The sequence below is a fragment of the Kribbella speibonae genome, assembly GCF_004331375.1.
GTDB classification, from domain to species: Bacteria; Actinomycetota; Actinomycetes; order Propionibacteriales; family Kribbellaceae; genus Kribbella; species Kribbella sindirgiensis.
Map to the genome: position 1 here is coordinate 284,757 of NZ_SJKC01000007.1, position 55,838 is coordinate 340,594.

55 protein-coding genes (2 of these 55 cut by a window edge) are annotated in these 55,838 nt (G+C 68.6%); 28 read left to right on the plus strand and 27 right to left on the minus strand.

Features of this window, described 5'->3' with window-relative positions; all coding sequences use genetic code 11:
• A protein-coding gene (locus E0H92_RS38050; protein ID WP_131499708.1) for an oxidoreductase crosses the window boundary here: on the minus strand, positions 1-339 show its beginning. The gene continues 576 nt to the left of window position 1, outside the view; the window shows 339 of its 915 coding nt (coding positions 1-339); it begins with the start codon at positions 337-339; its stop codon lies beyond the left edge, outside the window.
• 377 nt (positions 340-716) lie between these two features.
• Positions 717-1,526 (minus strand): aldo/keto reductase, encoded by an 810-nt coding sequence (locus E0H92_RS38055; RefSeq protein ID WP_131461170.1) that lies wholly within the window; start codon positions 1,524-1,526, stop codon positions 717-719.
• Positions 1,527-1,719: 193 nt separating this feature from the next.
• On the opposite strand from E0H92_RS38055, the gene E0H92_RS38060 reads away from it, so the two are divergent.
• From E0H92_RS38060 to E0H92_RS38080, 5 genes are all read left to right on the plus strand, one after another.
• The gene (locus E0H92_RS38060) at positions 1,720-2,709 is read left to right on the plus strand and encodes a hypothetical protein (RefSeq protein ID WP_131461169.1); all 990 of its coding nucleotides are present in this window, start codon (positions 1,720-1,722) and stop codon (positions 2,707-2,709) included.
• Positions 2,710-2,866: 157 nt separating this feature from the next.
• Complete coding sequence (locus E0H92_RS38065) at positions 2,867-3,862, plus strand: NADP-dependent oxidoreductase (protein WP_131499709.1); 996 nt, start codon at positions 2,867-2,869, stop codon at positions 3,860-3,862.
• Between the two features lie 29 nt (positions 3,863-3,891).
• A complete protein-coding gene (locus E0H92_RS38070) occupies positions 3,892-4,734 on the plus strand; it encodes an alpha/beta fold hydrolase (protein ID WP_131499710.1) in 843 nt (280 codons plus the stop codon).
• Positions 4,731-5,528: a hypothetical protein gene (locus E0H92_RS38075; RefSeq protein ID WP_202874027.1), complete on the plus strand. Its 798-nt coding sequence runs from the start codon at positions 4,731-4,733 to the stop codon at positions 5,526-5,528. Before E0H92_RS38070 ends, E0H92_RS38075 begins: the two co-directional genes overlap by 4 nt.
• Positions 5,529-5,598: 70 nt before the next feature.
• A complete protein-coding gene (locus tag E0H92_RS38080; RefSeq protein WP_131461166.1) occupies positions 5,599-6,198 on the plus strand; it encodes a TetR/AcrR family transcriptional regulator in 600 nt (199 codons plus the stop codon).
• Positions 6,199-6,222: 24 nt separating this feature from the next.
• Here E0H92_RS38080 and E0H92_RS38085 read toward each other — a convergent pair whose 3' ends face one another.
• The 3 genes from E0H92_RS38085 to E0H92_RS38095 all read right to left on the minus strand — a co-directional run bounded on the left by E0H92_RS38085 (position 6,223) and on the right by E0H92_RS38095 (position 8,087).
• Entirely contained in the window at positions 6,223-6,660 is a 438-nt protein-coding gene (locus E0H92_RS38085) for a ribonuclease H family protein (protein ID WP_131461165.1), read from the minus strand.
• A gap of 89 nt (positions 6,661-6,749) precedes the next feature.
• Complete coding sequence (gene aqpZ / locus E0H92_RS38090) at positions 6,750-7,508, minus strand: aquaporin Z (RefSeq protein ID WP_131461164.1); 759 nt, start codon at positions 7,506-7,508, stop codon at positions 6,750-6,752.
• Between the two features lie 150 nt (positions 7,509-7,658).
• Positions 7,659-8,087, minus strand: coding sequence for a hypothetical protein (locus tag E0H92_RS38095; RefSeq protein ID WP_131461163.1), 429 nt, complete (start codon positions 8,085-8,087; stop codon positions 7,659-7,661).
• A 203-nt stretch (positions 8,088-8,290) separates the two neighbouring features.
• On the opposite strand from E0H92_RS38095, the gene E0H92_RS38100 reads away from it, so the two are divergent.
• Positions 8,291-9,274, plus strand: a complete 984-nt coding sequence (locus tag E0H92_RS38100) for a DUF1444 domain-containing protein (protein ID WP_131461162.1) — start codon at positions 8,291-8,293, stop codon at positions 9,272-9,274.
• Here the strand turns inward: E0H92_RS38100 and E0H92_RS38105 are convergent.
• Genes E0H92_RS38105 through E0H92_RS38115 form a run of 3 tightly spaced genes read right to left on the minus strand, consistent with a single transcriptional unit; the run spans position 9,257 to position 12,591 of the window.
• Complete coding sequence (locus tag E0H92_RS38105; protein WP_131499711.1) at positions 9,257-10,201, minus strand: ornithine cyclodeaminase family protein; 945 nt, start codon at positions 10,199-10,201, stop codon at positions 9,257-9,259. The genes E0H92_RS38100 and E0H92_RS38105 overlap by 18 nt on opposite strands.
• A 7-nt stretch (positions 10,202-10,208) precedes the next feature.
• Positions 10,209-11,432 (minus strand): metal-dependent hydrolase family protein, encoded by a 1,224-nt coding sequence (locus E0H92_RS38110; protein ID WP_238173778.1) that lies wholly within the window; start codon positions 11,430-11,432, stop codon positions 10,209-10,211.
• Positions 11,419-12,591 carry a PucR family transcriptional regulator gene (locus E0H92_RS38115; RefSeq protein ID WP_131499712.1) on the minus strand — a complete coding sequence of 391 codons (1,173 nt, stop codon included), beginning with the start codon at positions 12,589-12,591 and terminating at the stop codon, positions 11,419-11,421. The genes E0H92_RS38110 and E0H92_RS38115 overlap by 14 nt, the downstream gene beginning before the upstream one ends.
• A 118-nt stretch (positions 12,592-12,709) precedes the next feature.
• Here E0H92_RS38115 and E0H92_RS38120 point away from each other — a divergent pair, with 118 nt between their 5' ends.
• From E0H92_RS38120 to E0H92_RS38130, 3 genes are all read left to right on the plus strand, one after another.
• A complete protein-coding gene (locus E0H92_RS38120; RefSeq protein ID WP_131461159.1) occupies positions 12,710-13,636 on the plus strand; it encodes a proline dehydrogenase family protein in 927 nt (308 codons plus the stop codon).
• Positions 13,637-13,718: 82 nt separating this feature from the next.
• Positions 13,719-14,057 carry a hypothetical protein gene (locus E0H92_RS38125; protein ID WP_131499713.1) on the plus strand — a complete coding sequence of 113 codons (339 nt, stop codon included), beginning with the start codon at positions 13,719-13,721 and terminating at the stop codon, positions 14,055-14,057.
• Positions 14,047-14,628, plus strand: coding sequence for a carboxymuconolactone decarboxylase family protein (locus E0H92_RS38130; RefSeq protein WP_131499714.1), 582 nt, complete (start codon positions 14,047-14,049; stop codon positions 14,626-14,628). Before E0H92_RS38125 ends, E0H92_RS38130 begins: the two co-directional genes overlap by 11 nt.
• Here E0H92_RS38130 and E0H92_RS38135 read toward each other — a convergent pair.
• Together E0H92_RS38135 and E0H92_RS38140 are read right to left on the minus strand one after the other, a co-directional pair.
• Complete coding sequence (locus E0H92_RS38135; protein ID WP_131499715.1) at positions 14,609-16,264, minus strand: DUF4091 domain-containing protein; 1,656 nt, start codon at positions 16,262-16,264, stop codon at positions 14,609-14,611. The genes E0H92_RS38130 and E0H92_RS38135 overlap by 20 nt on opposite strands.
• Before the next feature lie 96 nt (positions 16,265-16,360).
• Positions 16,361-16,807, minus strand: coding sequence for an Lrp/AsnC family transcriptional regulator (locus tag E0H92_RS38140; protein ID WP_131461154.1), 447 nt, complete (start codon positions 16,805-16,807; stop codon positions 16,361-16,363).
• A gap of 123 nt (positions 16,808-16,930) precedes the next feature.
• Between E0H92_RS38140 and E0H92_RS38145 the strand changes: the two genes are divergently transcribed.
• The 3 genes from E0H92_RS38145 to E0H92_RS38155 are packed head-to-tail and all read left to right on the plus strand — an operon-like array spanning position 16,931 to position 19,292.
• Positions 16,931-17,482: an RBBP9/YdeN family alpha/beta hydrolase gene (locus E0H92_RS38145; protein ID WP_131499716.1), complete on the plus strand. Its 552-nt coding sequence runs from the start codon at positions 16,931-16,933 to the stop codon at positions 17,480-17,482.
• A gap of 24 nt (positions 17,483-17,506) precedes the next feature.
• Positions 17,507-18,400: a carbohydrate kinase family protein gene (locus E0H92_RS38150; protein ID WP_131499717.1), complete on the plus strand. Its 894-nt coding sequence runs from the start codon at positions 17,507-17,509 to the stop codon at positions 18,398-18,400.
• On the plus strand, positions 18,393-19,292 hold the full coding sequence (locus tag E0H92_RS38155; protein ID WP_202874028.1) for a pseudouridine-5'-phosphate glycosidase: 900 nt from the start codon (positions 18,393-18,395) through the stop codon (positions 19,290-19,292). The genes E0H92_RS38150 and E0H92_RS38155 overlap by 8 nt, the downstream gene beginning before the upstream one ends.
• Here E0H92_RS38155 and E0H92_RS38160 read toward each other — a convergent pair.
• The 5 genes from E0H92_RS38160 to E0H92_RS38180 all read right to left on the minus strand — a co-directional run bounded on the left by E0H92_RS38160 (position 19,286) and on the right by E0H92_RS38180 (position 25,306).
• A complete protein-coding gene (locus tag E0H92_RS38160) occupies positions 19,286-20,287 on the minus strand; it encodes a hypothetical protein (protein ID WP_202874029.1) in 1,002 nt (333 codons plus the stop codon). The two genes, E0H92_RS38155 and E0H92_RS38160, sit on opposite strands and share 7 nt — an antisense overlap.
• Before the next feature lie 70 nt (positions 20,288-20,357).
• Positions 20,358-20,999, minus strand: coding sequence for a class E sortase (locus tag E0H92_RS38165; RefSeq protein WP_131499718.1), 642 nt, complete (start codon positions 20,997-20,999; stop codon positions 20,358-20,360).
• 22 nt (positions 21,000-21,021) lie between these two features.
• Complete coding sequence (locus E0H92_RS38170) at positions 21,022-21,333, minus strand: DUF2470 domain-containing protein (protein WP_131461150.1); 312 nt, start codon at positions 21,331-21,333, stop codon at positions 21,022-21,024.
• Positions 21,330-24,539, minus strand: coding sequence for an HtaA domain-containing protein (locus E0H92_RS38175; RefSeq protein WP_131499719.1), 3,210 nt, complete (start codon positions 24,537-24,539; stop codon positions 21,330-21,332). The genes E0H92_RS38170 and E0H92_RS38175 overlap by 4 nt, the downstream gene beginning before the upstream one ends.
• Positions 24,536-25,306, minus strand: coding sequence for a hypothetical protein (locus E0H92_RS38180; protein WP_202874030.1), 771 nt, complete (start codon positions 25,304-25,306; stop codon positions 24,536-24,538). Before E0H92_RS38180 ends, E0H92_RS38175 begins: the two co-directional genes overlap by 4 nt.
• Before the next feature lie 94 nt (positions 25,307-25,400).
• Between E0H92_RS38180 and E0H92_RS38185 the strand changes: the two genes are divergently transcribed.
• The 5 genes from E0H92_RS38185 to E0H92_RS38205 are packed head-to-tail and all read left to right on the plus strand — an operon-like array spanning position 25,401 to position 29,956.
• Positions 25,401-26,087 (plus strand): biliverdin-producing heme oxygenase, encoded by a 687-nt coding sequence (locus E0H92_RS38185; RefSeq protein WP_202874031.1) that lies wholly within the window; start codon positions 25,401-25,403, stop codon positions 26,085-26,087.
• A complete protein-coding gene (locus tag E0H92_RS38190) occupies positions 26,084-27,226 on the plus strand; it encodes a heme/hemin ABC transporter substrate-binding protein (protein WP_202874032.1) in 1,143 nt (380 codons plus the stop codon). The genes E0H92_RS38185 and E0H92_RS38190 overlap by 4 nt, the downstream gene beginning before the upstream one ends.
• The gene (locus E0H92_RS38195; protein WP_131499720.1) at positions 27,223-28,281 is read left to right on the plus strand and encodes a FecCD family ABC transporter permease; all 1,059 of its coding nucleotides are present in this window, start codon (positions 27,223-27,225) and stop codon (positions 28,279-28,281) included. Before E0H92_RS38190 ends, E0H92_RS38195 begins: the two co-directional genes overlap by 4 nt.
• Positions 28,278-29,093 carry a heme ABC transporter ATP-binding protein gene (locus E0H92_RS38200; protein WP_131499721.1) on the plus strand — a complete coding sequence of 272 codons (816 nt, stop codon included), beginning with the start codon at positions 28,278-28,280 and terminating at the stop codon, positions 29,091-29,093. The genes E0H92_RS38195 and E0H92_RS38200 overlap by 4 nt, the downstream gene beginning before the upstream one ends.
• Positions 29,094-29,113: 20 nt before the next feature.
• A complete protein-coding gene (locus E0H92_RS38205) occupies positions 29,114-29,956 on the plus strand; it encodes a helix-turn-helix domain-containing protein (RefSeq protein ID WP_131499722.1) in 843 nt (280 codons plus the stop codon).
• On the opposite strand, the gene E0H92_RS38210 is transcribed toward E0H92_RS38205, so the two are convergent.
• Positions 29,866-30,594, minus strand: a complete 729-nt coding sequence (locus E0H92_RS38210) for an MFS transporter (RefSeq protein ID WP_238173781.1) — start codon at positions 30,592-30,594, stop codon at positions 29,866-29,868. The two genes, E0H92_RS38205 and E0H92_RS38210, sit on opposite strands and share 91 nt — an antisense overlap.
• Before the next feature lie 60 nt (positions 30,595-30,654).
• On the minus strand, positions 30,655-31,041 hold the full coding sequence (locus E0H92_RS38215) for an MFS transporter (protein ID WP_131499724.1): 387 nt from the start codon (positions 31,039-31,041) through the stop codon (positions 30,655-30,657).
• Positions 31,042-31,151: 110 nt separating this feature from the next.
• On the opposite strand from E0H92_RS38215, the gene E0H92_RS38220 reads away from it, so the two are divergent.
• On the plus strand, positions 31,152-31,622 hold the full coding sequence (locus tag E0H92_RS38220) for a DUF6328 family protein (RefSeq protein ID WP_131499725.1): 471 nt from the start codon (positions 31,152-31,154) through the stop codon (positions 31,620-31,622).
• On the opposite strand, the gene E0H92_RS38225 is transcribed toward E0H92_RS38220, so the two are convergent.
• The gene (locus E0H92_RS38225) at positions 31,581-34,805 is read right to left on the minus strand and encodes a BTAD domain-containing putative transcriptional regulator (RefSeq protein ID WP_131499726.1); all 3,225 of its coding nucleotides are present in this window, start codon (positions 34,803-34,805) and stop codon (positions 31,581-31,583) included. The genes E0H92_RS38220 and E0H92_RS38225 overlap by 42 nt on opposite strands.
• 273 nt (positions 34,806-35,078) lie before the next feature.
• Between E0H92_RS38225 and E0H92_RS38230 the strand changes: the two genes are divergently transcribed.
• From E0H92_RS38230 to E0H92_RS38245, 4 genes are all read left to right on the plus strand, one after another.
• Positions 35,079-35,573, plus strand: a complete 495-nt coding sequence (locus E0H92_RS38230) for a GNAT family N-acetyltransferase (RefSeq protein ID WP_131499727.1) — start codon at positions 35,079-35,081, stop codon at positions 35,571-35,573.
• Positions 35,574-35,696: 123 nt separating this feature from the next.
• Positions 35,697-37,280, plus strand: a complete 1,584-nt coding sequence (locus tag E0H92_RS38235; protein ID WP_131499728.1) for a DHA2 family efflux MFS transporter permease subunit — start codon at positions 35,697-35,699, stop codon at positions 37,278-37,280.
• A 39-nt stretch (positions 37,281-37,319) separates the two neighbouring features.
• Complete coding sequence (gene ligA / locus E0H92_RS38240; RefSeq protein WP_131499729.1) at positions 37,320-39,314, plus strand: NAD-dependent DNA ligase LigA; 1,995 nt, start codon at positions 37,320-37,322, stop codon at positions 39,312-39,314.
• A gap of 59 nt (positions 39,315-39,373) precedes the next feature.
• Positions 39,374-41,461: a hypothetical protein gene (locus E0H92_RS38245; RefSeq protein ID WP_131461140.1), complete on the plus strand. Its 2,088-nt coding sequence runs from the start codon at positions 39,374-39,376 to the stop codon at positions 41,459-41,461.
• Between the two features lie 46 nt (positions 41,462-41,507).
• Here the strand turns inward: E0H92_RS38245 and E0H92_RS38250 are convergent, their stop codons facing one another.
• Both E0H92_RS38250 and E0H92_RS38255 read right to left on the minus strand, forming a co-directional pair.
• The gene (locus E0H92_RS38250) at positions 41,508-44,912 is read right to left on the minus strand and encodes a sugar-binding protein (RefSeq protein ID WP_131499730.1); all 3,405 of its coding nucleotides are present in this window, start codon (positions 44,910-44,912) and stop codon (positions 41,508-41,510) included.
• Positions 44,913-44,923: 11 nt separating this feature from the next.
• Positions 44,924-45,973 carry a LacI family DNA-binding transcriptional regulator gene (locus E0H92_RS38255; RefSeq protein ID WP_131461138.1) on the minus strand — a complete coding sequence of 350 codons (1,050 nt, stop codon included), beginning with the start codon at positions 45,971-45,973 and terminating at the stop codon, positions 44,924-44,926.
• Positions 45,974-46,109: 136 nt separating this feature from the next.
• Between E0H92_RS38255 and E0H92_RS38260 the strand changes: the two genes are divergently transcribed.
• Positions 46,110-47,678, plus strand: coding sequence for a mucoidy inhibitor MuiA family protein (locus tag E0H92_RS38260; protein ID WP_131461137.1), 1,569 nt, complete (start codon positions 46,110-46,112; stop codon positions 47,676-47,678).
• A 9-nt stretch (positions 47,679-47,687) separates the two neighbouring features.
• Here E0H92_RS38260 and E0H92_RS38265 read toward each other — a convergent pair whose 3' ends face one another.
• Together E0H92_RS38265 and E0H92_RS38270 are read right to left on the minus strand one after the other, a co-directional pair.
• Positions 47,688-49,226 carry a multicopper oxidase family protein gene (locus E0H92_RS38265; RefSeq protein WP_131499731.1) on the minus strand — a complete coding sequence of 513 codons (1,539 nt, stop codon included), beginning with the start codon at positions 49,224-49,226 and terminating at the stop codon, positions 47,688-47,690.
• Complete coding sequence (locus E0H92_RS38270) at positions 49,219-49,599, minus strand: hypothetical protein (RefSeq protein WP_131499732.1); 381 nt, start codon at positions 49,597-49,599, stop codon at positions 49,219-49,221. The genes E0H92_RS38265 and E0H92_RS38270 overlap by 8 nt, the downstream gene beginning before the upstream one ends.
• Before the next feature lie 73 nt (positions 49,600-49,672).
• Here E0H92_RS38270 and E0H92_RS38275 point away from each other — a divergent pair, with 73 nt between their 5' ends.
• Positions 49,673-50,551, plus strand: coding sequence for a LysR family transcriptional regulator (locus tag E0H92_RS38275; protein ID WP_202874033.1), 879 nt, complete (start codon positions 49,673-49,675; stop codon positions 50,549-50,551).
• A gap of 4 nt (positions 50,552-50,555) precedes the next feature.
• On the opposite strand, the gene E0H92_RS38280 is transcribed toward E0H92_RS38275, so the two are convergent.
• Positions 50,556-51,053: a DUF2505 domain-containing protein gene (locus E0H92_RS38280; RefSeq protein WP_165550225.1), complete on the minus strand. Its 498-nt coding sequence runs from the start codon at positions 51,051-51,053 to the stop codon at positions 50,556-50,558.
• A 62-nt stretch (positions 51,054-51,115) separates the two neighbouring features.
• A complete protein-coding gene (locus E0H92_RS38285; protein WP_131461133.1) occupies positions 51,116-51,562 on the minus strand; it encodes a GNAT family N-acetyltransferase in 447 nt (148 codons plus the stop codon).
• A 172-nt stretch (positions 51,563-51,734) separates the two neighbouring features.
• On the opposite strand from E0H92_RS38285, the gene E0H92_RS38290 reads away from it, so the two are divergent.
• The 3 genes from E0H92_RS38290 to E0H92_RS38300 all read left to right on the plus strand — a co-directional run bounded on the left by E0H92_RS38290 (position 51,735) and on the right by E0H92_RS38300 (position 53,142).
• Positions 51,735-52,322, plus strand: coding sequence for a sigma-70 family RNA polymerase sigma factor (locus tag E0H92_RS38290; RefSeq protein WP_131461132.1), 588 nt, complete (start codon positions 51,735-51,737; stop codon positions 52,320-52,322).
• Positions 52,323-52,482: 160 nt separating this feature from the next.
• Positions 52,483-52,890 (plus strand): hypothetical protein, encoded by a 408-nt coding sequence (locus tag E0H92_RS38295; RefSeq protein ID WP_131461131.1) that lies wholly within the window; start codon positions 52,483-52,485, stop codon positions 52,888-52,890.
• Between the two features lie 15 nt (positions 52,891-52,905).
• A complete protein-coding gene (locus E0H92_RS38300; protein WP_131461130.1) occupies positions 52,906-53,142 on the plus strand; it encodes an antitoxin in 237 nt (78 codons plus the stop codon).
• 519 nt (positions 53,143-53,661) lie between these two features.
• On the opposite strand, the gene E0H92_RS38305 is transcribed toward E0H92_RS38300, so the two are convergent.
• A complete protein-coding gene (locus E0H92_RS38305; protein ID WP_202874034.1) occupies positions 53,662-54,231 on the minus strand; it encodes a TetR/AcrR family transcriptional regulator in 570 nt (189 codons plus the stop codon).
• 69 nt (positions 54,232-54,300) lie between these two features.
• Between E0H92_RS38305 and E0H92_RS38310 the strand changes: the two genes are divergently transcribed.
• Positions 54,301-55,266 carry a zinc-binding dehydrogenase gene (locus E0H92_RS38310; protein WP_131499734.1) on the plus strand — a complete coding sequence of 322 codons (966 nt, stop codon included), beginning with the start codon at positions 54,301-54,303 and terminating at the stop codon, positions 55,264-55,266.
• Here E0H92_RS38310 and E0H92_RS38315 read toward each other — a convergent pair.
• Both E0H92_RS38315 and E0H92_RS38320 read right to left on the minus strand, forming a co-directional pair.
• On the minus strand, positions 55,263-55,679 hold the full coding sequence (locus E0H92_RS38315) for a hypothetical protein (RefSeq protein ID WP_131461128.1): 417 nt from the start codon (positions 55,677-55,679) through the stop codon (positions 55,263-55,265). The genes E0H92_RS38310 and E0H92_RS38315 overlap by 4 nt on opposite strands.
• A 135-nt stretch (positions 55,680-55,814) precedes the next feature.
• Positions 55,815-55,838: the end of a DUF6069 family protein gene (locus tag E0H92_RS38320; RefSeq protein WP_131499735.1), read on the minus strand. The gene runs 414 nt beyond the window's last position; 24 of the gene's 438 nt are visible here — the last part of the coding sequence; its start codon lies off the right edge, out of view; its stop codon occupies positions 55,815-55,817.

The window sequence follows — 55,838 nt, forward strand, 5'->3', positions numbered from 1 at the left end:
GAGGATCGACTCGTGCCCGTCGACGGTACGCCGGAACTTGCCCGCCGGGATGCCCGCGTTGTCGATCAGCAGGTCGACGCGGTCGCCCGTACGCTCCCGAAGATCCGCCGCGGCCTTGCGCACCGAGCCCAGGTCGGCGAGATCCATCAGCACGAGCTCACCGCCCACCGCCGCCGCGGCCCGCTCACCCCGCTCCTGAGACCGGCAGGCAAGAATCACCCGCGCTCCCTTGGCCGCGAGCACCGTCGCCGCACGCAAACCCAACCCCGAGTTCGCGCCGGTGATCACGACGGTCCGCCCGGCCTGATCCTGAATGTCCTCGTCGCCCCAGGTCCGCATGACCCAGCATGCTAGCTCGCCCGGTGCCGAGCGAGCAGCGCGTCACGCCGCCGGCGAGCGTGGTCCCGGCAGCCGCGCAACTTGCCTCTGACTCCACGGCCGCAAGGCCTGTAGGCGCACTTCGTCGGCATCAGAAAGGCGATCCAGAACAGCGCAACCGTAGGCACGAGCACGATCCACGCGACCAGGTGTTCATGAGGCGGATAGCCGAGAACCCCCAGCACCACGACCCACAGCAGAACCAGCAGGTCACCCGCCTTGGTACCTCTCCGCCTTTTCGCCACGGTCCCACCCCCTGCGCCGCGACCTGCTGAGTGCAATCAGCTGCATACAGAGGGTAATCGCCGTGGGCGGGCTGATTCAAGAGGTCAGGCTCGTCAGCTGAGGTCGGCGGTGTAGGCGGTTGCGAGGGGCCTGTCCCAGGGGTCGGATTCTGCGGCGAGGGAGTCGAGGACGGTTTCTGGGCGCGTTGCGCCGGAGACGACGGATAGTACGGGCGATGACGCCAGCAGGGCACGTAGCTGGAGCCGCTGCACCGAGACACCGCGTTCGCCGGCCAGGGCTGCGAGGTGTGGTGACGGGGCTGGGGCCGATGGGCGGAGGGGCGAGTAGGCGAAGAACGCGACCTCGTTGACCTCACACCACGCGAGTACGTCGCGGGACTCGCGTCCGATGGCACTGTGGTGATTCTGTACGGCGTCGATCCGCGTGACCGCGGCCGCGCGCTCGAGGTCGGCGACCGTGACGTTCGACAGACCGACCCGGGCCAGCTTGCCTTCGTCGCGCAGCTCCGCGAGAGCTGACACGCCTTCCTCCACGGGCTGTTCGGCGAGATCGACTCGATGGAGGTAGTACAGATCGAGACGCTCACCACCGAACACCCGGAGGCTCGTCTCGACGTCGGACCGGATCCGCTGCCGGCTGATGTCGGCGTCCCAGGTGGACTCGCCCGTTCGCGAGTGACCACCTTTGGTTCCGGCGATCACACCCGTCCCCCGAGCGGCCTCGGCGGCCAGTTGCTCGCCGTACAGCGGCGCATCGACGTGGGCGTACGCGCGCGCGGTGTCGAGGATCGCCGTACCCGCCGCGATACCGGTTCGGATCGTCGCGAGATCGGCGGAGCGATCCCTGGGCGCGAACGAGAAGCTCGCGACCCCGAGCGCGACCCGCCCGACCAGTTCCTTCATCTGCGCCTCCTGCACACGCACGTTACACGTACGTCCGGCAGATCCGGTTCACCCCTCGTTTATAGATGCCCTAGGCAACTAGATTGATGGGAAATTGCTGTGAACCGGTTGACGGTGGCGACCGTGTAGGCCCCAAACACACCGAGCACGGCATCGACGAAGGCAGCCGTGACGACCAGGGAGGGACCACATCATGACCAGTGCGACACGACGACTCCGGCGAGGCATCACCGCGGCAGCCGTCGCGACAGTCACCACGGGCGTCGCCCTCGGCGTGGCCGGTACGGCGTCCGCGGCACCCACGAACCGCGTCGTCATCGAGGCCGGCCAGCTGATCGTCACCGGCACGAACCGCGCCGACACCATCACGCTCAGCGTGCCGGCCGCGGATACCTCGGTGGTCGAGGTAGACCTCGGGGACGGTACGAAGCGCTCCGTGAAGCGCAGTGACTTCGGCCAGATCAACGTCAGCAGCCGTGGCGGCAACGACGTCGTACGGATCGACTACGGCGCCGAAGCGCAGCCGTTCACGATCGTCGACACCGGGTCCGGCAACGACCGGGCATTCGGTGGCAGCGGCAACGAGCTGTTCCGTACCGGCGCCGGCAACGACTCCGTCGACGGGAACCGCGGCAGCGACACAGCGTTGCTCGGCAGCGGAAACGACACGTTCACGTGGGATCCGGGAGACGGCAGTGACGTGATCGAGGGCGGTCGCAGCCAGGACACGATGGTGTTCAACGGTGCGGCCGCCGCGGAGAAGTTCGTTGCCGCCGCCAACGGTCCGCGGCTGCGGTTCACCCGGGACGTCGGCAACATCGTGATGGACACCGACAACGTCGAACGGATCAAGCTCAACACCCTCGGCGGCGCGGACACGGTCACCGTCGACGATCTGCGCCGTACCGACGTCCGCAAGGTCGACGTCGATCTCGGCGCGCAGCTCAACGCGAGCGGCGGCGACTCGGCAGCCGACGCGATCACCGTCACCGGCACACCCGGCAAGGACCGCATCCGGGTCTCCGGCTCCAACGGGAACGTACGCGTCGCGGGCCTGAGCGCGGACGTCCGCCTCTCCGACGCGGAACCGACCGACCAACTGACAGTCGACACCCGCACCGGCAACGACAAGGTCAACACCGGTCGCCTCGCGGCGAACGTCATCGGCTTCAGCATCCTCTGACCACCCCGGCGTCACCGAACCCCGGCGTCCGTCCCACCGCGGACGCCGGGGTTCAGCCGTCTCCCCACGGGCTCGCTTGACAACTTAACTGAGTCGCCTCATTATTGAGGCAGCTCAGATTCATTGCCGGAGCAGGTCATCAGAAGGGGAAGTCGCCGTGCGTGCGTTCGTCGTCAAGCAGTACAAGGGACCGCTGCAGGAAGCGGAGGTCCCCGAGCCCGTGGTCGGAGACCACGACGTCCTCGTGCAGGTTCGGGCTGCCGGGCTCAACGTGCTCGACGAGAAGATCCGGGCGGGCGAGTTCCGGCAGATCCTCCCGTACAAGCTGCCGCAGATCCTCGGCAACGACGTCGCCGGGACGGTGCTCGGTGTCGGCGCGAAAGTGCGGGGATTCAGGCCCGGCGACGAGGTCTTCGGCCGGCCGGACAAAGATCGCATCGGAACCTTCGCCGAGCGCATCGCGGTTGCCGAGGCCGACCTTGCGTTCAAGCCCGCATCGGTCAGCCCCGAGGAAGCGGCGTCGCTGCCACTGGTGGCGTTGACCGCGTGGCAGGCACTCGTCGAGCGAGGCAACCTCCGGCCGGGGCAACGGGTCCTGATCCACGCCGGCGCAGGGGGCGTGGGAACGATCGCGATCCAGCTCGCCAAATACCTCGGCGCCACGGTCGCCACCACGGTCAGCGCCGGCAACGCCGACTTCGTGCGCGAACTCGGGGCGGACTTCGTGATCGACTACCGCGGCCAGGACTTCGAGCAGCTCGTCGAAGGGTACGACCTGGTGCTCGACAGCCTCGGCGGGAAGAACCTCGAGAAGTCGCTCCGCGTCCTGCGCCCCGGCGGCAAGGCGATCGGGATCGCCGGCCCGCCCGACGCCGCGTTCGCCCGCGAGCTCGGCGCGAACCCGCTGCTCCGGCTGGTGATGACCGCCCTCAGCGCCCGCATCCGCCGCCAGGCCCGGCACCTCGGCGTGACGTACGAGTTCCTCTTCATGCGCGCCAGCGGTGATCAGCTTCGCCAGATCTCCGCCCTCGTGGACAGCGGCGCGCTGCGGCCCGTCGTCGGACGGGTCTTCGACTTCGACCAGACCGCGCAGGCAGTGCGGTCGCTCGACAAGGGCGGCATTCGCGGCAAAGCCGTGATCAGCCGGCCCTGACAACCCACTACGAACCAGGAGAATCAACCATGAGTACCGCCATCACCGCCTACAAGGACGCGCCCGCCCGCACCGTCGACGCCGGCGGCGTCACCTACGCCTACCGCGAGCTGGGACCGAAGGGCGGGATCCCTGTCGTCTTCTTCGTCCACCTCGCCGCGACCCTCGACAACTGGGACCCCCGGATCATCGACCCCATCGCTGCGGAGCGCCACGTCATCGCCTTCGACAACCGCGGCGTCGGCGCCTCCACCGGGCGCGTCCCCGACAGCGTCGAGGCGATGGCCGACGACGCCTACACGTTCATCACGGCGCTCGGCTTCGACAAGATCGACGTCTTCTCCTTCTCCCTCGGCGGCATGGTCGCCCAGGCCCTCGTGGTCAAACACCCCGAGCTCGTCCGCAAGCTCGTCCTCACCGGCACCGGCCCAGCGGGTGGCAAGGACATCGACAAGGTCGCCGGCACCACGTACTACGACATCCTGCGGGCGACTCTGACCCGGTCGGACCCGAAAGAATTCCTGTTCTTCAACCGCAACGCCACGGGAAAGCCCGCTGCCCGCGCGTTCGTCAACCGGCTCAAGGAGCGCACCGTCGACCGCGATGCGGAGATCAAAACCAAGGCGTTCCAGACACAACTCAAGGCCATCAAGAGGTGGGGACGCTCCGCTCCCGCCGACCTGTCGAAGATCACCCAGCCCACCCTGATCGCCAACGGAGACAACGACCGCATGGTCCCCTCGGTGCTCTCAGAGGACCTGCACCGGCGCATCAAGGGCTCCGAGCTGATCATCTACCCCGACTCCGGTCACGGCGGCATCTTCCAGTTCCACGACAAGTTCGCCCCCGTCGCCGTCGACTTCCTCTCATGATGACTACCGCGAAACCGGGCGTGAAGAAGCACCTCACCTCCTCGATTCCACTCTGGGTGCGCACCGACCAGCCTCGCCAGACCGGCATGGACTACTGGAAGGGCCCGCACTCGAAAATCATCTCCGCCACCCCGGGCTTGGAGGAGTACCGGCAGATCCACCTTGCGGAGGACAACCCGGGCCGGTGGCCGGCGATCAACGGGACAGAGACGTCGATCCCCGTCGACCGGAAGATCGACGGCGTCGCGGAAGTCACCTTCCGCTCGGCGCTCTCCCCGCTACTGGGACGCAAGCAGACACAGCTCGCCTACAAGGACGAGATCAACGTGTTCCGCCGTACTCTCCTCTACGCAGGCCCGCCGAGCTCGTCCCGCTGGTACGACGTCGCGGGCGCTGGTGAGGCAGTCGGTGCCGGTGCGATGGTCTACCTCCGCCGCAGGGACGGGGTGGGAGCCGGCGAGTTCCGGAGGTTCATCAAGGAGCAGCTCGTTCCAGCACTCGCCGCCACGGGGATGCTCAAAGAGCTTCGTACGCAGACTTTCCTGCCCTGGATCGAAAAACTCTGGGACACCCCGAACGTCGCCCACGACAACCCCCACGACCAGCAGTTCCACGCGTCCCTCATCCTCGGGTTCACCGACACCGCAGCACGCGATGCCTTCTTCACCAGCAACGTGCCGGCGGAACTGTCCAACCAGCTGGCACCGCTCGCCGCGGCGATCCATGCGTACGACGTCGACGCGGCCCTCACCTACGTCAAGAACGGCACCGTCCTGCCGCACTACGAGCAATAGCCGCCCATGGGAGAATGAACGCCTGCAAACTACACAGCCGGAGCCCACACAGCAGACAAGGAAGGCAGCCATGCCACTCGCCTCCCAACGAGTCGGACGGCGCGAGCGGAACAAGCAGGAGAAGCTCGACCGCATCACCGCCGCCGCCCGAGAGCTCTTCGCTGAGCGCGGAGTCGACGAGGTCACGACCCAGGAGATCGCGGAGAAGGCCGACATCGGTGCGGGCACGCTGTTCCTCTACGCCAAGACCAAGGGCGAACTCCTCCTGCTCGTACAGAACTCGACGTACGCCGACGCGCTCGCCGAAGGTACGTCGGCGGCTGAGCGTATCCCCGACGTGCTCGACGCGGTGATGGCGATCATCCGCCCGGTCGTGGAGTGCAACCGCAAACAGATCGACAACGGGCGCACCTACCTGCGTGAGATCGTCTTTGGCGACCCCGAAGAGCCCCACCACCGCGACGCGCTCGTCCTTACCGTCCAGACCGAGAAGGCGATCGCCGACGTGCTCCAGCGCGACGACCGCAGCGCCGCCGACGCCGCGACCCTCGCGCACATCGTCTCCGCGATCATGTTCCTCAGCATGGCGTCGACGATCAACATCGCCAACCCCGTCGACGATGTCGTCCAGGAGATCCGAGACCAGGTCGAGGTTCTGCTTCCGGAGTGATGGCCTCGGCCCGTGTGCGCTGGGTCAGTGCTGTGGGAAGCAGGCGGCGACGGCCAGGGCGTCCACGAAGTCGTTCATTTCGTGGCCGGAGTGGCCCTTGACCCATTGGAAGGCGACATCCCCGCGCTCGGTCACCAGCTCCACTAAGGGCTCCCACAGGTCCCGGTTGGCGACCGGCTTCTTCGCCGACGTGAGCCAGCCTCGCTCGAGCCACCCTCGGTGCCACCCGTCGCGGAAGCAGTTGACGACGTACGTCGAATCCGACACGACCAGGAGCGGACCGTCGTTCGCCCGGACGGCTTCGAGGGCGGCCCGGATCTCCATCCGCTGGTTCGTGGAAACGGCCTCGTGGCCGGCCGCGTACACGGTCTTCGACAGCGCCCAGGCCCAGCCGCCAGGTCCAGGATTACGGGAGCACGCACCGTCGGTGAACACGGTGCGCGCCCCCACGGGAACGGCCATGTCAGCTGGGCGTGGACGACGAGTTCGAGTGGGAGACATGAGAGCGAAACCCTACCCCGCCGCCCATCCCAGCCGCACAGACACGGCTGCTACGGGTTGTTGGCGACCCCCTCGTCGACCTTCGGGCCGCGGGCGCCGGTGATGGCGGCGTAGCTGATGCCCGCGATCGCGGCGCCGACGATCGGGGCGACGATGAACAGCCAGACCTGGCCGAGGGCCGAACCGCCCGCGAACCAGGCGACACCGAGCGATCGCGCCGGGTTGACCGACGTATTCGTGACCGGAATGCCAACCAGATGGATCAGCGTGAGCGCGAGACCGATGGAGATCGGTGCGAACCCCTTGGGCGCCCGGTCGTCGGTGGCGCCGAGGATCACGTACAGGAAGAAGGCTGTCAGCACGATCTCGACGATCGCGCAGGCCAGCAGCGAGTACCCGCCAGGCGACCGGTCGCCGTACCCGTTGCTGGCGAAGCCGCTGTCGGTGGCGCTGAAACCGTCCTTGCCGCTGGCAACGGCCAGCAGGATCGCTCCGGCCGCCGTACCGGCGACGACCTGGGTGACGATGTACGTCGGAACCCATTTCCACTCGATGCGCTTGGCAACGGCCAGGCCGATCGTCACGGCCGGGTTGAAGTGACCACCGGACACGTGGCCGACGGCGTACGCCATGGTCAGCACGGTCAGGCCGAAGGCGAGCGCCACGCCGAGGTAGCCGATGCCGACCGAGACCTTGTCCGGGTTGAGTACGACACCAGCCAGGACGGCCGCACCGCAGCCGCCGAAGACGAGCCAAAACGTTCCGAGAAACTCCGCACCGATCCGAGCCGCAGGACTTGGTGATTCCACGACTGCCTCCTTGGTGACCTCCGATGAATTGAAACCCTCCTGTCACAGTAAGCCATCAAGTCGTGACAATCGGTGAAATCGGGGAGGAGATCTGCGCGGGCCGCCGCTCCACAGGCCCTGGGATGCAGAGCCTGTGGAGCGGTCATGCGGTCAGAGAGTGGCCTGGACGGCGATGCTCGCCGGGTTCGGGCAGAGGATGCTGCCGCTCTCCTTCGGGACGTCCTGCTCCGGGAACGTGGCGGCGTTACCCGCATACGTTCCGGTCAACGAGCCGGAATACCCGCAGCTGAGTGGCTTGCTCACGGCAACATTCAGCGTGAGCGTCGCCGCGTCATCCGGGCCGAACGTGACGGTTCCGGACGCCGTACCGTCAGCGGCGCAGCCGTCGGCGATATCGATGGACTGGATCTCGACAGCGGCAGGCGGCGGGCCGCCCGCGTAGGTAAAGGTGAAGTCACACGACTGGCCCTCGAACGTGATGGTGCCGGAGCCGGTCGCTCCGGCGTACGCCGGAGCGACGCCGAATCCGATGGTCGAGGCAACGACCAGGGCGGACAGGAGTGATCGACGCAAATGCATTGCGACCTCCAGAGTGGGGGGCGGTTGAGTCGCAGCAGCTGCCGAAATCGACGCTAACGTTGTTACCTCGCGGTAGTCAACCCGTGACACCGAGTCAACATGAGGTTTCTTCAGCTCACCCGGCGAGAGTTATCCACAGATCGCGAAGACCGGCCGATTCGCTGCCCCGAAGTCCATATGTTCTTGGGCAAAGGAGGTGCTCGATGAGTGCTCACAAGGACAGAGGCGGCCGTCGAGGCGGCAGACCACACAACGGCGGCGGCGCAGATCAGCCGCACCCGGTGCTGACACCGCTGACCGTGCCGCAGGCCGAGCGGTTGGTCCGGCTGGCCGAGGCCGCGGTCACGGAACGCGGATTCTCGATGCGGTACGACGGCGCGGGCGCACTGCTGCCGATCGGAGGCGACACCGGTCCGGCAGGCGACGCCCCGACCGCCGGACTCGCGAATCTCGCGCGCACCGTCGGCGAGCTGCCACGACAGCAATGGCGATCGGCGGTGGCCGCGCACTTCGACCAGATGCTCGCTCTGGGCGAACGGCCGACGGTCCCGGAAGACCTGGAGAACGAGCTGTACCTTCGGCTGGTCTGCGCGGCCACGATCGAGCCCGACTGGACCGGCAAGGTCCCGGAGTTCGTGCCAGGCGTCGTCATCGCGCCGGCGACCTACACCGGGCGAGCCGTCGCGATGCACTTCGACCTCGACAGCCTCGGCGCGCCGTGGGAGGACATCACCCGGATGGGCCTGGCGAACCTGCGCCGTCTCGAGGACAAGGTCGAGCTCGTGCGACAGCCCGGTGCGAACGGAGCAGAGATCGCCATGCTCACCGGCGGCATGTTCACCGCATCCCGGGCACTCGTCCTCGACACCGTGCTGCGCGAGTCGCTGCACGTCGAGGATCCCCCGTTCGGTTGCCTCGTGGCCTTGCCGGCGCGCGACATGCTGCTCGTTCACGTGATGCGAGATGAGACGGTGGTCCCGGCCTTCGGCATGCTGACCGAGCTCGCCAATTGCTTCTTCGGCGACTCGCCGGGGCCGGTGAGTCCGCACGTCTACTACGTGACAGGTGACGAGTGGCAACAAGTGACCGACTACAGCACCGGCACCGCGCAACTCCAAGCCAGCGGCCGCTTCTCCGCAGCCCTGCGCCGCCTCGACAGCGAATTGGGGCTATCGCATGCCATCTGACGAGATGGCGTGGAGGGCCGCGGTGGCGGTGACGACGTCGCACCAGGCCTCGCCGACGCTCTTGAAGAGGCGCGGTGCGCCGGCGGTGATGGCGAGGCGACCGGTGGCGAGTTCGTGGAGGTCGGCTGTGATCGCGTGGTTTTCGGGGACGCCGTCGGCGATGGCGAGGATGATGTCACCGGCCTGCCCGAGTGCGGAACCGCGCGACTCGACCACGACGGTGGCGCGGCGGACGAGGTTCGTGTCGACTTCGCGGACCGCTGGCTCGTGCGACCCGACGGCGACCACGGTCGCTTCCGGCCGGAGCAGATTTGAGTCGAACAGCGGCTCCGTCGCCGTCGTACAGCAGGCGACCAGGTCGACGTTCGCGACGTCCTCCGGAGTTCCGGCCCGAGCTGGGAGACCTTCTCCTTCAAGCGAGTCGACTAGCGTGGCGACCGCCTCCACCCGGCGGCCGACGACGACGACCTGCTTCAGCGGGCGGACCGCGTTGATCGCCAGTGCATGACTCGATGCCTGAGGCCCCGTCCCGAACACCAGCAACGAGTTCGAGTCCGCGGTCGACAACCGGCGTACGGCGAGCGCCGACACACTCGCCGTACGGCGCAACGTCAGCGACTCGGCGTCGATCACAGCGACCGGCCGCAGCGTCGGCCCGTCGAAGGCGATGTGGACGCCCTGGATCCGGGGCAGACCGCGGGCGGCGTTGCCGGGACTGACCGACACGACCTTCACCCCGACCTGCGGCCCGACCTCGCCGGGCATCAGGATCAGTTGCCCGCCCGACATCTCCACGAACGTCCGCGGCGGCGTGTTCCCGGGCGCGGCGCCGGACACCAGCGCGTTGTCGAGCGCGTCGATCGCCTGCGTCCAGCTGAGCGTGCGCTCGAGGGCTGCCCGGTCGATGAACCTGATGCTGTCCGCCATGGATCTCCTAAACGACTCGTCCGCTCTGGATGACGATGCGTTCGGCCGCCGGATCCCAGAGGCATTCGGGCTGCTCCAACGGGTTGCCCGAGACTACGAGAAGGTCCGCGATCGCGCCGGGCCGGACCACGCCGAGATCCTCGAGCCCGAGCAGGCGAGCGTTCACCGAGGTCGCGCAGCGCAGCGTGCCGAGGATCCCGAGCACCTCGCTCTGCAGCCGCAAGCCGTTGAGCTGCTCCTCTTCCAGCCCGCCCATCAGATCGGTGCCGAACCCTACCGGCACCTTCGCGGCCACGGCGAGCTCGATCGCCTGCCGGCCGGCGTCGAGCACCTCCCGGTTCTTGGCCAGTTGCACCGCGGCCATCCCGATCGCCTCGCCGCGCCGGTCCATCGCGTCGTACGCCGCCAGCGTCGGAATCAGGAACGCCCCGTGCTCGGCCATCGCCGCGGCCGAGGCGGTGTCGAGCAGGTTGCCGTGCTCGATCGACCGTACGCCGTTCCGCACCGAGTGCACGATCGCTTCCGGCGAGTACGAATGCGCCGCGACGTAACTCCCCCGCCGGGCCGCCTCGGCCGTCACGGCGCGGATCTCGTCCTCGGAGTACTGCGGGATCCGGATCGGGTCGGTCAGCGAGACGACGCCGCCCGACGTCATGATCTTGATCGCGTGCGCGCCCTGCCGGAAACGCTCGCGGACGGCGCGGCGCAGCGGGTCCACCCCGTCGACGACTTCGGTCGTGTGACTGTGGCAAGGACAGGTGTCCCAGTGCGCCGGACGCGCGTCGCCGTGGCCACCGGTCTGGCTCAACGCCGGCCCGGTGAACAGGTACCGCGGTGCCTCCAGCCGGCCTTCGGCGATCGCCTTCGCCAGCCCGGCCTCACCGCCGGCGACATCGCGGATCGTCGTGAACCCGCGCCGCAAGGAGTTGCGCAACCGGCCGGCCGCGACGATCGCGACATAGCTCAGCGGGCTCGCCTCGATGTCGACCATGTCCAGACTGATGCCGTACGGATGACAATGCGCGTCGATCAGCCCGGGCAGCACGGTGCCGCCCTTCGCGTCGACCACCACGGCACCGTCCTCGAGGTCCGCGGTATCCCCGACCGCGACGATCCGTCCGTCCCGAACCGCGACCGGCCCGTCGACGAGCTCGGCATTCTCACCGTCGAACACGGTCGCGTTGGTGACGATGAGCGTGCCTGGAACGGAGCTGCGGTCATTGACCAGCACGTGGTCCTCCTTGAGATGGCTGGAGCAGTGGAGCCATTGTCAGGGCGAGATGGAGCGTGAGGCGATCCTCGCCGCTGCGCAGGTCGAAGCCGGTGATGGTCTCGATCCGGCGGAGCCGGTAGTACGCCGTCTGACGGTGGATCGCCAGCTCCGTGGCCAATTCCTGGATGTTGCCGGCCCGGTCCAGGAAGACCTGCGCCGTCCGGACCAGGTCGCCGCCCTCGTCGAGCAATCGCTGCGCCCGCGGATCGAGTACGGCGTCCACCAGGGCCGACCGTGGACCGCACGAGATCAGTCGGTGGACGCCGAGCTGGGACCAATGAGCGACCGCGCCGAGACGCGGCACGGCGGCCAGGATCTTGGTGGCGCGGCGAGCCTGTTCGTGACTGGTCCGCGCGTGGGCGACACCGCGCTGCGGCTCGCCGACTCCGACGAGCAGGCGCGCCGCAGCCTGATCGCCGAGGCGTTGGGCGTGCAACTGGCGGAGCCTGTCGATCGCCTGGTCGATCAACATCATCCGCTCGTTCGCGAGGTCGACGAGCAAGGTCGTGAAGCCCTCCCCCGACGTCGCGAGCACATGCCGCGGCAGCGACCAGAGGTTGAGCGGCACGACCTCGCGCGACGGCTGCTCGGCGTGGACGACCACGACGTACGCCGTCCGCTGGACGAGCCCCCGGCTGTCGAGCTCTTCGACGGCTCGCGCCGAGACGGCGTCGTCCGGCGCGAGCAGGTTGGTGAGCAGGAGCGATGCGTCGCGACTCCCCCGGGCCCGTTGCGCGAGCAGCGCACCCGCGTCCCGCGCGATCGCGGCGGCCGCCTCGAGTTGTGCCGGCGTACCCAATCCGCCGCCGGGGTCGAGCAGCCAGAAGTAGCCGTAGGTCACGCCGTTCCACCGGACGGGCAGGCACAGCCGCGGGAGGATGCCGAGGCCCGGCTCGGAGGGTGTACGGACCGGTCCGTCGGCGGTCGCGATGCCGAACTGCTCGAACCAGGTCCGGACGTCCGCCGTCGAACGCCGCCGCAGGATCGACCCGGCCCGCACCGCGTCGATCTCGTCGGGCTGCGTGTTGAACGCGATCAGGTTGAAGTCGCGGTCCTCGAGCACCGCCGGCGTACCGAACGCGTCCGAGATCGCGCCGATCAGGTCGTCGAGGTCCATGCACCCAGCTTAGACATCTGTATGACGTTCTGCGTCGGCGGATCTGTCACCTGGATAACGCCCGCGGGGCGGACCGGTCCTTACAGTGCACTCACATCCTGACCAGGAGGAGTCCGCCGTGCTTGGTACCGCTCTGCTTGCCGCATCCCGCAGCCGTCGCGTCCGGGCCGTTGTCACCAAATCCCCGGTGACGCGCAAGGTCGTCACACGCTTCATCGCCGGCGACGACGTGCACGCCGCCGTCGACACCACCCGCCGCCTGACCTCCGGCGGCTTCGCCGTGACCCTCGACCACCTCGGCGAGGACACGCTCGACCGGGCGCAGGCCGAAGCCACCCGGGACGCGTACCTCACGCTGATCAAGCAACTGGCCGACCAGGGACTCGCGACCAGGGCCGAGGCGTCGCTCAAGCTCTCGGCGATGGGTCAGGCGCTGCCCGGCGACGGCGAGGCGCTGGCCGCCGACAACGCCGCCGCGATCTGCGCAGCGGCCGCCGACGCCGGCATGACCGTCACCCTCGACATGGAGGACCACACCACGGTCGACTCCACGCTGAGCATCCTGGCCGAACTGCGCAAGGACCACCCGACGGTCGGCGTCGCGCTGCAGGCGATGCTGTACCGCACCGAGGCCGACTGCCGTGACCTCGCCACCACCGGGTCGCGGGTCCGCCTGGTCAAGGGCGCGTACGCCGAACCGAAGTCGGTCGCCCACCCGGCGAAGAGCGACGTCGACCGCGCGTACGCCCGCTGCCTCGGCATCCTGATGGCCGGTCTCGGCTACCCGATGATCGGCAGCCACGACCCCCGGATGATCTCGATCGCCCAGGCGCTGGCGACGCAGCACGGCAAGGGACAGGACGACTTCGAGTTCCAGATGCTCTACGGCATCCGGCCCAGCGCACAGGAGCAGCTCCGCTCGCAGGGCTCCCGGGTACGCATCTACGTCCCGTACGGCGACGACTGGTACGGGTACTTCATGCGCCGCCTGGCCGAACGTCCGGCCAACGTCGGCTTCCTGCTCCGCTCGCTCGTCACGAAGTAGCGCGTTTGTCGTATCTCGTGGTGCGCTGATCGTCATACATCTGAGGGCGGACGGCCGAGTCCGCCGAGGAGGTGACGGCACGGTGCCCGAAAACGACACTGCAGACGACGCCAAACGAGCGGCACACCGCGCGCTCGTGGAGCGGATCTTGACGGGCGACGGCAGAGCATCTGCCGAGCAGCGGAAGCGTGCGTTCGACGACGAGGGCCTCGTCCCGCCGGTCAGCACGCTGATCGGCAAGATCACCCGTACGCCGGTCCGCGTCGACGAGACGGACCTGGCGGTTGCGGGCTGCACCGAGGACGAGGTGTTCGAGCTGGTGATCTGCGCCGCGGTCGGGCACTCGACCCGCCTGTACGAAGCCGGGCTCGCGGCCCTCGCCGATGCGATCTCCGAGGAGGCGCCGGGCCATGCGTCCTGACATCCTCAACCACGGCTACCGGCCTGGAACGAAGCTGATGTTCGCGATGATCCGGCTGTTCTCCGGGCAGCCGCTCCCGGACGCCGCCAAGCTGACCTTCTACCGGTCCGACTTCTACGGCAACCCGGCCAAGGAGTTCACCCACGAGGCACTGCGCGGGCCGTCCGACTGGTCCGTCGGCGACCGCGAGCTCATGGCGGCGTACGTGGCCAAGCTGAACCAGTCCGCGTTCTGTATCGGTGCCCACACCGCGACCGCGAGCCTCGCCTATCAGGACGGTCCGCGAGTGGCGGCGATCCTGGACGACCCCGAGTCGGCGTCGATCGACGAGCCGCTCCGGGCCACGCTGCGCCTGCTCGCCAAGCTGATCCGCGACGGCCGCGTCGACGCAGACGACGTACGCGAAGTCCTGGCCGCCGGCGTCTCGCCTCAGCAGGTCAAGGACGCCCTCGCGGTGTGCGCCGCATTCAACACCACCAGCCGCCTCGCCGACGCCTTCGACTTCGAACTCCTCACCCCGAAAGGCTACGAAGCCGGAGCCAAGTACCTCCTCAAACGCGGCTACCGCTAGTCAGTGCGGTGGTGATGTGTTGGCGGGTTGTGTAGTAGTGGGTCGGGTCGAGGACTGGGCGGTTGAAGTGGAGGGTTCGGTCGGGGTCGATGAGGTCTAGGGCTGCTGTGTTGCCGTGGGTGGTGCGTACTGCCTGGAGGGCGCGGTGGTCCCACATTGCCTGGGCGAAGACGCGGTGGCGGAGTGACGGCCACGGCGTACCGTCCGGGCCGGGGTAGACGATGAAGGGGTCGCCGGACGGGAACGCGCCACCGGCCGACGTGTCCGCGAACGGGTCCACCCGCCGGATCGAGTACTGGGTGTACCAGAAGTTGAAGCCCCAGTGCAGGAACCCGTCCACACCAGCTGCGAACAATTGGTGCCCGATCGCCCGGTTCCGCGCCGACGGCATCCCGATGAACCGGTTGGCGACGTCGCGGTCCTGGCTGACGCAGTAGTACACCCACAGACGCTCCGGCCGCTCGGCCAGGAACGGCTCCACATGATCGGTCGCGACAACCGGAACCTCAACGGCGCCCGAAGTGTAGAACGAGTGCTCGCTCAGTGCGTCGACGACCGTCCAGCCCTTCAGGAGATCGGCGACGACAGCCTTCGCGGCAAGGTAGGTCGCGAGCCCGTCCTCCCCGGACGGCTCGTCGGAGATGTGAAAGACGACGTGGTCGCGGTCCCATTCCTCGTCGAGCACGGCCTGCAGCGAAGGCAGCAGCGCTTCCAGCAACTCCCGGTACCGTCCGTCGGTCGCGGGCACGTCCCACCCGAAGGCCCGCTCCCCGCCGACCACGATCCCGGGCGTCGCCTTCGCACCCCACTGCGTGAACAGGTGCGCGACCTCGACCCCGGTGATCCCGGTACGCCGGCACACCTCCAGCCAGCGCCGCAGCCGGTCGAACCCGAACGCGTACCCGTCGTCGGTCCGCGTGATGTCGATCAGCTGTACGACGGTGCGATACGTGTCGACCGCGGTGTCGAGCGGCGGCGTCCATACCGGCGCGAGCAGCGACGTCGCACCCATCTCGACGGCGGACGCCATGAAGCGCTCGACGATCGTCCAGTGCTCTTCGCTGAACACCTCGACGCCGTAGTGATCCGCGAGCGAGTCGAGATGCATCCAGTGACTCGACACGATGTCGAGCGGCGGCAGCTCGATCCCCGTGATCTCGACGGTGACCGGCGCACGATGCAACTCGGAGCCGTCGGGCGCGCTCACCACGATCGTGAGTGAGTGTACGCCGGCGCGCGCCGGATCGGCCGTGGTGACGTCGAACCACAGCGCACTCCAACTGCCGAACCGCACCGGAGCTTCACCGTTCGACACCGGGCGCAGCACATCTGGGTACAGGCCGGGCTCGTCGAACTCGTATCCGTCGTCGTGACCCGGGAGCGCGACGAACGTGCAAGGCACAAGGTCCACGCTCGCTACGGCGACCAGGTCGGCCGCCGAACCCTCCACCCGCACCTGCAGCGGGCGCGCGTCGCGGAACTTCGACTCGAGTGGAGGCCGGTACGCGAGCTGGAACGACGCGGGCTCACCGAGGAAGGCCTGGAACCGGGTCTCGGCCGACACCGGGCGCGGGTCCCGCACCGGGTGCACCTTCGCCAGCGCGTCGCAGAGCACGAACTCCCACTTGGCGGTCACTGCGGACCACTCCTTCCAACCCGGCACCTGTGCGTAATTGTGGAATCAATGATGCAGATTCGAGCATCAACGCACAACCGTCGTCTCGCGGTGGGCCTATTCCGGAACCGGGGTCAGCGGGCGTGCCGAGTAGTCGTGCAAGACCAGGGCCGTGGTCACCGGGCCGAAGCGGGCGAGGCTGTCGATGATGGTCTCGAGGCGTCGCGCGTCGGAGCAGTGCACGTCGCAGAGCAGGCAGTCCTCGCCGGTGACCCGGCGGATCGCGGTGATGTCGGGGGTCCTCGCGGCCAGCGCCAGAGCCTGTTCGAGTTGTGCGTGCGAGGTGCGCAGCCTGATGTGGGCGGTGATCCCGAGCCCGAGCTTGGCCGGGTCGACGATCGCCCGGTACCCGGTGATGACGCCGGTCTTCTCGAGCCGCTGGACCCGTGCGCTCGCGGCCGGCTGGGACAGTCCGACCCGGCGGCCGAGCTCGGCACCGGTCAGCCGGCCCTCGGCCTGCAGCAGGGCGAGGATCCGCCGGTCGATGTCGTCGAGTGATTCCATGGTTGTCGCCGCCAATATCTTTGTGATCACTTGCCACGGTGTCGAGTGCCTGGTGATTCGATCAGACTCAGGGCCTCAAGCCTCCCACGGTCGTGGGTTGCGCAAGTGAAAGCGAGGTCAGCAGTGACAGCGTTCGTCATCCTCCCGGGCATCGACGGGTCCGACGATGTGCATTGGCAGAGCCGATGGGAGCAGTCCTGGGGCGACAGCGCCGTACGGATCGTTCCGGCGTCGTGGAGCGAGCCCGAGCTGGACGACTGGGTCAGGGCGGTGCAGCGTGCGTACGACGATGCTCTTGGTCGCGATGATGACGTGGTGCTGGTGGCGCACAGCCTCGGTTGCTGGGCCGCCGCCGCTTGGTTCGCCGCTGGAGGGTCAGCCACTGCTGCGTTGCTGGTGGCGCCTCCGGACACTCAGGCTGCCGACTTCCCGAGCGACCGCGCGGGCACCTTCCAGACCGTCGCAACCCAACCACTCCCCTGCCCGTCCCTGCTGATCGCCAGCACGAACGACCCGTACTGCACCACAGCCCGAGCAACCACCTTCGCCAACGCCTGGAAGGCCGACTGCCACCTCATAGACAACGCCGGCCACCTCAACTCCACCAGCAACCTGGGCGACTGGCCCTTCGGCCAGACCCTCCTCAACGAGCTACTCGCTAACCTGCCGACGTAATGCTGTCTTGTCGCGCAGGAGGTGATGTGGGTGGTTGGTTGGGGTGGGCTCGTGTGTGTTGGGGATCTTGTTGAGGATGTGGTGGTTTGGGCTGTGGGGACGGCTCGGGTGGGGACTGATAATCCGGCGCGGGTTTGCCGGACTCGGGGTGGGGCGGCGGCCAACGTTGCGGCGTTTGCTGGGCGTCTTGGGGTGGCGGTGCGGTTCGTTGGGCGGGTTGGAGAGGACGCAGTCGGCGCGGCTCTGGTGCGGGATCTGACCGAGGACGGGGTTGACGCGAAGGTGCAGCGGCGCGGGCGGACCGGCACCATCGTCATCGTCGTGGACCCGTCCGGGGAACGCACCATGTACCCGGACCGGGCAGCCGCGGGCGAGTTGGCCGACGTACCGGACCACTGGTTGTCCGGCGCCGGCGCCGTCCACCTCTCGGCCTACTCGCTCGTCGGCCCCTCATTGTCCGTCCTCCGCCGCGCCTCCGACCTCGCCCACGCGGAAGGCGCGATCCTCACCATCGACGCATCCTCGATCGCACTCATCGGCGCGATCGGTCCCGCGCCGTTCCGCGACCTGATCCGAGCCCTCCGACCGACCTACCTCTTTGCCAACGGCATCGAAGCCGACGTCGGTTCCCTCCGCGATCTCGCAACCCCCAGTACGACGGCGATCGTCAAGAACGGCACCGAGCCCACAGAGATCCACGCCAACGCCACAACAACCGTCCCAGTGCCGCCGGTCGACGAGGTGCGGGACACGACCGGTGCAGGCGATGCCTTCGCGGCAGGTTTCCTGTCCGCCGTACTCGAGAACGCCGACACCGTCGAGGCAGTAGAGGCGGGTCATACCCTTGCCGGACGGGTTCTCAGCGAACCCGGTGCCACGCTCTCCAAGACCGACGAGAACGGATCCGCGCGTGATTGAGCCCATCCTGTCCGACGACGTGGCGCAGGCCCTGGCCGAGCACCGCGCGGTCGTCGCTCTCGAGTCGACGATCTTCTCCAACCTCGGACTGCCCGCCCCCGCGAATGCCGACGCGCTCGAACTCTGCAAACAGGCAGTACGCGACAACGGCGCCGTACCGGCCGTCGCCGCGATCCTCGACGGTCAGGCCCAGCTCGGTCTCTCACCGGACGAGGAGAAGCGAGTGCTGCAGGGCACCCGCAAGGTCGCCGAGCGCGATCTCGCCGTAGCGCTGGCCCAGGGATGGGAGGTCGGCGTCACCACGGTCTCGGCGACTGTCGCGCTGGCGCACGTGGCGGGCATCTCGGTGTTCGCGACCGGCGGCATCGGCGGCGTCCACCGCGGATCAGAGCACACCGGAGACGTGTCTGCTGACCTCGATGCGATCGCCAACCACCCGGTCATCACCGTTTGCGCGGGCGCCAAGGCCTTCCTCGACCTGCCGCGAACACTCGAGTACCTCGAGACCGCCGGCGTACCCGTCCTGGGCTGGCAGCACGACTGGTTCCCTGCCTTCTACACCCGGTCGAGCGGCCTGCCGGTCCCGCATCGCGTCGACGACGAGCGAGTGGTCTGCGACGTACTCCGTTTCCGCGCGCGACCGGCGACCGGAGTACTGCTGACGGTCCCGATCCCCGTGGACGACGAGATCCCGGCAGCGCGGATCGACGCCGTACTCACGGCCGCGTTGGAGGCGAGCACACAAGCGGGGGTTGTCGGTCCCGCTGTCACGCCGTACGTGCTCGCGAGGATCGAGAAGGAAACGGACGGGGACAGCATCCCGGCCAACCTCGCGCTCGCCGCGAACAACGCAGCCGTCGCGGCCCGAATCGCCGTCGCGCTCGCTCAGTAGGTCTTGTAATAGATCAACTCGCCCGACTCGCCGGACGCGGCGCCTTCGCTCGGGATGAAGAGCGTCATCACCAACGCAGGCTGCCCGTTCGGGGCCGTGAGGTTGGTGATGGTCGGGTTGGCGAACGCGGTGCTGCCGCCGTCGGTGGCGATCGTCGTACGGTCGGCGTTGCCGGTCTGGTAGTCGTACACGAAGGTGCGCCAGGAACCGAAGTCGCCCTTGGTGTACTGCCCTTCGATCAGCCCGAAGCTGTAGCCGCGGAACGTCGTGTTGTCACGGTCGCCGATGTTGCCGTTGACGCCCCAGTAGAGGAGTGCGTTGTCGACGTTCGATTGGGCCGTGGTGGACCACGAGGAGAAGTTGGTGAGCGTTCCGCGTTGCTGGCGGTCGCGGTCGCAGTTCCACCAGTAGTGGCCGCCGACATCGATCGTCGAGTGGTCGATGTCGGGCGCCAGCGTGACGCTGTAGATGTTCGGCGTACCCTCCGCGCACGACGAGAGCCGGCGAGGTGCGTCGTACGCGCGGCTGACCTGGCCCGCGAGGAGATCGGTGCGGTTCGCGAAGTACCGGAAGGCGAGGTGGTTGTTGCCGCCGCCGGGCTGTTCCTGTTCCCAGGCGAGGACGAAGCCGTCGTTCGAGACCTGGAAGATCGTCGGCTGTGATGCCGGGCCGGTGTTGCTCCCGGCCAGTTCGCGGACCCAGTGCCAGGTGAGCAGGTCCGACGACGTGGCGAGGTTCACCCGGAAGTGCCCGTCGCCGGCGAGGTGGTGGGAGACCGCGAGGTATCCGCCGGTCGAGTCCTGGATGATCTTCACGGTGTCCATCACGTGACCGGCGTCGTCCTTCACGCCGTACCGCTTGCCTGTGGCGCCGGCGACGTTCTGGACGATGCCGCGCAACTCGGCGCGCGCCGGGTCCGACGCGGCAGTTGTCGCTGCCTCGGCCGGCACCACGAGTCCGGCAAGGCAGATCACGACCAGAAGAACTCTCAGCATGGGCGGCGTCCCTCGGTGATGGATTGCTGCGGATCCCTCACCTGGAAACGTTACGCCAGTCCGGCCGGGCTCACGACTTGTTGGTGGTTCGTACGAGGTGGCCGAAGGCGACGGAGCGGTCTTGGGAGTGGAACAGGTCCTGGCAAGTGGTCAGGGTGATGATCGAGCGCGTGGGCGTTTGGCTCTTGCCGGGGACCGGGTCGAGGACCCAGGTGTCGGTCGGCTTGACGGTCAGGTCGCGGGGTGAACCGTCCAGCTCGTAGGTGTAGACAGCCTCCGCGGTCTCGACGACCACCTGGTCGCCGGCGCGCAGCTCGAGAAGCTTGCGGAACGGCGAACCGTGCGTGACCCGGTGCCCAGCGATCGCGAAGTTCCCGGGCTGACCGGGCAACTGCGTGTGCGGATAGTGCCCGATCCCACGAGCCAGGTCACCGGCGTCGACACCCTCCACGACCGGCTTCTCCCAGTCCGCCCCGAACTTCGGGATCCGGATCAGTACGAACGGCTTGCCCGTCGACGGCTTCACCGCCGCGGGCGTCTTCCACTCGTCCCGGAGCGCGCCCTCCGCCTTGTCCATCTGCCGGTTCGCGACCACACCGGTCCCGACGTACTGCCAGCCGACCCAGCCGAGGAGGCCCAGGCCGGCCAGCAGCAGAACGATTCCGGCGACCCGGAGCGAACGCCGGCCGGTCCGCTGCGCCGTACCTGTCACCAACTGATCGCGACCATGGCAGTCACCTCGTCTCCGATCCGGATCGCTCGTGGGCGGCACGGGCCGCCTCGCGGTGCATGCGAGCGAACTCCGCGCGGAACTGCGGCCGCTCGGTGATCGTCTCCGACCACGGCACCCGGACCTGCACCCGGTTGCCGTCAGCAACCTCCGCGGTGAAGACGGCACCGTCCGGGTCGAGCTCGGTCAGCTCGACCGCGGTCGCGTCCGGCCGCCCGCCGAGGGTGTGCACGATGCCCAGCGAGTGGTCGGCGTGGTCGGTGTTCATGTGCTTGAGTACTGCCGCCACGATCTCGGGCGCGAACGGATCACTCATGCCTTCTTCTTCCTTCGGGTGGCGAGGGTGATCAGCAGCCCGGCCAGCAGGAGTACGGCACCGCCAATCGGCAGCCACAGCGCCGCACCACCTGTGCTCGCGAGCGCCCCGGTGGCCCTGGTCTGCGCCTCCGAGTCCGACGCGTTGGAGGTCGACGGGTCGCTGGTTGGGGTCGTCGACGTGCTCTGGGTCGGAGTCGGAGTCACAGTGGGAGTGGGAGTAGGCGTAGGCGTGGGTGATCCCGCCGCGGCCACCGAGAAGCTGGCTGAGGCGGTCACGCCTTCCGGCCCGGCCATCGTCACCACGTGCTTTCCGACGGCGAAGTCACTCGGCACCGTCCAGGTGAATCGGACCTTGCCACTCGCATCCGCCACCTGCTCCCCCAGCGCCGGGCTACCGGCCGCCAACGTCCCAGCCGCCTTGAACTCCAGCGGCACCCGAACGTCGAACGCCCGGTTCGCCGTCGCCCGATGGTCCGCGCGCAGGTACAGCACACACCCGTTCGACGCCGTCGAACAGTCGGTCAGATCGTCCTTCGACGCCACCTTCACCGTCGTCCGCGCGACCAGATCGTTCCCGATCGGTACGACGATGTTCTCCGACCCGGCGTACGGGTAGTTGGTGATCCACTGCGACTGCCCGGTCTCGCCGCTCATGTCCACGCCGCCGATCGCCGGCGATGCCTGCTGCCCCGGCCCGTTGTCGACCGCGGTCAGCACGTAGAACCCGCTCGGCGCCGCCGCGGTGTTCTCCTTGCTGTTCGTCAGACCGCTGACCTTGACCGCGATTTCCGCACCGTCGACGATCACCAACTTGCCTCCAGCAACGGACAGGGACTTCCCGTCCGCCGCGCTGACCGTGACCGTCTGCCCGTGCGTGTTGCTGAAGCTGTACGTCGCAGCGCCCGGCGGCGCCGCACCGTCAACGGTCGCGGTCACCTTCTGACCAATAGGGAATCCGGTGCCCGAGACAACCAGTTCTCCACCCTGCTTCACCGTCGCCGGCTCGACCGACACCTTCGGGTCGGCAGCGCTGACCGTCAACGTCGCAGGGTTCGAGGTCGCCGACCCGGCCGTGTTGCTGAACACTGCCCGGAACCGGGACCCGTTGTCGGTCGCCTGCACCGCGGCCAGCCGCAGCGTCCTGGTCACAGCCGACTCCGATGCGACGGGCGTCCATGTCTTGCCCTCGTCGGTGCTCCGTTCCCACTGCACCGACGGCTCCGGCGTACCCGTGGCTTCGGCGGTGAACTCGACGTTGCCGCCAGCAACAACCGACGCGGCCGCCGGCTCCTTGGTCACCGCGGGCAGCACCGGCTGCGGACCGGCCGCCTTGAAGGTGATCGCCTGGAACGCGTCCTGTGACCGATCGTCGCGCAGGTCAACCGGTTCATTGTCCGCGGCGAGCGGCGAACTGAAGCTCGCGATGTAACAAGCGGCAGCCTTGCAGTCGACGTCGGCGCCTTCGTTCGTGAACGTCACCGACGTCACCACCGACGTCTCGAACGTACCGGTCGCCGACGTGACGACCCGCTGCGCTCCGGAGAACGGCGACGGGTTCGACGTACCCGAAGCGCCCTGCGGCGTCTGAGCGACGTACAGCGCGCGGTTCGGTGCATACCCCGAGCCCTTGACCGTGACGCTCTGGCCGTCCGTCAGGTCGGTGCGCGGCTCGACGGTCAAGGTCGGCGTATCGGCGGTGCCGAAGACAACCGGCGTCAGCAGTTCCTGCGCGGCATTCGGCGCGGCACCACCGGCGGCGTACGTCGCAACGCCGTACGTTCCCGACGCGCCGTCGGCCGGCTTGACGGTCAGCGTGGTCTCGAAGGCGCCCTCCGGTGTCAGCGTGACGTACGCCGGATCCTGGGACGGCCGCGACGCGTCGGGCAACGCCCACTTCTGATCCAGCACCCGGCGCGCACCCGCCGGCGCACCGTCCGACGGCCGCCACGTTTCGTCGAAGCTGCCGAACACCACATACACCCCGGCAGGCTGCCCCGGCGTCACCGGCGGACGCGTCGACAGGTTGGCTGCCGGGTCGAACCCAGTACCGCGGACAGTCGCAGTCACACCCGCCGCCGGTACGACGCTCAGCGGCTGACCGTCCGGGCCCAGCACCTCCAGCTTCGGCTGCCACGTCGGCGGGCTCGTCAGCTTCACGGAGAAGCTGATCGGGTCCAGCGCCGTACCCGCGCTGTAGAAGCCGGCGAAGGCGGGAACGCCGGCTTCGGTCAGCTTGGCCGGGGCGCCGACGACGTGCGCGACACCGTTCTCGACGACCACCGGATGGGTCGCGAAGTCCACGTCGGCCAGTTCGAGGTCGTCGTACGTGGTGAGTTGACCGGTGTCGAGAGCCTTGCTGACGACGTCGGCGATGAGCTTGCCGGTACTGCCGTTGAGGGCGACGCGGATGTCGCGCACCGTCACCTCGAGCAGCGGGTTCCCGGGTTGGGTCTCGTGCCCCTTGAAGTAGACACCTCCGGCGAAGCCGACCTGGGTCGCCGTACCGGCGCCCTCGGCGAACCGGAACGTGCCGTTGGTGTTGCGGATCGCCGGAGTCAGCATCGTGATCGAGCCGTGCGCGATGTTGCCTTCGATGTAGCTGCGGAACGACGCCTTGAGCCCCCAGTCCAGCATGCCTTCCGGCGGCGGCTGGTCGTTGTTCTCGTCACCTTGGAAGGTCACCTTGACGCCGAGTTCGTGCGCCGGGTTCACCGCGCCGCCGCCAGGGTAGGTGTAGACGCCGTAGTTGCGCGGGTTCTCCGCGACGACCTTGGTCTTGACCTTCACCTCGAACGTGCCGTCCGGGTTCAGCAGGACCATCTTCGGCTTCTGCAGCGGATAGTCGGTCTGCACCTGGTCGTACGACGGTTGCGGCACCGCCCACTTGGTGTCGATCAGCGTCCGGGTGGAGGCGTCGGCACCGGTCGAGGGCTGCCACACGTCGGCGAACGAGCCGAACACGACGTACACCCCGGCCGGCTGCCCCGGCGTCACCGGGACCCGCGTCGACACGTTCGCCGCTGGGTCGAACCCAGACCCCTTGACCACCAACTCCTCCCCCGCAACCACCCCGGTGGTCTTCGACACCTCGATCTTCGGGGTGGTTGTTGTCGGCAACGGTGTCTCGTCGGCCGACGCGGGGACGACACCCGAAGCGGCCAGCGTCACCACCGACGCGATCAGAATTCCGAGGCGGCGGATCATGCCTGCATCTCCTTCTTCGTCGCCTGCCGACGCCGGCCGGCGATCACCAGCGCGGCACCACCACCCAGCAGACCCACGGCCGCCCCCAAGATCCCGAACGCGACCCCACCAGTACTCGCCAAACTCCCCGACTTCTTCTCCGGGGCGCCCTCCGTCGACGGTGCACTGCTACTAGAACTAGCCACCGGACTACTGGGCCGCGAGCTCGTCGGCGCAGAGCTGCTGGGCGTCGCCGACGGCGTACTGCTACTCCCGGCAAACGTCACCGGAATCAGCACGTCCGCGCTCCGATCAGCCGTCCGCGTGTGATCCGCCCGAGTACCGATCACACACCCCAGCGGAGCGACCTTCTTGTCCAGGCAGTTCGTGAACTGATCCTTCGACTTCACCTGCAGCCGCACCTCGAAGGACCCCTTCCCATTCACCTCGGTGAACGGTTTCGCGAGCCCTTCGCCGTACGACGGCGGATTCGACGAGATCCACGCCGACGACCCCGAGTCGCCCTTCATGTCCACCCCGCCGAGACACGGCGTCGGCATCTGCCCCGCGCCCTTGTTCACGCAGAACACGACATAGATCCCCTTGTTCAGGTCGAATCCTGTGCCGCGCACGGTCACCGCCGTACCGGCCGGGTTCAGCCCGCTGCTCTGGGAGGCGGTCACCTCCTGCCCCTGCGGTCCGGTGGCCGCCTGCGCGCCGAGCGGCCACCCGGCCAGCACCAACGCCCCCACAACTCCGGCGGTTCCGACGATCCAGCGCCGCTTCACCCTGCTCCTCCCCAGCCGCGTTGCGAGCCTCGACGACACGGCAACACGAGTTAGCCTCACCTAACTAATAGTTGGTTAGGCTAACCTAACTCTCGTGACGCCACAATCGGTCCCGCCGGCCACCGCTCAGCCGCCGTTCTCGCAACTGCTCCGGGAACGGAGCCTGCGCATGCACGGGGAAGCAGAAGGCAGTTCGTACCTCGCCGCTCTCACCAAGGGCCGCCTCGACCTCACGGCGTACGCCGTCCTGGTCGCGCAGCACGCGGTGATCTACGAGTCGCTGGAGCGTCTCGCGCACGGGTTCGCCGGCGATCCGGTCGCCGGACCGTTCGTGCTCCCCGAGCTCGATCGCCACGACGCCCTCCGCTCCGACCTCGCGTACCTGCACTCACGAGGGATCCAGATCGGCGAGCCGACCGAGGCCACGTTGCGGTACGCCGAACGCCTCGCGGAGCTCGCCGCCTGGCCGGGCGGATTCGTCGCCCATCACTACGTCCGCTACCTCGGGGACCTGTCCGGCGGCCAGGCGATCGGCCGGCTGATCGCCACGGAGTACGGACTGACGCCGGGCGGCGAGGGCGTGCGCTTCTACGTATTCGAGGGCATCTCGCCGAAGCCGTTCAAGGACCGGTACCGCACGCTGCTCGACGAGGCGCCGTTCACCGCGGACGAGCAGGAGCGGATCCTCGACGAGGTCCTGGTCGCCTACCGTCTCAACGTCGAGGTCCTCGCCTCGCTCGCCGACCAGGTGCTGCCGAACTACCCTCGAGTCGCGTCGTGAACCTCGCAGCGTTCTCGCGCACTTCCCGTACGGCGGCACTCCTCGTCCTCCTGTTGCTCGTCACGGTCGGCTGCGCCGGTCCGGCCACCTCCCAGGCGAGCGCTCCGGGCGTGGTCGACGCCTGCCGGCCGCCGGTGAAGGGCTTCGCGGTCACCACCGACGCCGACGGCAAACCATTGCCCAAGGCAACCTCGACGACCACCGGAAGCATCGACCCGCACACGTTCACCGGCCCCGCGACCGCGAAGCTCACCGACCACTCGATCCACGCGGTGGCAGCGAGCGGCGACCCGAAACTCCCGGTCGACGTGAAGTCCTGCGACGGCAAGCAGGTCCAGGTACAGGACGTCAGTCGGATCATCCCGGTCGACCTGTACGGGACGCTGTCGGAGATCGTGTTCAGCCTCGGACTCGGCGACAAGGTCGTCGGCCGGGACACCTCCACCGGTTTTCCCGAGGCGCTGAACCTGCCCAAGGTCACACCGACCGCCCACGATCTCAACGCCGAGGCGATCCTCGCCCTCGACCCGACCGTGGTGCTGACCGACAAGAGCATCGGCCCGCCCGAGGTGCTCGAGCAGTTGCGCGCGTCCGGCGTACCGGTGATCTTCTTCGACGACGCCCGGACCATGGACGGGATGCCGAGCCAGATCCGCGCGGTCGCCGCGGCCCTCGGCGTGCCGGACCGCGGCGAGGAACTGGTGGACCGTACCCGGGCCGAGATCGTGAAGTCGCTCGAGCTCGCACCCCAGGCCGCGAAGCCGTTGCGGATGACGTTCCTGTACGTGCGCGGCACGGCCGGCGTCTACCTGATGAGCGGTCCGGGATCCGGCGCGGACGCGATGATCGCGGCCATCGGCGGGGTCGACACCGGGACCGACATCGGCCTGGACAAACCGTTCGTACCGCTGACCAGCGAGGCGCTGATCCGGGCCCAGCCGGACGTGATCCTGGTGATGACCGAGGGCCTGAAGTCGGTGAAGGGCGTGGACGGGCTGGTGAAACTGCCGGGCATCGCGCAGACCCCCGCCGGTCAGCACCGCCGGATCATCGACATGAACGACACCGAACTGCTCGGCTTCGGCCCGCGCACCGGCCGCACGGTCGCCGCGCTGGCCAAGGCCGTTTACACGCCGTGAGACGTCCCAGCGCCGGCTCGTCGCGGTCCCGGAGGACGGTCCTGCTCGGCTCGCTGATCGCGGCTCTCGTCGTGCTGGGGATCGTTGCCGCCGGCATCGGCCAGCTGCACATCCCGCCCGCCGAGATCATCGGCTCGCTCCTGCACCGGGTGCATGTGGACCTGTTCCCGATGCCGGAGCACCCGCAGGGCGACAACGCGCTGTGGAAGGTCCGCTTCCCGCGGGTCGCTCTCGCCGTGCTTGTCGGCGCCTCGCTCGCCACCGCGGGCGCGCTCATGCAGGGCGTCTTCGGCAATCCCCTCGCGGAGCCCTCGGTGGTCGGCGTCTCGTCCGGCGCCGCGGTCGGCGCGAGCCTGGTGATCGTCACGGGTACGACGGTGCTCGGCAACTGGACGACCGCGGTCGCCGCGTTCGTGACCGGTCTCGCGACGACACTGCTCGTCCACACGCTCTCCCGGGCGGGTCGCCGTACCGAGGTCGTCACGCTCGTCCTGACGGGGATCGCTGTCAACTCGCTCACGTTTACGCTCATCTCGTTCGCGACGTTCATGGCGAACACGAGCGCGCGGGAACAGCTCGTGTTCTGGCAGCTCGGCAGCCTGAACGGCGCGACCTGGCAGGCCGTGTCGGCGGTCGCACCGTTCACTGTCGCCGGGGTGGTCGCGGCGCTCGCGCTCGCGCGCCGGCTCGACCTGCTCGCGCTCGGCGATCAGTCGGCGGCACATCTCGGCGTCGACGTCGAGCGGCTCCGGCTGACCGCGATCGTGGTCGTCGCGCTGCTCGTCGGCGCGAGTGTCGCGTTCTCCGGGATCATCGGTTTCGTCGGTCTCGTCGTACCGCACCTGATCCGGATGATCGCCGGGCCCGGGCATCGGCTGCTGATCCCGGCGAGCGCTCTCGGCGGCGCCGTGCTGGTGATTCTCGCGGACCTGCTGGCGCGGACGCTGATCCGGAACGCCGACCTGCCGATCGGCATGATCACGTCGCTGGTCGGCGCCCCGTTCTTCTTCTGGCTCCTTCGCCGCACCCGGAGCCGTCAAGGAGGCTGGGCATGAGACACCGGCTGCCGCAACGGCTGGAGCCCGGTACGACGATCGCCGAGGTGCGCGGCGTCCACCTGAGCTTCGGTGCCGCACCGATCCTCGCCGACGTGACGCTCGAGGTCCGGACCGGCGAAGTACTGGCGCTGGTCGGACCGAACGGCGCGGGCAAGTCCACCCTGCTCGGCGTACTCACCGGGGACCACGCACCGGATCGCGGTGACGTGCTGCTCGACCGGCAACCATTGCGGCATTGGTCAGCGGCCGAGCAGGCCATGCGCCGCGCGGTCATGATGCAGCAGGCAACCATCTCGTTCCCGTTCACGGTCGGGCAGATCGTCGCGATGGGCCGCTCCCCCTGGTACGGAACCGACCGCGCGGCGGACGACGATCGAGCGATCCAGGAGTCGATCGGCATCGCGGATGTCGGCGCGTTCACCGACCGCGTCTTCAGCTCCCTGTCCGGTGGAGAACGGGCGCGCGTATCACTCGCGCGGGCGCTCGCCCAGCGGTGTCAGTTACTCCTCCTCGACGAGCCGACAGCCGCTCTCGACCTGCATCACCAAGAAACCGTCCTCCAACTCGCCCGCGACCGCGCCGCAGCCGGCGACGCCGTGGTCGTCGTACTGCACGACCTCAACCTCGCCGCGGGGTACGCCGACCAGGTCGCCGTACTGTCCCGCGGATCCCTCGCCGCCTACGGCTCACCGGCCCCAACCCTGACCGCCGGCCTCCTCACCGAGGTGTACCGCCACCAGATCGAGGTCTGGCCACACCCCCACACCACAACACCGGTCATCCTCCCGGCCCGGGAATATGCCGAGTGACTCACACCGTTTCCCCGTTCATGGCCGGATCCCGTCACGACGTCACCGAACTGACCCACCGAGCGCTCCTGGCAGGCGCACCGCTGACGTCGCCCGGACCGTTGTGGTTCCTGGTCCTGAGCGGTACGGCGGAACTCGGGACAGCTGCTGGTACGACGATCCTCGGCGCCGGTGACGCTGCCTGGCTCGACGACCGCACCGGCTTCGCAGTGACCACGACCGAGCCTGCGGAGCTTGCGGTGGCGGATCTCCGGGTGATTGTCGCGGCGCACCCCCTGCCGAGTCCGCTCGTGATCCGAGGGTTCGACACCCGGCATCCGGGCGTCGCCGAGCTGGTCCGGGCCTGCCCGCTCGACGGCGCCTGCCGAGCGTCGGTCTTCGCCGACGGCTACGGCAACCTCGTCGGCGCCGCGATGACGGACTCCCGGCTCGCGGACCAAGGTGCCGAGTCCCACACCGACCCGCTGGTGAGTCGCGTGCTCGAAGCGGTGATCGCGGACCCGGCGAACAAGTGGAGCGTCGAGTCGCTCGCAAGTCTGGTGCACCTGTCCCGGTCCGCGCTCAGCGCACGTTTCCAGAAGGCCCTCGGCCGCAGCCCGGTCCGGATGCTGCGAGAGGTCCGCATGGGCGCCGCCCGGGAGCTGCTGTCCGATCGCAGTCTCCCGGTCGAGGCCGTCGCGTCCCGCTGCGGCTACGGATCGATCGCTGCCTTCAGTCGGGCATTCGCCGCCGAGCACGGACTCTCACCGCAGTCGTGGAGGGCCAGCACCCTTCACACACCGGGATTGCGCAGCGCCGCGAACCCGATCCCGCTGACGACCGCGCACGCTGCGCCGAGAACGAGCGTCGCCGCGACGCCGTGACCGTCGACGAACACCCCGCCGACAGCTGACCCGATGGTGATCGCCGTCTGGAAGGCCGTGACCTGCAGACTCATGGCCGACTCGGTGTGTTCGCGTTCGGCACCAGCGACCCACAGCTGCGTCACGACCGGCAGCATGCTGAACGCGAGGCCCCAGACGATCACGCCGGCCACCAGCATCGGCACGCCGACGGCGTAGCCGGTCACGGCCAGGCCCGCGGACAGCAACAACGGCGCCGCGGCGGAAGCGATCCGCAACCGTGACGACAAGGCGCCGGCGGCGACGTTGCCAACGAGTCCGCCGAGGCCCCAGACCAGCAGCAGCCATGCAGAACCATCCGGCGCCACGCGCATGATCGCCAGCCGGATGTACGGGTAAGCGACGAAGTTGGCGAGCGCGGCGAAAACGATCATGACCAGGCCCGCGATCAGCAGCGGGTTGCGCAGCGCGCTCCGCATCATGGCCAGGCCGGCCGCCGGGTGCGCCGGAACCGACGGGAACACGAGGACCAGGAACAGCAGGCTCAGGACGGTCAACGCGGCTGCCACCCCGAAGACGACACGCCAGCCGGCGGTGTCCGCGCCGATGGAGGCGAGCGGCACGGCCACGATCGTCGCGACGCTCACTCCGATCGACAAGCTGGTCGAGACCAACCGTTCTCGGCCCGGGAGTGCTTGGACACCGGCGCCGAACGCGAACTACCAGTAGCCCGCGATCGCGACGCCGAGGACCAGGCGACTCAGAAGCACGACCGCGAACCCGGGCGCCAACGCCACTGCCAGATCGGACACCGCGGCGACAGCGAGCAGCCCGATCAGCACCAGCCGTCGATCGGCGCGCGGCAGGACCATCGCGATCGAGGGCGCGGTCACCGCACCTGCGATCGCGGTGGCGGCAACTGCCAGTCCAGCGGTCCCCTCGGAGACACCCAGGTCGGCCGCCATCCGCGGCAGCACGCTGGCCGGCAGGAACTCGCTCGCCACCAGCAGGCAGATCCCCAGATCGAGAGCGAGCAACGACACCAGCCCGGACCGCGCCCCGGACCGGGCCGGGCGTGTAGCGGGCGTTTCAAACGTAGAAGTCACCACACCAGCCTCACGCCCAGAGCCGCTCGGCGGTTGATCGCGCGTCGCGAACGCTTGATCAGAACACCCGATGGGTACCCGGAGCACGACGTACGACGAAAGGCTGGTCGATGGCGGAGGGGTACGAGCGTGACGACGAGAGCTCCGGTGAGCGCCTCGATCGGCACTGGAACGAGTTGCTGCAGGAGCTGCGGCTGGTGCAGACCGGCACACAGATCCTGTTCGCCTTCCTGCTGGGGATCGCGTTCCAGAACCAGTTCCACGCAGCGGACGGTTTCACACACACGGTGTACGCCTGCACGCTGATCGCGGCGGCGCTCGCGGTCGGACTTCTCCTGGCGCCGGTCGCCCTGCACCGGGTGCTGTTCGGCCACCAGTTGCGTGACCGCCTGGTCACCATCACGGACCGCCTGGCGCAGGCCGGTATGGCGTTCCTGATCGTCTCGATGTGCGGCGGCGTACTGATCGCCCTCGATGTCGTTCTCAGTCGCCCCGCCGCCATCGCGACAGTAGGCGGCGTACTGCTCTGGTTCGTGACGCTATGGCTGGCGCTCCCGACGTACATCAGACACAAGCGCTGATGTGGCTTGGGCTTTGAGTAGGTTGAAGCCGTGGGTCTCAGCGATCGAAGCGGCTCGAGCAGCGGTCTCGGCGGCTGCCGCCGGGTTGCCGGCGAAGGTCTGGGCGGTTGAAAGGGTCAGCAGCGCGTAGGTCTCGAGGAACGGGTACGTCGCGCGGGCAATCGTCAGGCAGTCCTCGATCCAGTCAATAGCCGCGGCGGCATCGCCCAGCGCGAGGTGCGCCTCGGCAACCGCCGACGCGGTCTGCGCCTGGGCCTTGCGATCGCGGACGACAAGTGCGAGCTGGTGCGCGCGCAACGCCGTACGCAACGCTGTCGTCCCGTCGCCGCGCTGGCTGTACAAACGCGCCAGCTCGTCCAGCGTCGACAACTCCCCGCGGACGTGCGAGCGACGCCGGTACGACGTGAGGACCTCATCGAGCAGCCCGGCCGCACGATCGACCTCGCCGAGCTGCCGCAATGCGCTCGCCAGGTTGCCGCGGTTCGCGAGCGCCGACGTCTCCCGCCCGGTCTCGTTGATCTTCAGCGCGGCCGCGAACAGGTCCGCCGCGTCGGCGAGTTCACCTTGGTGAAGCCGGATCATCCCGAGTCCGTTGACCACGATGGCGCGGATGTGGCCGTGCTGGTCATCGGCGGTCAGCTCCGTCGCGCGGTGCATCCAGAGCTCGGCGTCGACGAGCATGCCGCGCTCGAGTTGCAGCCACCCGATCTGATGGGCCAGGTACGCCGCGGCCTCGTTCCACCCGGCACCGACCGCGAGGGCCGACGCGGCCAGGCAGTCGGACAGTGCGTCCGCGTCCCGTCCGACCGCCCCGAACGCCTGGGCCCGGTTGATCAGCATGGCAACGGTCACGCGGTCATCGTCGGCCGCGGTCGCGGCGTCCAGCCCGGCCTGCGCCGCGGGAAGCCACCCGTCTGCGTCCCGGCGCAGGAGGAAGTACCCGCGGAGCTGGTCCACGATCCGCCACGCCAGCTCCCCCTCACTCTGCACCACAGCCAGCAAAGCGGGCAGTTCGTGATCCAGCCAGGCGAGCGCCTCGTCCTCGGAGCCGAAGTACCAGTCCGCTTCGCCGTGCACATCGAGGCGCAGGAGCTGCGGATAGGCCCAGTCGATTGCGGCAGCCACGGCCTCGGCGTACCAGGTGTGGAGGCGTGTCCGCGCGGACTCGCGCTCGGGGTCCTCGGCGAGCAGGCGGCGCGAGTACAGGCCGAGCAGGTCGTGGAACCGGTAGCGGTCCTTCGAGTGCTGGAGGAGCATGTTCGCCTCGAGCAACGACTCCAGTACGCGGTCGGCCTCGGCTGTCGACGTACGGAGCAGGATCGCCGTGCTGTCGGCGCTGAAGTCGTCACCGGGATGCAGGCTGCACAGGCGAAACGCGCGCTGGGCGTCCGCGCTCAGATCCGCGTAGCTGAGCTGGAAGCTGTTCAGCACGCTGGACTCACCGAGGCTGAGTTCGGTCAGCCGGCGGTTGCCGTCGTCGAGGCGATCGGCCAGATCGGCGACCGTCCATTCCTGCCGGGTCGCAAGCCGCGCACCCGCGATCCGCAGAGCAAGCGGGAGCCGGGCGCACGCCTCGACGAGCGCACGGACACCGTTGCCGTCGGCATCGAGCCCAGGTGTCCGCGCTGTGGAGGCGATCAGCCGCACGGCGTCCTCCTGCGGCAGCGGCTCCAAACTGACAACACCCGCTGCCAGCAGATCCGGCATCCGCCGCCGGCTGGTGACGATCACGTCGCTGCGGCCCGCCCCTGGCAGCAGCGGCCGTACCTGGGCCGCATCCTGCGCGTTGTCGAGCAGAACCAGCATCCGCCGGTCGGCGAGCTCGCTGCGCAACAGAGCAGCCGCCTCGGCCTCGTCCGTGCCGATCCGACGACCAGGTACGCCGAGGGCGCGCAGAAACCGGCCGAGTACTTGAACCGGGGCGGGCGTCGACGTGTCGCTGCCGCGCAGGTCGGCGTACAGCTGACCGTCCGGGTACTGCTCGCGGAGCTGGTGCGCGGCAGTCAGGGCCAACGCGGTCTTCCCGACGCCGGCGATGCCGTTGATCAGCACAGCCCGCGACGACACCCCGGCCGACCCCGCGAGCGCCGTACGGATCGTGTCCAACTCCGCCGTCCGCCCGACGAAGTCCGGTGGTGCGGACGGCGCCTGCTGGACGACCACGCGCTCAGATGGCTCGGCCGGAGAACCGGTCTGCTGACGCAGCACCTCCAGGTGAACCGCGCGGAGCCGCTCCCCCGGGTCGATGCCCAGTTGCTCAACGAGCGCGGTCCGGATCCGGTCGTACGCCGCCAGCGCCTCGACCTGCCGCCCCGCCGCGGCCAGTGTCTGGATCAGCTCGACGTGCAACGGTTCGTCGAACTCGTGCCGTACAGCCAGCCCGCGCAGCGGCTCGAGTGCCCGCTCCGGTTGGCCGAGGTCACGTGCGAGCGCGGCCAGGGCCCGGACGGCGGCGGCGTACTCGTTCACGACGGCCGTGTAGAGAGGGCTCTGGGCGATCGCGTCCACGTCGGTGTCACCGCGCCACAGCTCCACGGCGCTCGACAGCATGGCGAGCGCGACCTCCGGCTCGGCGCGTGCGGCCTCGGCTGTGAGCTCGCGGAACCGCACGAGGTCGAGGTCATCGAGCGCCAGTCGATAGCCGGTGCGGCCGCCGACGATGACGGAGTCCGCCGGCCGGTCTGTTTCGAGCAGTCGCCGTAGCCTGGCGACGCGGGTCTGCAGCAGGTTCACGGCGTTGTCCGGTACGCCGCGTGGCCAGAGGAGATCGATCAGTTCGTCCTGCGTGACCGTCGTACCGGCGGTGAGGGCGAGACGTGCCAGCAGGGTTCGCTGCGGGGTCGAGTTGACCGGCACCGCGAGGTCGCCGGTGCGGACTTCGAGAGGGCCGAGTACGCCGACGTACACCGGTCCGGCTGCGCTGGGGACGGCGACCGCGCGGTGCGTCCTCGCCGCGGCCTGAAGGCTCGCGATGTCCGGGCCGGTCAGCTCCAGCGCCTCCGCGAGCGCCTCGATCGAGCTGTCCTTCGGGCTCCGCGTCCTGCCCTGCTCCAGATCGCGAACCGCCGCAATGCTGACACCAGCCCGCCCGGCGAGATCGCGCTGGGTAACCCCCGCCTCCTGCCGCAACCGGCGCAACAACACACCGAACCCGACCGTCGGCTCCTCCTGTCGCCGGGTCACAACCACGATCCTACGGAAGCGGCCAGGTCACGAGGGTGCGCCCGCGTGGTGGGGGCGGTGAACAGGCAATAGCAGGTGCAATCCCCCCACATCCTGTGCAACGCCCCGCGCTGCGGCGGACCGCGCCCCGGCACCCGCGGTCCCGCCTGGTGAACGGGGCCGATGGCAACAAATCCCCCGGGAACGCGATCCACCCCAAACTCTACTGTCCCACTAGACAAACCCCGGCGGATCTCACCGAACGAGACATCCCGTGAACGTAAGCTCCGGCGCATGGACCGCCAGTTGATCCCGCCTACCGTGCATCTTCACGAGCGGTGGCTGGAGGCGCACGCGGAATGGGGCGCGGGACTCCACGAGGATGGGTTCGGGCTGGCGGCCTCCGACGAGGTCGAGTCGCCCGAGGGTTTCGCGGCATGGGTCGCCCGGCTGACGGCTGGGTCCGACCGCGGCACCCTCCGCTGGATCGTTGAGGGCGGGCAGGTGCAGGGTGGTATCGCGCTGCGGCACGAGCTGAACGAGATCTCCGGGCACATCGGCTACGGCATCCGGCCGTCCGCGCGTGGCCGGGGGCTCGCGACGTGGGCGTTGGGCGAGATGCTCGAGCTCGCGCGCGGCCGGGGTATGGAGCGGGTCATGCTCGTCTGTCTGGCCGGCAATGTCGCGTCCGTCAGGACGATCGAGCGCCACGGCGGGATGCTCGATCAGGTACGGCGTACTGGCAACCACACAGTGCGCCACTACTGGATCGATCTCCGGGGCAACTAATTGGGCACGGTGTGTCGTCTGGTGGCGACGGGGTGTGTGGGGTGGGGGTGTGGGGCTAGCTTTTGGGTGGGGTTTTGGGCGTAGGGTCTGCACAGGGTGTTTTGGGCCGAGGGGGGACTGACTGTGAGCGAGCGCGCTACCGAGTATCCCGATCACATCGACGCCGCGGTGCTGAAGATCGCCGGTGTCGTGGTGCTGGGTGCGATCATGTCGATTCTCGACATCACCGTGGTGAACGTCGCGCTGCCGACCTTCCAGGACGAGTTCGGTTCGCCCGAGAGTCCGGTCTCCTACTCGACGGTCGCCTGGACGGTCACGGCGTACACGCTCGCGCTCGCGACCGTGATCCCGCTGACCGGGTGGGCCGCCGACCGGTTCGGGACGAAGCGGCTGTACATGATGGCGATCTTCCTGTTCACCGCCGGATCCGCGCTGTGCGCGACCGCGACCAGCATCAACATGCTGATCGGGTTCCGGGTGCTGCAGGGGCTCGGCGGCGGCATGCTGATGCCGCTCGGGATGACGATCATGACCCGGGCCGCGGGGCCGCACCGGATGGGCCGGCTGATGGCCATCCTCGGCGTACCGATGCTGCTCGGCCCGATCCTCGGCCCGATCCTGGGCGGCTGGCTGATCCAGGTGGCCAGCTGGCACTGGATCTTCCTGATCAACGTGCCGCTCGGCGTGATCGCGCTGGTCTACGCCTGGCGCGCGCTGGCCCCGGACACGGCGGAGCGCACGGAGTCGCTCGACCTCCTCGGCGTCGTGCTGATGTCGCCGGGTCTCGCGCTGTTCCTGTTCGGCGTCTCGTCGCTGCCCGCGGAGGGCGGTGACTTCACAGCGCCGCGGGTCTGGGTCTCGATCCTGATCGGCGTCGCGCTGATGGCGGCGTTCGTCTGGCACTCGTTCCGGCCGCAGCACCCGCTGCTCGACCTCCGGCTGTTCCGCGACCGCAACCTGACGATCTCGATCATCACGATGTTCCTGTTCGCGGCCGCGTTCTTCGGCGGGCTGCTGCTGGTGCCGACGTACTTCCAGCAGGTCCGCGGCGAGTCGACGCTGCACGCCGGCCTGCTGGTGGCACCGCAGGGGCTCGGCGCGATGGTGACGATGCCGATCGCGGGACGGCTGGTGGACAAGATCCCGGTGGGCCGGATCGTGCCGTTCGGGCTCGCGGGGATCGTGATCGGCATGTTCGGGCTGACCCAGGTCACCGAGACCACGCCGTACGTCGCGATCATCGCGATGCTGGTCGTGATGGGTTTCGGGATGGGCGGCACGATGATGCCGCTGTTCACGACCGCGCTGCGGACGCTGTCCGGGCCGCAGGTCGCGCGCGGCTCGACACTGCTCAACATCAGCCAGCAGATCGCGTCGTCGGTCGGCGTCGCGACCATGTCGGTCATCCTCACCAACCAGCTCAACGATTCGCCGATCATCCCCGGGACGAACCAGATCCCGGGCTTGGGCGACGGGCTCCGCGAGACGCAGGCGGCGATCCTGTCCAACACCCGCCCGGAGAACGTCGCTGCGCTGCACCTCGACCCGGCCGCGATCGCACGCGGGCTGGCCGACGCTGCCTCGTCGTTCGCGCACACCTACTGGGTCGCGTGGGCGCTGGTGCTCCTCACCTTGGTCCCGGCACTCATGCTCCCCCGCAAACGCGAAGTAACCCACCTCGCCGACAAGGACGCCGTCATCGAGTAGATCGCGCGGATTGTCCGAGTGCTTGGGTAGTGTCCTGGCGTGGACATTGGGGAGCGGATCCAGGAACTTGCCGATCGCATCGTCGCGCTGCGGGACGCCTACTACCGCGGTACGCCGACGGTCGCCGACGCGGAGTACGACGCGATCGAGGACGAACTGCGATCGCTCGTCGAGGCCAACCCGGAGCTCGCGCCCGACCCGAACCCGTTGGAGCAGGTGGGCGCGCCCGCCGTGCTGCACGCGCCGATCCGGCACTCCCGGCCGATGCTGTCGCTGGAGAAGGCGACCCGTCCGGAGCAGGTCGAAGCCTTCTTCGGCCGCTTCCCCGGCCAGTCGGTGGTCGTCATGCCGAAGCTGGACGGCCTGTCCCTGGCCCTCGTCTACGAGAACGGCCGCCTGGCGCGGGCGATCACCCGTGGTGACGGGACGACCGGCGACGACGTGACGCCGCTGGTGAAGGCGCTGACGGACGGCGTGCCGGCCAAGCTCGACGTGACGGACCGCGTCGAGGTCCGCGGCGAGGCCGTGATGTTGCGCTCGACCTTCGCCGCGTACAACGCCGCGCACGCCGACAAACCGCTGATCAACCCGCGCAACGCCGCGGCCGGCACGCTGCGCGCGAAGGACCCGGCAACGGTCGCCGAGCGCCGGCTGCAGTTCCTGGCCTTCGACCTGCTCAGCGAGACCGACGCCGCCACCGACCTCGAGCGCGCGCTGAAGGAGATGGGCTTCACCGTCGCCGACATGGTGCACTGCGACGACGCCGCGGCCGCGCAGGAGGTCATCACGAGTATCGAGCAGCGCCGCAACGAGCTCGACTACGACCTCGACGGTGCGGTCCTGCGGCTCGCCGACCGGGACGCGTTCGCCGCGGCCGGCACGCGGTCGAGTTCGCCGCGGGGCGCGCTGGCGTTCAAGTTCGCGGCCGAGGAGAAGACCACGGTGCTCGCCGACGTGGTCTGGGACGTCGGCAAGACCGGCAAGATCGCCCCGGTCGCCTGGCTCGAGCCTGTCTTCGTCGGCGGTACGACGGTCACGCGAGCGACCCTCGCGAACCAGGAGGTGATCAAGGCCCGCGGTATCAAGATCGGCGACACCGTCCTGGTGCGCCGGGCCGGTGACGTGATCCCGTTCGTGGCCGGCGTCCTCGATGCGTCGAAGCGCACCGGCGAGGAGCGCGACATCGTGCCGCCGAGCACCTGCCCGTCGTGCGAGCAGCCGCTGACCGAGCAGGGCAACAGCCGCGAACTGTTCTGCACCAACGTCGCCTGCCCGGCCCAGACCGTACGGCGGCTGATCCACTGGGCCTCCCGCGCCGCGGCCGATATCGACGCGATCGGCGGAGTCTGGATCGAGCGCCTGGCCGAGGCGGGGATCCTGGAGAACCCGTCGGACTTCTACCAGCTGACCGCCGAGGGACTGCTGGAGTTCGACCGCATCGGCGAGGTCTCGGCCGCCCGGATGATCGACTCGATCAACACGAGCCGGCAGGTCGGCCTGCGCCGTGCACTGATCGGCCTCGCGATCCCGATGGCATCCGAAGGGACTGCGGCCAGGCTGTGCCGAGCCGGCTTCGGCTCCCTGGAGGCGGTCGCCGACGCGGGCGAGGACGGGCTGGTCGCCGTGGAGGACATCGGCCCGAAGGTCGCCGCGTCGCTGATCGAGCACCTGACCCGCCTCCGGCCCGAGCTCGAACGGCTCCGGGCGGCCGGCGTCTCACTCGACGTCCGCGAGGAGGACCTGCCGCCGGTCGTCGTCGCCGGCGCGCCGCTGGCCGGGAAGACGGTTGTCGTCACGGGATCCATCAGCGATCCCCGCTCCGGCGAGAAGGTGGCGAGACCCGCGTTCCAGCGACTCTGCGAGAAGGCCGGCGCGACCATCGCCTCGTCGGTCTCGGCCAGCACCGACCTGCTCATCACCGGGGCAGACGTCGGCGCGTCCAAACTCACCAAGGCCGAGAAACTCGGCGTCGAGGTCGTCGACCAGTCCGAGATCTGGCAGCAGCTCCAGGCGGCCGACCTGCTCCCCCGCTGACTGTCCGATTCCTGACGCCACCCTGGCGTACGGTGTCGCGGACCGGAGAGGGTGGACGTATGGCGAACAGCACCGGTAAAGACGGCGAGCTGACAGGCTTTCAGGAGCAGGCGCCGTACGACGAATCAATCGACCTCCGTACCGACTTCGTGATGGTGTACGGGCTCAACGAGACGACACCGCAGCGGATCGCGCGCTGGCGTGACGCCGGGTATCGCGTGCATCTGATGACCGGGATCTCGTGGGGTACGTACCAGGACTACCTCGACGGGAGATGGGACGGCTCCGGCCATTGGGACGACGCGCAGACCGCGGGTGACGGGTCGCCGATCCTGCACGGGGAGAGCACCGACATCCCGTACATGGTCCCGACCTTCACGTTCACCGAGTACCTGGTGCAGAAGCTCCGCCCGATCATCGAACTCGGGGTCGAGGGCATCCATCTCGAGGAGCCGGAGTTCTGGGCGCGTGCCGGCTACTCGGAGTCGTTCAAGCGCGAGTGGCAGGCCTTCTTCAACGAGCCGTGGCAGCCTCCGCACAGCACGCCCGAAGCGCACTTCCGTTCCGGGCAGCTCAAGCAGCACCTGCTCTCGCGCAGCCTCGACCGCGTCACCTCCGTGCTGCGCGACGAGGCTCTCCAGCAAGGTCGGCAGGTGCGTTTCTACGTGCCGACGCACAGCCTTCTGAACTACACGCAGTGGCAGATCATCAGTCCCGAGTCCCGCCTGCGGACCCTGCCCTCGATCGACGGAGCGATCGCGCAGGTGTGGACCGGTACGTCCCGCACGCCCAACGTGTACGCCGGGAAGGTCGCCGAGCGCACGTTCGAGACGGCGTACCTGGAGTACGGCATCGCGCAGGACCTCACCCGCGGTACGGACCGGCGGATGTGGTTCCTGCACGACCCGATCGAGGACCACCCGGACCGTACCTGGGAGGACTACCTCGCCAACTGGCAGCGCACCCTCATCGCGTCGCTGCTGCACCCGGGTGTCGCGCGCTACGAGGTGGCGCCGTGGCCGCACCGGATCTTCAACCGCCCGTACCTGCGGGAAGGATCCACCGAACGCGAACTCATCCCGCCCGACACCGCCACCAGCTACCTGATCGCGATGAACAGCCTGCGCGACCTCGACCAGCCCGAGGTGCAGTGGGCTCAGGAAGGCCCGCGGATCGGGATCGCGCTCTCGGACACAGCCATGTTCCAGCGCTGGGCACCTGGTGGCGAGAGCGGGCATTACGACGGTCTGCAGGACGCGTTGGCACTCGAGGGTCGCGAGCAACTGCACTTCTCCGACTTCTACGGTCTCGCGTTGCCGCCGCTGTACGACGGTCAGCGGGTCTGCCCGGTCCAGCTCGAGAACGTGATCGACACCCCCGACGCGCTGGACGACGTCGACGTACTCGTCCTGAGCTACGAGTTCCAGAAACCTCTTGCCCCGGGCATCCATTACGCGCTGGCCGGGTGGGTCAACCGCGGCGGCAGCCTGCTGTACGTCGGCGACGGCGCTGACCCGTACCACGAGATCCGCTCCTGGTGGACGGGCCGGTACGACACCTGCGCCGACCATCTGGCGGAGGCACTCGGGGCGGATCGCAAGCACGACGGTGTGCAGCCGATCGGTCAGGGACGGGTCCGGTTCCTCCCGTCCCGCCCGGCGGACTTCACCGAATCACCCGAGCGCGCTGCCGAGCTGGTCGCGGCGATCCGAGAGCTGGCCGGCGGCACCTGGGAGTCGACCAACTGGCTGTCGGTGCAGCGCGGCCCCTACCTCATCGGCGCCGTACTGGAGGAGGCCGGCGGCTCACATGTTGTCGAAGGCACCTATCTCGACCTCCTCGACCCGCAACTGCCTGTCGTCACGCGCCGCGAACTCGGCCCTGGCGAACTGACCTGGCTCCGCGACCTCACGTACGACAACGAACCCGTGTTGGCTTCCGCCGGCCGCGTAGTCGACTGGCACCAAGACAAATCCACCATCACCTTCACCTGCGAGGCACCCGCGGGAGTACAGGTAACCACCGCCGTACGCGTCCCCTCCGAGCCCACCAATGTCACCGGCGCAACCACGCACTACGACAATGGCATCCTCTGGCTCCACCACCCGGGTGTCCCCGCCGGAACCCCCATCCACCTCACCTTCTGATTCGCCGCGCTGGCGGGTTAACACATAACCCGCCAGCGGACGGGTCCTACAGGGTGTGGCGGAGGACTACTGTCACGCGGGTGGTGCCGCGCGGGAGGTGGATGGTGCCTGCAGTTTGGTTGATGGTTGCGCCCTTGGCGGTGACGTGGGCGATGTTGTTGCGGAGGGCCGGGAGTTCGAGGCTGTAGCCGGTCGGCCGGGAGGTGTCGCCGGTGAGTTGGAGTGTCACGGTTTTGCCGGCGGTCGTGAGCTGGTAACCGACGCGGCCGCCGTTGGTGACCGGGTAGCTCTCCAGGCCGATCTTCTGCCGGGTGCGGATCCACTCGTTCGGGACGCCGCGCCCGATGATCACCGTGCCGTCGGACCTCTCCGCGATCAGCGAGTCGAACAGGACCTTGGTCGCGGTCGACTGGCCCCACATGTGCTGGTTCGATCCCCCGCCGCCGCGGGCGTGGTCGATGTTCCACGGCGAGTCGGCGCTCGGGTAGTCGACGCCTTCCCACCACCCGAACGGCCCGCTCATCGTCTTGTCGATCATGTACTGGTACGACTTGATCCCCAGATCGCGGTACTCCTCGCCCCGCAGCGCGGCGCTGCCGTACCCGGCGTTGTACGCGCTCGAGAAGTACCCGTGCGGATACCCGCCGAAGTTGTAGATCGTGTCCGAGACGTCCTTGCGCCGCTCGAACCCGTGCGTGTACGTGTCGTCGATCTTGTCGAACATCGTCCCGCTCTGCGCGGCGCCGAACAGGTACCCGTCCCAGGCCCACCGCCCGAACAGGAACATCGAGGCCCAGTTGGCGTCCCGCGGATCCTTCCGCGGACCGGTCTCGTTCGGTTCGACCATCGAGATCGGGATGTAGTCCAGCCCGTACTGCTTCATCGTCTGATCGATCCGTGCGGTCGCCACCTTCAGCAGGTCGTCGTACTCCGCCTGCGCCCACGTGGCCTCCGCGGTCTCCCCCAGTGCCGTGGCGAGATAGCGGTACGTCGTGAGGCCGGTCAGCGCGGACCAGTTGTCGATCGTCCAGTACCCGTGGGAGTCGATCGCGTCGGTCTGCTTGATGATCCCGGTGCCGCCGTCGATCCGGTCGGTCTCGATCGTGTGGGTGTTCTTCTTGATCGTCTCGAACCGGCTGCGGATGAAGTCCTTGTCGCCGGTGCGCTGCAGGTACAGGGCGTACGGCCAGCTGTACTTCCACTTCGCGTCGTCGTACTGCAGTTGCGCCGGCAGCGTCGACAGGTAGTCGCGAGCGTAGGTGAAGTCGCCGAGCGTCAGCAGCGTCGACACGATGCCGATCGTGTCGTGGTCGAACATCTCGTCGTACCCGTTCTCGCCGACGTGCAGTTCCTTCGCGCCGTTGATGTCGTCCCGGATGATCAGCGTGTAGATGTAGCCGGCCTTGTACGCGTTGATCAATCGTTTGTCCGGCAGGTCCGTGATGTTCGCGATCGCCGACAGCCGGTTGTTCCAGTACTGGCGCATGTGCCGGTAGTGCTGATCGAACCCACCGAGCTGCTGCAGCTGCACCGCGGTCGGCCAGTCGTACGTGCCGCCGAACCGATCGGCAGCCACCGCATAGTCGCGTACGACGGTCTGCCCGGCGCCGACCATCGTACCCGCATCGTTCAAAGCCGTCAGCAGACTCGACACCCGCGGCAGGCGGGCGGCCGAGGCGGTGGTGTTGGTGACCGTCATCCGCGAGTACGCGACCTCGAACCGGTTGCCGCCGACAACGACCAGGTCGGCGAAGTTCTCGACCTTGATCCCGAGCCCGTCCTTCGAGTACTCGCTGACAAACGCGGGCAGGTACCCCTCCGCGTTGGACCACTTGATCTTCCCCGGGACGTTCGGCACCCCGAACGTGATCATCGCGTCGCCCCGGCTGCGCAGCCGGTAGCTGCCGTCGATGAAGGCGATCGGCGCGTTCAGATCACCCTCCCAACCGAACGACGAGGTCAGACCCGGGTTCGTCACCGACGTGTACTGCGCGTTCGCCGCGGACGCCAGCGCCTCGTCGAGCGCCGCCTGGAGGAACACGTACGCCAGTCGCAGCTGGTCCTGCGACGCGCTGCCGAGCGTCGCCGTCGCCGCCGCGATCTCGTTGTCCAGTTGACGTTGCGCCGCGGCGCTAGCGGCGTACACATCAGCCGCTGCCGCCTCGGCGAGCGTGTTCTGGATCAGCTGCCGGTCATTGCTCGCCGACGTCAGCACCGCGCCGGCCAACGTGACGTTGCCGGAGGCATGCGTCTTGCGAGTGAGCTGCGCACTGATCTGAGCGGACTCGCCGGCCTTCAGGTCGAGTTCGAACAACCGGGTGACCGACGGATCGGTGCTGACCAGATCTGTGTTCGTGAAGGCCGGCGCTCCGTTGACGGAGACCGAGATCTTCGCCGAGGCCCGCCAGACCCCGGAGACGAAGCGCAGCGTACGACGTTCCGCTGCCGCCGGGACCGTGAGGTCGTACCCGTACGGCGCGGTGAGGTCGACGTCGGTGTTGGCGCCGTCGGCGAAGAAGATCCCGCCGTGCCGTGTGCCCGGCTCGGACGCGGTCGGCGTACCGTTCGTCCACGAATAGCTCACCGGGTTGTCGTTCTGCGCCCCGATCGCGCCTCCCGGCTGCCGGTTCGCGACCGCGAGCCGTGGCGTCGGGTCCGGAACGCCGGCGCGACGGTTGATCGTCGATCCGTCCAGGTGCAACCAGTCGTCGACGCCCTCAGCCGTCAGGTTCATCGAGGGCGGGACCGCGGTCGCCGTGAGACCCGACCCGAGCGTCGACAGTGTCGCAGCCGACAGGGACAGGTTGCCTGCCGCCTGGAGTTTGCTCGCGAACCTGCCCGTCACGACGACGCCCTCTCCGGCGCGGATCGTCACGGTGTAGCGCTTGGCGGCCGCCGTACCGCTCGCGTTGATCTGCGTGGAGTACGCCGTACCGCTGCCGTCGACCGCCGCGACCGTGACGGTTCCGGTGGCCTGCCAGATCCCACCCACGAACACCAGTCGTCGTGGCGAGTCCGCGGCCGGAACAGTGATCCGGTAGCCGGCGTCATGGGCCGTCGTGTCGCCCACGGTCGTCGTGTCGTAGTTGAACACGCCTCCCGTAGTGATCCCCGCGGCCGGGGATGCGCCGTCGGACCATCCGAACGAGATCGGGCTGTCGTCGAGGGTGGTCCGTCCGCCGTCGGGGTTCAGGTCGTCGACCGTGAGCGTCTGCGGTACGCCGGCCTTGCGGTCGATGCCCGTACCCGTGACGTGGACCCAGTCCAGGTCGCCGTACGACGTCAGATCCATCGCACCGCCGACTCCGCGGCCGTTCGGGAGGTTCTCGACGTTCACCACGAACGGATTGGCGGGCGGGGCGGCCGCTGGTGCGGCCGGGGCGGAGATTACTGCGGTCACCACGAGCGCTACGGCGCCTAGCACCGCTAGCAGTCTGGTTCCGTGCCTCATCTGTGGTCCCTTCAGGAGGTACGCGGCCGGGGTCCGGGCAGGCTGGATCCGCGGACCACCAGTTCCGGTGCGAGCAGGACGTGTTGCGGCGTACGGGGGTCGCCGGCCATCAGGTTGTCGATGGCCTGGATCAGCTGCCGTCCGACCTCGTCGATCGGCTGGCGCAGGGTGGTCAGTCCCGGACTCACCAGGGCGGCGGTCGGCGAGTCGTCGTACCCGGTGATCGCGACATCGACCCCGGGGCGCAGACCTCGTTCGTGCAGCGCCCGCATGACGCCGAGCGCGAGGGTGTCGGAGGCGCAGACCAGCGCGGTCGCGGGCCGCGAGGCGTCGAGCATCCGGTGGGCGGCCTGACAACCGGCTTCGAGCGAGTCCACGACCGCGGCCTGCAGGTCGGTCTCGAGTTTCCGCTCGCGACAGGCGTCGAGCCATCCTGCGCGGCGGTCCTGACCGAGCTCGGACTCCGCGAGCCAACCGAGGTGACCGATCCGCGTGTGTCCTTGCGCCGCCACGTGGTCGGTCGCGGCACGGGTGCCGGCGCGGCCGTCGACGTCGACCCACGCCAGGCTGTCGTCGCCGTCCCAGGAGCGCCCAAACGAGGCGAACGGCACGCCCCAGGAGCGCAGCGCGGCGACCCGGTCGTCGTTGTGATGCGTCTCGGCCAGGACGAAAGCGTCGATCGAGGTCTTCTTCAGCAGATCCCGGTACGCCTTGATCTCGCCGGCCGGGCCGTCCTCGGCGTGGCACAGGATGAGGTGGTAGCCGGCCTCGACGGCGGCCGCGTTCAGTACGTACAGAAAGTCGTCCATCAGGAGCGAGGCCTTGTCCGGGCGGGACGGGCGCATCTTGAAGGCGATCAGCGACGAGCTCCGGTTGCGGAGCGCGCGGGCCGAGAGGTTCGGTTCGTAGCCCAGCTCCTCGACAGCGGCCAGGATCCGCTTCCGGGTCTCGGGCGCGAGCCGATCCGGGTTGTTCAGCGCGTTCGACACCGACTGCGCCGACACCCCGGCCCGCTGCGCGACCTGCGCGAGCGTCACATGCCCATGCGGCACCGGCGCCATCTCGACCTCCCGGATATTAACGTTAAAAACAACGCCTGCAAGCTACTGAGTCGGAGCACGACCCGTCAAGGCCTGATGCCCGCACAGAACTTTTAACGCTAATCACCCGACCCTTCCGCTGGCTTACTGTCGGGACATGAGTGAGCTTGTGGTGGAGGCGCCGGTTGTCGCTGTGACCGTCTATCCGGATCGGGCGCGGGTCACCCGCCGCGGGCGGATCACGGTGCCGGGCGGGGATCAGGTGGTGTACGTCGAGCCGCTCCCGCTGTTGCTGGAGCAGGACTCGGTCCGGGTGTCGGGACGAGGGCCGGCGACAGTTCTCGGGGTTGACGTTGCGACGCGGTATCACCCGCAGGCACCGGACGAGACGGTCGCCGAGCTCAAGCGGGCCCAGCGCGCGGCGCAGGACGAGATCGCGGCACTTGGTGACGCGGACGACGTACAGGTGCAGCTCGAGACGTTCCTCGGACAGCTGGCGAAGCGCGCCGGTGGGAGTTTCGCGCGCACGCTGGCCTCGGGCGATCAGGGGGCCGAGCTCGGTGGTTTCACGGAGTCGCTCGCGGGCCGGTTGTCCGCCGTACGGGCGACGCGTCGGGAGCTGACTGTGCAACGACGTGAGGTGGAGGAGCGGCTTGCCGCGGTCGACCGCCGGCTCGCTGCGCTCAAGGAGAAGCGAGCGCCGGACCGGCTGACCGCGGCCGTCTCGCTGGCGCTGGAGTCCGAGGCCGAGGTCGAGGTCGAGATCGAACTCTCGTACATCGTGCCCGCCGCGGGATGGACCAGCTCGTACGACGTCCGTCTCACGGGTGATCGGCTGACGTTGAGCTGGTACGGGCTGATCACGCAGTACACCGGCGAGGACTGGCCCGAGTGCGACCTCACCTTGTCAACGGCCCGGCCGACCGTGACCGCGAAGGTACCCGAGCTCGACGCCTGGTACCTCGATCGCGCCCACCCCCACCCGCCGATGCCGGTCGCAGCGCCCGCCGCCGCGCCGTACCGCGGCACGGTGACACCGCAGTCCGCGTTCGCCGAGGGCCTCCAGCGCGCCGACTTCGCGGACCTCGACGCAACCGTCGAACAAGGCGTGACCGCGGCGACGTACACCCCGCCGCGGCCCGTCGCCGTACCGGCCGACGGCGCGACGCACCGCGCGACGATCGCCGCGATCGAACTCGACGCCGACCTGGACTACATCACGGCGCCGGTGCGATCGACCGACGTCCATCTGCGGGCCACCGTGGTGAACTCGTCCGTCCACACGCTCCCCGCCGGGAAGGCCGCGGTCTTCCACGAGGCGGACTTCGTCGGCTCGGCCGCACTGCCGTTGTGGGCGGCCGGCGAGGACGTCGAGCTCGCCCTCGGCCTGGACGACCGCATCCGGGTCGAGCGGAAGCTGGTACGGCGGGACGCGACGAAGGCGACGCTCGGGTCGACGCGCCGGCGGCAGGTCGAGTACGAGACGAAGATCGAGAACCACACGCCGCGGACCGCCCGGATCACGGTGCTCGACCAGTTCCCGGTCGCCCGCGACCACGAGATCACCGTCAAGCGGCTGACCGCCGACCCCGAACCGGCCGAAACCACCGACCTGGGCGTCGTCACCTGGAAACTCGATCTCGCGCCCGACACCGAAACCACCGTCAAACTCGCGTTCCGCGTGGACACCGGCAAGTCCGTCGACCTCACCGGTTGGCGCGAATAACCTCGGGGATCAGGTGATTTCGAGGTTGGCCATCATGCCCATGTCCTCGTGTTCGGCGTTGTGGCAGTGGAAGAGGTAGCGCCCGCGGTAGCCGTCGAAGCGGGTGATGATCTCGGCGGACTCCCCCGGCCGCAGCGACACGGTGTCCTTGAGACCCGCGTCGTGCGGCAAGGGGGCGCGCCCGCCGCGTGACAGCACCCGGAAGCCGACGAGGTGCAGGTGGACGGGGTGGTGGACGTCGGCGACCAACCGCCAGATCTCCACGTCGCCGAGCCGCGTGGTGACGTCCGTGCGATCCGGCGCGAACGGCTGCCCGCCGATCAGCCAGCCATGACCGTCGCCCATCTGCCCGGCACGGAAGGAGAAGTCCCGCACCCGGACAGCCTCCGACCGCTGCCATTGCGGGAGATCGTCGGACAGCACCTCCGGGATCCGGCTGCTGTCCGCCGCCTTCCGTACGACGCTGAACGCCATCACCTCCCGTGTACGCCCGGAACCCAACCGGTTCATGATCCGCACGCGGCTCCCGATCGGCACGTCGGCGAAATCCACGATCACGTCGTACCGCTCGGCCGGTGCGATCGGCAGGTTGCGATGCACCACCGACGTACGGAGCAGCCCTTGATCGGCGCCGATCTGCACGAGGTCGAGGCGGCGGCCGTCGTCGAGGACCGCTTCGAGGTCGTAGTGCCGTGCATTCGACGCGTTCAGGATCCGTAGCCGGTACCGCGCGCCGTCGACCTCGTGCATCGGCCAGGGCGCGCCGTTGACCAGGATCACATCACCCAGAACCCCAGCAAAATAAGGCTTCTGGACACCGGGCTGACTCTGCAGGGTCGGGTCGATCGAGGGATACGCCAACGATCCGTCGGCGGCGAAGGCCCGGTCCGCGATCATCAGCGGCAGCTCGCGCGACGGCAGCCCCAGCGACTCCTCGGTCGAGTCACGGACGATGTGCATCCCGGCCAGCCCGCGCCAGATCGCCGGCGCGGTGAAGTCCATCCGGTGATCGTGGTACCAGAGCATCGTCGGCCGCTGATCCAGCGGGAACGTGTACGACCGCGTGACCTCGCTGGTCACCGCCCGCGGATCGTGCATCCCGTGGTTCATGTGCCCCCATCCGGCGGGCAGCACGAGGTCGGTCGGGTATCCGTCCGACTCCGCCGGTGTCCGCCCGCCATGCAGGTGCACGACGGTCGGCACCGGCAACTCGTTGCGATGGGCAACCGTGACCGCCTGTCCTCGACGCGACTCGATCGTCGGCCCCGGGAACGTCCCGCCGTACGTCCACAACCGGGTCGGCACACCAGGCAGGATCTCCGCCGTGACTTCCCGCTGCACGATCTCGATCGCAGCGCCGGACACCACCGGCGGAAGCGGCAACGGCACCTGAAACGCAGGCGGCAACGGTACGGCGCTGCGCAACACGGCACCAGTCGACGCCGGACGCCGCGACAGTGCGGCGGCACTCGACAACCCACCGAGCGCCACCACTCCGAGCGCTCCCCCGATCCCCAGCACCTGACGCCGACTCATCCGCTCACGCATGCGCAACCTCCCGCCGTACGACGGGCCGCCGCCAGACCCCGATGAACAGCAGGACAACGGCCGCCACCGTCATCACGCCCAACGGGAGGTGCAACCACAACGCCCCGTCCTGTCCCGCGAAGTACTGGACCGTCTCGGCCACCACCACCCCCAGCGACGCGACGAACGGCCAGACCTGCCGCAGTCGCACCCACACCACCACCGCTGCGATCACCTGCAGATATCCAAGAGAGGTGACGATGTCCGCGCCGACCACGTGCATGCGCAGCCCGTCGAAGTCACCACTCAAATAGACCCCGGCGAACACCGGCTGACCGACAATCGCCACCAGATGCGCACTGGCGACGCCCCGCAACACCCAACCACTGACCATGCTGGCGACACTATGATTCAGAGGTTATGAGCGTCCAAGACCAATATCGCTATCTCGTTATGACGGAAGAGTCATGATGGACCTGACCATGCTCCGCCAGTTCGTCGTCGTCGCCCGCCTCGAACACCTCAGCCGCGCCGCCGACGAACTCCACGTCGCGCAGCCGTCGCTGAGCCGCACGATCGCCCGCCTGGAGAACGAACTCGGTACGCCGCTGTTCGACCGGGCCGCCCGGCTCCGGCTGAACCCCGCCGGCGTCCTCTTCCGCGGGTACGCCGAACGCGCACTCGGCGAACTGGACGCCGGACGACGCGCCGTCGCCGAAGCGACCGTGCAGGGTTCGGGCAGTGTGCGACTCGCCGCCGAGACGTTCCTCGCCCTGACCGAGTCGGTCGCCGGCTTCAAACGCGAGCACCCGGCCATCGAGATCACACTCCAGCAGATGTCCGCCGACGAGATGCCGCGACGACTGCGCGCCCAGGACATCGACCTCTGCGTCGCGTCCCAGCCGGTGCCGAGCGCGGGCCTGGAATCAGCGGTCCTGCTCGACGAAGCCGTCCGTGTCGTGACGCACGTCGACCATCCGCTGGCCGGCCGTCCGTCGGTGACGGTCGAGGATCTCGTCGACGAGCCGTTCGTGATCGCCAGCAGGGGCCATTGGCAACGCCGGCTTCTCGAGCGGTTGTTCGCCGACACCGGCGTGACGCCGCGGATCGTCTGCGAGAGCGACGAGGCCGCAGCGATCCAGGAGCTGATCCGCGCGGGCCTCGGCATCGGCTTCAACCCCGACTTCGCCCGCCGCTCGATACCCAGCTACCCCGTCGCCGCCATCCCGGTCGACCACCCCGAGTGCCGCCGTACCCTCTCGCTGCTCTGGAGCGCCGACGCCAACCTGACCACCGCCGCCCAACTGATGCGCACGGCAATCACCACCTGGAACTGGCGCGGCTGACGCATCAGAGAGCGCCGTCAAGCCACGACCACGCGACCTCGAACTTCTTCTCCAGCCGGACCCGGACCGCCTCCGCGACCAGCAGCTCGAGGCGGGTGCCGACGACCGGGACGGACGCGATCACGTGCAGATCGAACGCCTGCGTGGTCCCGCGCCCTTCCGGCACGATCCGCGTCGTACCGGTCAGCTTCACCGGCACACCGGTCAGCGCTCCACGGACCTCGGCCAGCCGCGCGCCGTCGGCGTCGGGGCGATGCCAGACCTTGGACTGCTCGAGTTCCAGCGTGTTCCCGACGAACCTGCGCGCCACCACTGGTACGTCGGAGACCTGCGTCTGCCAGTGCAGCTGAACCGCGAGGTCGTCACCGTCATCGCCCACCACGACGTCGTAGGACTGCGCCTGCAGCCGCTGGAACACCTGCTCCTGGAAGGTGACGTCGGTGATCATCGCGAACACTTCCTCCGGAGAGGCGTCGTACGACGTGGCGAGAGACAGATCCATGCGCCCCATCTTGCACCGCCCGCCAACACACGGTCACGCCCGCTGCAGCTTCCGGCCGCACCTCACAGAACCAAGCGCATCCGAAGCTTGGGAGGCTCCACGCCGACCACCTGAAAGCCGAGGCGTTCGTACAGATCACGCGCGCGATTCCGTTGCAGCACGTGCAATTCGACGACGTGCGCGCCTGACGCCCGGGCGCGATCGAGGAGACCGCGCAACACCGCCGTGCCGACGCCGCTCCCCTGCATCTCGGGTGCGATCTCGATCCGGGAGACGTAGAACGTCGCGGCATCGGTCATTGCCGCCTGCACCATTCCGGCCCGCCGGCCCCCGACCAGGACGATCTCGACGGCCTCCGGCACGAACCAGTTCCGGTGGAACTCCCGCTGTACGTCGTCGTCCCACGGACCCCAGGTCGCTTCGATGACCTCGCCCAAGGCGCGGCGATGCAAGTCGTACAAGAACTCGTCGTCGTCGGCCGCGGCCGGTCTGAGGTCGACGTTCTCCATAGCTGCCACACCCTACTTCGCGCTGTTTTCCACCACTCAGCGGATAGGTGGTGACACGGTGGGCGACTTTCGGTAACCTTTTCGTGATGTTCACCGCGTAGCTGACTGAGAACGGGGCTTAGGAAGCGCATGGCCATCAACAACTTCGCACCAGGCGGTGCGTAACTCACACATGTCCATACACACCGCCGCAACTGTCGCAGTAACCGGCGATCTCGACGACGAGGACGAACTGATCCGGCTCGCGCAAGCGGGTGACGGAGCCGCCTTCGGCCGGCTCTACGATCGGTACCTGCCGTCCATCTACCGGTACACCTACAGCAAGACCTCGTCCCGCAGTGCGGCCGAGGATCTGACCAGCGAAACGTTCCTGCGGGCGTTCCGCGCGATCGCCCGCCGGCCGCGGGCGCACCTGAACTTCGCGGCCTGGCTGGTCACCATCGCCCGGAACGTGGTGATCGACCACCACCGCTCCGGCTGGAGCCGGCTGGCGATCGTCACCGACGAGGTCGACCCGCAGGTCGACGAATCCATCGGACCCGAGCAGGCCGCACTGGCCTCGGTGAGTGAGGCGTCGCTGCGAAGCGCTCTCACGCGGCTGCCGGACGACCAGCGCGAGTGCTTACTCCTGCGATTCTTCGCGGGGCTGTCGATCAGTGAGACCGCCGCCGCGATGGATCGCACCGACGGAGCCGTCAAACAACTGCAGTTCCGCGCGACCAACCGGCTGCGCAGGATCATCGACCGGGTGCTCGAGTGACCGGTTCGTGAAGGCACGCGAAACACGCGACGGAGTCCTTGCGCCGCATCCTACGTTCCGGTAGGAAAGGGCGCGTGCCATCCGGCTCACGACCGCCCCGTCGTACGGATTCGTTCGGCACCGGGCGGTTGACAACTCATATCTCACGGGGAGATATCGCATGAGCAATCCTTACGACGAGCAGAGCAACGACAGCCAGTACGGCGACAGCCAGAGTGGCGAGAGCCAGTACGGCGAGCAGGGCGGTCGGGAGGATTCCGGCAACAGCTACGGCTCCGGCGACGACTCGAACAGCGGCGGCAACGACTTCGGGCAGGATTCCAGCGGAGGGGAATCCGGCGGCGACTACGGCCAGCGCGAGGAGTCGGGCAGCGACTACGGTCAGCGCGAAGAGTCCGGCAGCAACTACGGCTCGGGCGACGATTCCAACAGCGGCAGCGAGTACGGCCAGCGCGAGGAGTCGAGCAACGAGTACGGCTCCGGTGACGGGGACGAGCGTTCGTCGGAGGGTGGCTACGGCTCCTCGAACGACGGCGACAGCAACGACAACAGCACCTACGGAAACTGAGCGGGGAGCACGAACATGGGCGTATTCGACAACATCAAGGACGCGGCCGAGGGCCTGAAGGACAAGGCGGCCGACCTGGTCGACGGTCACGGTGACAAGGTCGCCGACGGCCTGGACAAGGCCGGCGACTTCGTCGACGAGAAGACCGGCGGCCAGTACGGCGACAAGATCGACCAGGGCGTCGGCGCGGCCAAGGACCAGCTCGACGGACTGGACGGCCAGAACGACGACATCCCCGACAACCAGGGCTGATCGAACGCACGCACTCCGAGGCGGTCGTGGGTACACCCCACGACCGCCTCACGCGTTTTCGGCCACCGTCGGACGAACGAGGGGTGACACCAGTACCTGTCCCCACTCCCCACCGTCGTCGGGGCGCCAGAAATCCTCCAGCGGGGTCGGCGCATCGGCAGGTCGACAGGAGGTGTCGGTCAGCTGGGTAGTGCACCTGAGCGTGATGGCGGTCGCGCGTACGGTGTCTCACTGGTGCTCTACCTGTCGAGCTGCAGGTCGACGAACACATCAGTCGCAAGAGCCGATAACCCCTCTTGTTAGGGGTTCTCTGCTGGTACGCGAGGGGAGAACCCTGCACGCGAGGGGATAACCCCGGCTGTGCTGCCGGCGCTGCGCGGACTGAGCTATCCGGCCGACGGTGTCTGCTTGGGCCAGGGCCGCGCCGAGTCGTGGCGTTTGGCTGGCCATGGGAACGTCGAGTCGTGGATCCGGGCTGCGTTCGGCCGCCGAGATCCACGACTCGAGGACCGCGGGAAGTCAGGCGCTGAAGGCCTGGACCGTCAGTGCCGCGAATCGGCGTGAGGCGGCCAGGCGCCGGGCCGGCGTCGACGCCTGTAGGCCCCGGTGCGCGGTGAGCATGATGACGAGGTCGCTCAGCTCGAAGTCCCGCCGGAGTTGCCCGCGGGCCTTCGCCCGCCGGGCCAGGGTCGCCACGGACTTCAACGTCAGCTCCCGACTCGCCGAACTGTCGACCGCCTCGGGGTACGTCGCCAGAAACGCGTCCGTGAACCCGCGATTGCGGACGTGCAGCTCGCAGATCCGCTCGATCACCAGACAGAACCCGCGCCACGGATCCGTTGCCGCAAGCCCCTCTTCGACGATCGCCTCACAGGCACGGACCTGTTCGGCGAACGCCGCGGTCGCCAGCGCCTGCTTGGTCGGATAACGCCGGTACAGCGTCGCGGGACCGACCCCCGCGTGCCGGGCAATCTCGCGCATCGGCACGGTCAGCCCATCACTCGCGAACAAGGCCCGGGCCGAGGTCAGGATCCGCTCACGGTTGTCCTCCGCGTCGGCGCGCAGTTTCTGAGGCAATCCATCCTTCACCTCTCTCACTCTAGCCAACCGGACGGGTGCGTCCACTTAATCTCGGATCAAGTCGAGAGGAGACGGCAGGTGAAAGCAGTGGTGGTCAAGGCGTTCGGCGGTCCCGAAGGGCTGAGCGTCGTCGACGTACCGGCACCGGAGCCCAGGGCGGGTGAGGTGCTGGTCGCGGTCGAGGCGATCGGGGTCGGAGGTGTCGACGCGCTGATTCGCAGCGGTTCCCTTGCTGCGTGGGGTTTCCGCGAAGGTCTCGTCCCCGGATCGGAGGTCGCCGGAACGGTGATCGCCGTCGGCCACGACACGGACACTTCCTGGATCGGCCAACGAGTCTGGGCGTTCACGGGTCTTGGCGGCGGGTACGCCGAGCAGGCGATCGCTGCCGTCGAGGACGTCGTACCGCTGCCGACCGGCTTGTCCGCCGCGGGTTCGGTGACGCTCGGGAGCTCCGGCGTCGTGGCGCACTTCGGCTTGAAACACGCGCACTTCAGCTCCGGCGAATCCGTGCTGGTGCGTGGCGCCGCCGGAAGTATCGGCATCCTCGCGGTCCACCTGGCGGCACAGGGCGGCGCATCGGCGATCGCGGTCACCACCTCCTCGGCGGCACGTGGTGAACTGTTGCGCGAGGTCGGCGCGACGCACGTTCTGGACCGGTCCGGGGCGGGCGATGCCACCGCTCCCCCGGCGTACAACGTGATCATCGACGTGGTTGCCGGCCCGCACCTGCCGGTGTTCCTCGACAAGTTGCGACCGAACGGCCGGCTCGTCGCGGTCGGTGCGATCGCCGGCCCACCACCAGGCGATCTGGGTATGGCGTTGATGGCCAACTTCCGCAAGTCCTTGTCCTTCGCAACCTTCAGCGCAGACACGGTGTCGCCCGCGGAGCGCCGTACGGTCAGAGCCGAGCAGTTCGCCGCCGCGGCGGACGGCCTGATGCCATTGGTGATCCATGAGCAGCTGCCGCTGGACGACGCCGTACTGGCGCATCAGAAGATGCAGGACGGTGAGGTCTTCGGACGGATCGTGCTGGAGCCGGTCTAGTCTTCGGGTTCATCCACGGTCGCCAAGGCGATGAGGTTCTCGGCGACCTGGGCGCAGCGTTCCTCGGCGCGGCCGCGGGCCGTGCCGGTGTAGCGCAAACGGGCCGTGGCGGTGAGCGGTTCGGAGCGAACCTCGATCAGCGAACCGCCGGGGCGCGCTTGCACCTTGACCGCGACCTCGACCCAACCGCCGAGTCCACTGCGCAGTCGTACGACGAGTTCGCTGTCGGGCCGCCAGCGCTCGACGACCGCGACGAGCAGCTGCCGGTTGTGGGCGTGCCGGGCGCGCGGCTCACGCCCGTCGTCGCGCAGGATGACGCTTCCCACCTGCGGCCAGTTGAGCCCGGCGCGCAGCTCCGGCGGTACGGCGACCATCCACTGCGCGAAGGTTTCCGCGTCACGGAGTACCGACATGACGGCATCGACGTCAACGGCACCGAACCGCCACGCCATCACCATCGCATCCGCTTCCCTGTCGGCGACACGTCCTCACTCCCGTGTCTACCAGGAAGCACGGTCGACTGAGCCTCCCAAGCGCTGTCATGGACGTCACATAGCCCTTACATTCTCGGG

What these genes read in the sequence shown, in the direction of transcription:
- E0H92_RS38055 (WP_131461170.1), bottom strand. Translation starts at nt 1,526, where the DNA reads ATGAAGGAACTGGTCGGGCGGGTCGCGCTCGGGGTCGCGAGCTTCTCG.
- E0H92_RS38060 (WP_131461169.1), top strand. Translation starts at nt 1,720, where the DNA reads ATGACCAGTGCGACACGACGACTCCGGCGAGGCATCACCGCGGCAGCC.
- E0H92_RS38070 (WP_131499710.1), top strand. Translation starts at nt 3,892, where the DNA reads ATGAGTACCGCCATCACCGCCTACAAGGACGCGCCCGCCCGCACCGTC.
- E0H92_RS38075 (WP_202874027.1), top strand. Translation starts at nt 4,731, where the DNA reads ATGATGACTACCGCGAAACCGGGCGTGAAGAAGCACCTCACCTCCTCG.
- E0H92_RS38080 (WP_131461166.1), top strand. Translation starts at nt 5,599, where the DNA reads ATGCCACTCGCCTCCCAACGAGTCGGACGGCGCGAGCGGAACAAGCAG.
- E0H92_RS38085 (WP_131461165.1), bottom strand. Translation starts at nt 6,660, where the DNA reads ATGGCCGTTCCCGTGGGGGCGCGCACCGTGTTCACCGACGGTGCGTGC.
- E0H92_RS38095 (WP_131461163.1), bottom strand. Translation starts at nt 8,087, where the DNA reads ATGCATTTGCGTCGATCACTCCTGTCCGCCCTGGTCGTTGCCTCGACC.
- E0H92_RS38100 (WP_131461162.1), top strand. Translation starts at nt 8,291, where the DNA reads ATGAGTGCTCACAAGGACAGAGGCGGCCGTCGAGGCGGCAGACCACAC.
- E0H92_RS38105 (WP_131499711.1), bottom strand. Translation starts at nt 10,201, where the DNA reads ATGGCGGACAGCATCAGGTTCATCGACCGGGCAGCCCTCGAGCGCACG.
- E0H92_RS38115 (WP_131499712.1), bottom strand. Translation starts at nt 12,591, where the DNA reads ATGGACCTCGACGACCTGATCGGCGCGATCTCGGACGCGTTCGGTACG.
- E0H92_RS38130 (WP_131499714.1), top strand. Translation starts at nt 14,047, where the DNA reads ATGCGTCCTGACATCCTCAACCACGGCTACCGGCCTGGAACGAAGCTG.
- E0H92_RS38140 (WP_131461154.1), bottom strand. Translation starts at nt 16,807, where the DNA reads ATGGAATCACTCGACGACATCGACCGGCGGATCCTCGCCCTGCTGCAG.
- E0H92_RS38150 (WP_131499717.1), top strand. Translation starts at nt 17,507, where the DNA reads ATGTGGGTGGTTGGTTGGGGTGGGCTCGTGTGTGTTGGGGATCTTGTT.
- E0H92_RS38160 (WP_202874029.1), bottom strand. Translation starts at nt 20,287, where the DNA reads ATGCTGAGAGTTCTTCTGGTCGTGATCTGCCTTGCCGGACTCGTGGTG.
- E0H92_RS38170 (WP_131461150.1), bottom strand. Translation starts at nt 21,333, where the DNA reads ATGAGTGATCCGTTCGCGCCCGAGATCGTGGCGGCAGTACTCAAGCAC.
- E0H92_RS38175 (WP_131499719.1), bottom strand. Translation starts at nt 24,539, where the DNA reads ATGATCCGCCGCCTCGGAATTCTGATCGCGTCGGTGGTGACGCTGGCC.
- E0H92_RS38200 (WP_131499721.1), top strand. Translation starts at nt 28,278, where the DNA reads ATGAGACACCGGCTGCCGCAACGGCTGGAGCCCGGTACGACGATCGCC.
- E0H92_RS38205 (WP_131499722.1), top strand. Translation starts at nt 29,114, where the DNA reads ATGGCCGGATCCCGTCACGACGTCACCGAACTGACCCACCGAGCGCTC.
- E0H92_RS38220 (WP_131499725.1), top strand. Translation starts at nt 31,152, where the DNA reads ATGGCGGAGGGGTACGAGCGTGACGACGAGAGCTCCGGTGAGCGCCTC.
- E0H92_RS38230 (WP_131499727.1), top strand. Translation starts at nt 35,079, where the DNA reads ATGGACCGCCAGTTGATCCCGCCTACCGTGCATCTTCACGAGCGGTGG.
- E0H92_RS38245 (WP_131461140.1), top strand. Translation starts at nt 39,374, where the DNA reads ATGGCGAACAGCACCGGTAAAGACGGCGAGCTGACAGGCTTTCAGGAG.
- E0H92_RS38250 (WP_131499730.1), bottom strand. Translation starts at nt 44,912, where the DNA reads ATGAGGCACGGAACCAGACTGCTAGCGGTGCTAGGCGCCGTAGCGCTC.
- E0H92_RS38255 (WP_131461138.1), bottom strand. Translation starts at nt 45,973, where the DNA reads ATGGCGCCGGTGCCGCATGGGCATGTGACGCTCGCGCAGGTCGCGCAG.
- E0H92_RS38260 (WP_131461137.1), top strand. Translation starts at nt 46,110, where the DNA reads ATGAGTGAGCTTGTGGTGGAGGCGCCGGTTGTCGCTGTGACCGTCTAT.
- E0H92_RS38265 (WP_131499731.1), bottom strand. Translation starts at nt 49,226, where the DNA reads ATGCGTGAGCGGATGAGTCGGCGTCAGGTGCTGGGGATCGGGGGAGCG.
- E0H92_RS38270 (WP_131499732.1), bottom strand. Translation starts at nt 49,599, where the DNA reads ATGGTCAGTGGTTGGGTGTTGCGGGGCGTCGCCAGTGCGCATCTGGTG.
- E0H92_RS38275 (WP_202874033.1), top strand. Translation starts at nt 49,673, where the DNA reads ATGATGGACCTGACCATGCTCCGCCAGTTCGTCGTCGTCGCCCGCCTC.
- E0H92_RS38280 (WP_165550225.1), bottom strand. Translation starts at nt 51,053, where the DNA reads ATGGATCTGTCTCTCGCCACGTCGTACGACGCCTCTCCGGAGGAAGTG.
- E0H92_RS38285 (WP_131461133.1), bottom strand. Translation starts at nt 51,562, where the DNA reads ATGGAGAACGTCGACCTCAGACCGGCCGCGGCCGACGACGACGAGTTC.
- E0H92_RS38290 (WP_131461132.1), top strand. Translation starts at nt 51,735, where the DNA reads ATGTCCATACACACCGCCGCAACTGTCGCAGTAACCGGCGATCTCGAC.
- E0H92_RS38295 (WP_131461131.1), top strand. Translation starts at nt 52,483, where the DNA reads ATGAGCAATCCTTACGACGAGCAGAGCAACGACAGCCAGTACGGCGAC.
- E0H92_RS38300 (WP_131461130.1), top strand. Translation starts at nt 52,906, where the DNA reads ATGGGCGTATTCGACAACATCAAGGACGCGGCCGAGGGCCTGAAGGAC.
- E0H92_RS38315 (WP_131461128.1), bottom strand. Translation starts at nt 55,679, where the DNA reads ATGTCGGTACTCCGTGACGCGGAAACCTTCGCGCAGTGGATGGTCGCC.